The 57,671-nt window shown below is 73.6% G+C and carries 47 protein-coding genes (1 of these 47 only partly in view); 32 read left to right on the forward strand and 15 right to left on the reverse strand.

Annotated features, from left to right (window positions below; translation table 11 throughout):
- Positions 1–98: 98 nt before the first annotated feature.
- The 6 genes from AC0680_RS27960 to AC0680_RS27985 all read right to left on the reverse strand — a co-directional run bounded on the left by AC0680_RS27960 (position 99) and on the right by AC0680_RS27985 (position 7,168).
- Entirely contained in the window at positions 99–2,078 is a 1,980-nt protein-coding gene (locus AC0680_RS27960) for a serine/threonine-protein kinase (protein WP_478633907.1), read from the reverse strand.
- Positions 2,079–2,111: 33 nt separating this feature from the next.
- Positions 2,112–3,029 (reverse strand): oxygenase MpaB family protein, encoded by a 918-nt coding sequence (locus tag AC0680_RS27965; protein WP_478633909.1) that lies wholly within the window; start codon positions 3,027–3,029, stop codon positions 2,112–2,114.
- Positions 3,030–3,081: 52 nt separating this feature from the next.
- A complete protein-coding gene (locus AC0680_RS27970; protein ID WP_478633911.1) occupies positions 3,082–4,272 on the reverse strand; it encodes an acyl-CoA dehydrogenase family protein in 1,191 nt (396 codons plus the stop codon).
- Between the two features lie 241 nt (positions 4,273–4,513).
- Positions 4,514–4,954, reverse strand: a complete 441-nt coding sequence (locus AC0680_RS27975; protein ID WP_478633914.1) for an SH3 domain-containing protein — start codon at positions 4,952–4,954, stop codon at positions 4,514–4,516.
- Positions 4,955–5,075: 121 nt separating this feature from the next.
- On the reverse strand, positions 5,076–5,840 hold the full coding sequence (locus AC0680_RS27980) for a VOC family protein (protein ID WP_478633916.1): 765 nt from the start codon (positions 5,838–5,840) through the stop codon (positions 5,076–5,078).
- A gap of 161 nt (positions 5,841–6,001) precedes the next feature.
- Positions 6,002–7,168: an FAD-dependent oxidoreductase gene (locus AC0680_RS27985; RefSeq protein WP_478633919.1), complete on the reverse strand. Its 1,167-nt coding sequence runs from the start codon at positions 7,166–7,168 to the stop codon at positions 6,002–6,004.
- A gap of 308 nt (positions 7,169–7,476) precedes the next feature.
- Between AC0680_RS27985 and AC0680_RS27990 the strand changes: the two genes are divergently transcribed.
- From AC0680_RS27990 to ku, 13 genes are all read left to right on the forward strand, one after another.
- Positions 7,477–8,448: a FecCD family ABC transporter permease gene (locus AC0680_RS27990; RefSeq protein ID WP_478634036.1), complete on the forward strand. Its 972-nt coding sequence runs from the start codon at positions 7,477–7,479 to the stop codon at positions 8,446–8,448.
- Positions 8,445–9,503, forward strand: a complete 1,059-nt coding sequence (locus AC0680_RS27995) for a FecCD family ABC transporter permease (protein ID WP_478633922.1) — start codon at positions 8,445–8,447, stop codon at positions 9,501–9,503. Before AC0680_RS27990 ends, AC0680_RS27995 begins: the two co-directional genes overlap by 4 nt.
- Entirely contained in the window at positions 9,500–10,312 is an 813-nt protein-coding gene (locus AC0680_RS28000) for an ABC transporter ATP-binding protein (protein WP_478633924.1), read from the forward strand. The genes AC0680_RS27995 and AC0680_RS28000 overlap by 4 nt, the downstream gene beginning before the upstream one ends.
- A gap of 67 nt (positions 10,313–10,379) precedes the next feature.
- On the forward strand, positions 10,380–11,384 hold the full coding sequence (locus AC0680_RS28005) for an ABC transporter substrate-binding protein (protein WP_478633927.1): 1,005 nt from the start codon (positions 10,380–10,382) through the stop codon (positions 11,382–11,384).
- Between the two features lie 93 nt (positions 11,385–11,477).
- Complete coding sequence (locus tag AC0680_RS28010; RefSeq protein WP_478633930.1) at positions 11,478–12,668, forward strand: ATP-grasp domain-containing protein; 1,191 nt, start codon at positions 11,478–11,480, stop codon at positions 12,666–12,668.
- A complete protein-coding gene (locus tag AC0680_RS28015; protein ID WP_478633933.1) occupies positions 12,665–14,467 on the forward strand; it encodes an IucA/IucC family protein in 1,803 nt (600 codons plus the stop codon). The genes AC0680_RS28010 and AC0680_RS28015 overlap by 4 nt, the downstream gene beginning before the upstream one ends.
- Positions 14,468–14,469: 2 nt before the next feature.
- Positions 14,470–15,792 carry an MFS transporter gene (locus AC0680_RS28020; RefSeq protein ID WP_478633936.1) on the forward strand — a complete coding sequence of 441 codons (1,323 nt, stop codon included), beginning with the start codon at positions 14,470–14,472 and terminating at the stop codon, positions 15,790–15,792.
- Entirely contained in the window at positions 15,780–17,573 is a 1,794-nt protein-coding gene (locus AC0680_RS28025) for an IucA/IucC family protein (protein WP_478633938.1), read from the forward strand. Before AC0680_RS28020 ends, AC0680_RS28025 begins: the two co-directional genes overlap by 13 nt.
- Complete coding sequence (locus AC0680_RS28030) at positions 17,570–18,790, forward strand: type III PLP-dependent enzyme (protein WP_478633941.1); 1,221 nt, start codon at positions 17,570–17,572, stop codon at positions 18,788–18,790. The genes AC0680_RS28025 and AC0680_RS28030 overlap by 4 nt, the downstream gene beginning before the upstream one ends.
- Before the next feature lie 263 nt (positions 18,791–19,053).
- Positions 19,054–23,265 (forward strand): molybdopterin-dependent oxidoreductase, encoded by a 4,212-nt coding sequence (locus tag AC0680_RS28035; RefSeq protein ID WP_478633943.1) that lies wholly within the window; start codon positions 19,054–19,056, stop codon positions 23,263–23,265.
- A 150-nt stretch (positions 23,266–23,415) separates the two neighbouring features.
- Complete coding sequence (locus AC0680_RS28040; protein ID WP_478633945.1) at positions 23,416–23,640, forward strand: hypothetical protein; 225 nt, start codon at positions 23,416–23,418, stop codon at positions 23,638–23,640.
- A 224-nt stretch (positions 23,641–23,864) separates the two neighbouring features.
- Positions 23,865–24,260 (forward strand): DUF7144 family membrane protein, encoded by a 396-nt coding sequence (locus AC0680_RS28045; RefSeq protein ID WP_478633947.1) that lies wholly within the window; start codon positions 23,865–23,867, stop codon positions 24,258–24,260.
- Between the two features lie 203 nt (positions 24,261–24,463).
- On the forward strand, positions 24,464–25,441 hold the full coding sequence (ku, locus tag AC0680_RS28050) for a non-homologous end joining protein Ku (protein WP_478633949.1): 978 nt from the start codon (positions 24,464–24,466) through the stop codon (positions 25,439–25,441).
- Positions 25,442–25,458: 17 nt separating this feature from the next.
- On the opposite strand, the gene AC0680_RS28055 is transcribed toward ku, so the two are convergent.
- Entirely contained in the window at positions 25,459–26,976 is a 1,518-nt protein-coding gene (locus tag AC0680_RS28055) for an alpha/beta hydrolase (protein WP_478633952.1), read from the reverse strand.
- A gap of 272 nt (positions 26,977–27,248) precedes the next feature.
- Here AC0680_RS28055 and AC0680_RS28060 point away from each other — a divergent pair, with 272 nt between their 5' ends.
- Positions 27,249–29,381, forward strand: coding sequence for a SpoIIE family protein phosphatase (locus AC0680_RS28060; RefSeq protein ID WP_478633954.1), 2,133 nt, complete (start codon positions 27,249–27,251; stop codon positions 29,379–29,381).
- A gap of 14 nt (positions 29,382–29,395) precedes the next feature.
- Here AC0680_RS28060 and AC0680_RS28065 read toward each other — a convergent pair whose 3' ends face one another.
- Together AC0680_RS28065 and AC0680_RS28070 are read right to left on the reverse strand one after the other, a co-directional pair.
- The gene (locus AC0680_RS28065) at positions 29,396–29,824 is read right to left on the reverse strand and encodes an SRPBCC family protein (RefSeq protein ID WP_478633957.1); all 429 of its coding nucleotides are present in this window, start codon (positions 29,822–29,824) and stop codon (positions 29,396–29,398) included.
- A 132-nt stretch (positions 29,825–29,956) separates the two neighbouring features.
- Entirely contained in the window at positions 29,957–31,078 is a 1,122-nt protein-coding gene (locus AC0680_RS28070; RefSeq protein WP_478633960.1) for a PP2C family protein-serine/threonine phosphatase, read from the reverse strand.
- Positions 31,079–31,235: 157 nt separating this feature from the next.
- Between AC0680_RS28070 and AC0680_RS28075 the strand changes: the two genes are divergently transcribed.
- Positions 31,236–31,868: a GNAT family N-acetyltransferase gene (locus tag AC0680_RS28075; RefSeq protein ID WP_478633963.1), complete on the forward strand. Its 633-nt coding sequence runs from the start codon at positions 31,236–31,238 to the stop codon at positions 31,866–31,868.
- Positions 31,869–32,100: 232 nt separating this feature from the next.
- On the opposite strand, the gene AC0680_RS28080 is transcribed toward AC0680_RS28075, so the two are convergent.
- Positions 32,101–33,597 (reverse strand): alpha/beta hydrolase, encoded by a 1,497-nt coding sequence (locus AC0680_RS28080; RefSeq protein WP_478633965.1) that lies wholly within the window; start codon positions 33,595–33,597, stop codon positions 32,101–32,103.
- A 155-nt stretch (positions 33,598–33,752) separates the two neighbouring features.
- Between AC0680_RS28080 and AC0680_RS28085 the strand changes: the two genes are divergently transcribed.
- The 12 genes from AC0680_RS28085 (at position 33,753) to AC0680_RS28140 (ending at position 48,097) form a co-directional block, all read left to right on the forward strand.
- On the forward strand, positions 33,753–35,009 hold the full coding sequence (locus AC0680_RS28085) for an ATP-grasp domain-containing protein (RefSeq protein WP_478633968.1): 1,257 nt from the start codon (positions 33,753–33,755) through the stop codon (positions 35,007–35,009).
- A complete protein-coding gene (locus AC0680_RS28090) occupies positions 35,006–35,857 on the forward strand; it encodes a Rossmann-like domain-containing protein (RefSeq protein WP_478633971.1) in 852 nt (283 codons plus the stop codon). Before AC0680_RS28085 ends, AC0680_RS28090 begins: the two co-directional genes overlap by 4 nt.
- Positions 35,854–36,945 carry a PLP-dependent cysteine synthase family protein gene (locus tag AC0680_RS28095; RefSeq protein WP_478633974.1) on the forward strand — a complete coding sequence of 364 codons (1,092 nt, stop codon included), beginning with the start codon at positions 35,854–35,856 and terminating at the stop codon, positions 36,943–36,945. The genes AC0680_RS28090 and AC0680_RS28095 overlap by 4 nt, the downstream gene beginning before the upstream one ends.
- Positions 36,942–37,994 (forward strand): mandelate racemase/muconate lactonizing enzyme family protein, encoded by a 1,053-nt coding sequence (locus tag AC0680_RS28100; RefSeq protein ID WP_478633976.1) that lies wholly within the window; start codon positions 36,942–36,944, stop codon positions 37,992–37,994. Before AC0680_RS28095 ends, AC0680_RS28100 begins: the two co-directional genes overlap by 4 nt.
- Positions 37,991–39,250: an MFS transporter gene (locus tag AC0680_RS28105; protein WP_478633979.1), complete on the forward strand. Its 1,260-nt coding sequence runs from the start codon at positions 37,991–37,993 to the stop codon at positions 39,248–39,250. Before AC0680_RS28100 ends, AC0680_RS28105 begins: the two co-directional genes overlap by 4 nt.
- 85 nt (positions 39,251–39,335) lie before the next feature.
- Positions 39,336–40,127: a class I SAM-dependent DNA methyltransferase gene (locus AC0680_RS28110; protein WP_478633982.1), complete on the forward strand. Its 792-nt coding sequence runs from the start codon at positions 39,336–39,338 to the stop codon at positions 40,125–40,127.
- Positions 40,128–40,265: 138 nt separating this feature from the next.
- A complete protein-coding gene (locus AC0680_RS28115; RefSeq protein WP_478633984.1) occupies positions 40,266–41,861 on the forward strand; it encodes an ABC transporter substrate-binding protein in 1,596 nt (531 codons plus the stop codon).
- Positions 41,862–41,907: 46 nt separating this feature from the next.
- The gene (locus tag AC0680_RS28120; RefSeq protein ID WP_478633987.1) at positions 41,908–42,861 is read left to right on the forward strand and encodes an ABC transporter permease; all 954 of its coding nucleotides are present in this window, start codon (positions 41,908–41,910) and stop codon (positions 42,859–42,861) included.
- Positions 42,858–43,685, forward strand: coding sequence for an ABC transporter permease (locus tag AC0680_RS28125; protein WP_478633989.1), 828 nt, complete (start codon positions 42,858–42,860; stop codon positions 43,683–43,685). Before AC0680_RS28120 ends, AC0680_RS28125 begins: the two co-directional genes overlap by 4 nt.
- Positions 43,682–45,256: an ABC transporter ATP-binding protein gene (locus AC0680_RS28130; RefSeq protein ID WP_478633992.1), complete on the forward strand. Its 1,575-nt coding sequence runs from the start codon at positions 43,682–43,684 to the stop codon at positions 45,254–45,256. The genes AC0680_RS28125 and AC0680_RS28130 overlap by 4 nt, the downstream gene beginning before the upstream one ends.
- Positions 45,257–45,454: 198 nt before the next feature.
- On the forward strand, positions 45,455–46,429 hold the full coding sequence (locus tag AC0680_RS28135; protein ID WP_478633995.1) for an AraC-like ligand-binding domain-containing protein: 975 nt from the start codon (positions 45,455–45,457) through the stop codon (positions 46,427–46,429).
- Between the two features lie 522 nt (positions 46,430–46,951).
- On the forward strand, positions 46,952–48,097 hold the full coding sequence (locus AC0680_RS28140) for an ABC transporter substrate-binding protein (protein ID WP_478633998.1): 1,146 nt from the start codon (positions 46,952–46,954) through the stop codon (positions 48,095–48,097).
- A gap of 168 nt (positions 48,098–48,265) precedes the next feature.
- On the opposite strand, the gene AC0680_RS28145 is transcribed toward AC0680_RS28140, so the two are convergent.
- Entirely contained in the window at positions 48,266–48,550 is a 285-nt protein-coding gene (locus AC0680_RS28145; RefSeq protein WP_478634000.1) for a hypothetical protein, read from the reverse strand.
- An 840-nt stretch (positions 48,551–49,390) separates the two neighbouring features.
- On the opposite strand from AC0680_RS28145, the gene dhaK reads away from it, so the two are divergent.
- From dhaK to AC0680_RS28160, 3 genes are read left to right on the forward strand one after another with little or no spacing between them, the layout of a single operon-like run.
- Positions 49,391–50,383: a dihydroxyacetone kinase subunit DhaK gene (dhaK, locus tag AC0680_RS28150; RefSeq protein WP_468978404.1), complete on the forward strand. Its 993-nt coding sequence runs from the start codon at positions 49,391–49,393 to the stop codon at positions 50,381–50,383.
- A 47-nt stretch (positions 50,384–50,430) separates the two neighbouring features.
- On the forward strand, positions 50,431–51,042 hold the full coding sequence (dhaL, locus tag AC0680_RS28155; protein WP_478634003.1) for a dihydroxyacetone kinase subunit DhaL: 612 nt from the start codon (positions 50,431–50,433) through the stop codon (positions 51,040–51,042).
- The gene (locus AC0680_RS28160) at positions 51,039–51,491 is read left to right on the forward strand and encodes a PTS-dependent dihydroxyacetone kinase phosphotransferase subunit DhaM (RefSeq protein WP_478634005.1); all 453 of its coding nucleotides are present in this window, start codon (positions 51,039–51,041) and stop codon (positions 51,489–51,491) included. Before dhaL ends, AC0680_RS28160 begins: the two co-directional genes overlap by 4 nt.
- Positions 51,492–51,543: 52 nt before the next feature.
- Here AC0680_RS28160 and AC0680_RS28165 read toward each other — a convergent pair whose 3' ends face one another.
- On the reverse strand, positions 51,544–52,362 hold the full coding sequence (locus tag AC0680_RS28165) for an SAM-dependent methyltransferase (protein WP_478634007.1): 819 nt from the start codon (positions 52,360–52,362) through the stop codon (positions 51,544–51,546).
- 386 nt (positions 52,363–52,748) lie between these two features.
- Between AC0680_RS28165 and AC0680_RS28170 the strand changes: the two genes are divergently transcribed.
- Together AC0680_RS28170 and AC0680_RS28175 are read left to right on the forward strand one after the other, a co-directional pair.
- On the forward strand, positions 52,749–53,393 hold the full coding sequence (locus AC0680_RS28170) for an RNA polymerase sigma factor (RefSeq protein WP_478634009.1): 645 nt from the start codon (positions 52,749–52,751) through the stop codon (positions 53,391–53,393).
- A 3-nt stretch (positions 53,394–53,396) separates the two neighbouring features.
- Positions 53,397–54,188: a hypothetical protein gene (locus AC0680_RS28175; RefSeq protein ID WP_478634010.1), complete on the forward strand. Its 792-nt coding sequence runs from the start codon at positions 53,397–53,399 to the stop codon at positions 54,186–54,188.
- On the opposite strand, the gene amaB is transcribed toward AC0680_RS28175, so the two are convergent.
- The 3 genes in view from amaB to AC0680_RS28190 are tightly spaced (at most 36 nt apart) and all read right to left on the reverse strand, a layout consistent with a single transcriptional unit that may run on beyond the window.
- Positions 54,175–55,737 carry an L-piperidine-6-carboxylate dehydrogenase gene (amaB, locus tag AC0680_RS28180; protein WP_478634011.1) on the reverse strand — a complete coding sequence of 521 codons (1,563 nt, stop codon included), beginning with the start codon at positions 55,735–55,737 and terminating at the stop codon, positions 54,175–54,177. The genes AC0680_RS28175 and amaB overlap by 14 nt on opposite strands.
- A gap of 36 nt (positions 55,738–55,773) precedes the next feature.
- Positions 55,774–57,234: a 2-oxoadipate dioxygenase/decarboxylase gene (gene hglS / locus AC0680_RS28185; protein ID WP_478634014.1), complete on the reverse strand. Its 1,461-nt coding sequence runs from the start codon at positions 57,232–57,234 to the stop codon at positions 55,774–55,776.
- Between the two features lie 31 nt (positions 57,235–57,265).
- A protein-coding gene (locus AC0680_RS28190; protein WP_478634016.1) for an NAD(P)/FAD-dependent oxidoreductase crosses the window boundary here: on the reverse strand, positions 57,266–57,671 show its end. Its footprint extends 791 nt past the window's final position; the window shows 406 of its 1,197 coding nt (coding positions 792–1,197); the start codon falls outside the window, past its right edge; it ends in the stop codon at positions 57,266–57,268.

A 57,671-nucleotide genomic window follows, 5' to 3' on the forward strand; every position in this document is an offset into this window, starting at 1 on the left:
CAACACCCGCGCGGTCATCCCCCCCCCGGCCTCCCCCCCCCCCCCCCCCCCCCCCCCCCCCCCCCCCCCCCCCCCCCCCCCCCCCCCCCCCGACCCCGCTACCGCTCGCGCCGGGCGCGCTGCCGGCGCAGGGATGCGACCCGGCGGTGGAGGGCGGCCGCCTCGTCGGCGCGGCCCAGTTGCTCCAGGCACTGGGCCAGGTCGCTCTGGCTGGTCAGCGCGTCGGGGTGGGTGGCGCCCAGGACCCGTTCGCGGGCGTCGGCCACCTGGCGGTAGCCGTCCAGCGCGTCGTTCCAGCGGCCGAGCCAGCCGAGGGCCACGGCGCTCTCCCGCCGGCTGACCAGGGTGTCGGGGTGGTCGGGGCCGAGGGCCCGCTCGCGCGCCGCGGCCACCGCCCGGGCTTCCACCAGGGCTTCCTGCCAGCGGCCCAGCCGTCCGAGGTTGACGCCCAGGCCGTGCCGGGCGCGCAGGGTTTCGGGGTCGTCGGCGCCCCGGGCGCGGGTGCGGGCCGCGATCAGGTCGCGGTAGAGCGCGAGGGCCTCCGCGCTGCGGCCGAGCCGGCCGAGGCCGATGCCGACCTCGTAGCGGGCGGCGAGGGTGTCGGGGTGGTCGGGGCCCAGGGCCGCCGAGCGGGCCGCCGCGACCTGCTGGTAGGTCTGCAGCGCCGCCGCCCAGTTGCCCAGCTTGCCGAGTACGTGGGCGAGTTCGCAGCGGGTGGTGAGGGTGTCGGGGTGGTGGGCGCCGAGGACCCGGGCGCGTGCCTCGGCCACCTCGCCGGTCATCGCCAGGCAGTCCTCCAGCCGGCCCAGCCGGCCGAGGTTGAGGGCGAGGTGGTGGCGGCAGCCGAGGGTGTCGGGGTGGTCGGGGCCCAGCGCGCGCTGCTGGTCGGCCAGCACCTCGGCGTAGCGCTGGTGGGCGTCGAAGTAGCGGCCCTGGCGGCCCAGCGCATGGGCGGACTCCAGGCGGCCGGTGAGGGCGGCGCGGCGGTCGTCGGGTGGTGCGGGGCTGGCGAGCGGGCCGGCCGGGGCGGCGTCGCCGCGGCGCGGGTCGTCGCCGCCGGTCCAGGTGTCGGTGAGGACCGTGGCGGCCCGGTCGGCCGTGGGGCGGGGCGGGCGGCGGGCGGCGCCGGCCGGGGAGCCAAGGGTCATGCCGCGGGTCCAGGACGGCAGCCGCGGGGTGGCGGCGGTGGTGTCGGCGGAGCCGGCCGGGGCGCGGCGCGCGGGGTGCCGATGGCGGGCGTCGGCGAGGCGTTTGGCGAGTTCGTCGGCGTCGCGTGGTCGGTCGTCGGGGTCCTTGGCGAGCAGTTCGAGCATGATCCGCTCGTAGGGCTCGGGCAGGTCGGGGCGGAGCGTGCGGGGCGGGGTGGGGGCGGTGTCGCGGTGTCCGACGAGCACCGCCCAGGCGTCGCCGAGGTCGAACGGGGGGACGCCGGTGGCCAGCTCGTAGAGCACACAGCCCAGGGAGTACAGGTCGCTGCGGTGGTCTATGGCGTGTGCGCCGATCTGCTCGGGCGACATGTAGTGCGGGCTGCCCATGGCGATGCCGGTGCCGGTGAGGCGGGCGGTGAAGCCGATGTCGTGGCCGAGGCGGGCGATGCCGAAGTCGCAGATCTTGACCGTGCCGTCGGTGGTGCGGACGATGTTCGCCGGTTTCAGATCGCGGTGCACGACGGCTTGTTCGTGGGTGTAGGCGAGGGCGGCGGTGACCTGCTCGGCGATCTCGATGACGTCCCTGACGGGCAGCGGCTGGCGACGGTTGTCGTCCAGCAGCTGGCTGAGATTGCGGCCGTTGAGCAGCTCCATGACGATGAAGAGCGTGCCCGCGTCCTCGCCGAAGTCGTGGACGACGGTGATGCCGCGGTGCTGGAGGGCGGCCGCGACCCGGGCCTCGCGCCGGAAGCGTTCGCGCAGTACCTGGAGGAACGACGGTTCGTGCCGGGGCCCCAGGGGCTTGAGGCACTTGACGGCGACCTGCCGGCCCAGTGATTCGTCGCGGGCCCGCCAGACCTCGCCCATACCGCCGCGGCCGATGGTGTCGAGCAGCCGGTAGCGCCCCTGAACCAGTCTGTTCTCCGCCATCCCGTATCGCCGCCCCCGTCCCCAGTGCCGCGGTCAGCCGCGCAGTTCCCCCTGCGTCCCGTCGTGCCCGTCCAGTATGGCGGCGCGAGCGCGGAGCTTGTAGGGCGCTGGGCGGGTGTCGGGGCCGAGTCGTTCGACGGCGCGCAGGATGTGCCGGGGCGGCAGCTGCCAGCGGACGGTGGGCGGAATGGCGCGCAGGAGGCGGCCGGTGGCGCGAAGACGGCGGGTGACGGCGGCCGGCGGGGGCGCGGGGCGCCGGTAGAGGTCGTGTGCGTACGCCGGGAGCGCGTCGTAGGCCAGGTGCGCGACCCGCTGCCAGAGCAGCGCGCGGACCGGGACGAGGGGGGCGGGGGTCGGGGGCCGGCGCAGGAACGCGTCGACCTGGCGGGCCTCGCAGGTCAGCGCCAGTTCGGGCCGTACGCCGTCGAAGTAGGCGGCGAGGGCGTCCCGGTCGCCGGGGACCGCGTCCGGTGCGAGGCCGACCAGGCGGGCGCTCGCGCGCTGTTCGGCGAGGTAGCGGTCGGCCTGGGCGTCGCTGACCGGGTAGCCGGAGCGGCGCAGTACGTGCAGGTAGGAGTCCACCTCCGCGCAGTGCACCCACAGCAGCAGGGCCGGCTCGTCGATGCGGTAGCGCTCGCCGGTGGCGGGGTCGGTGGCGGTCAGCCGGCGGTGGATGCCGCGGACCGCGGCGCCGGCCCGCTCGGCGGCTTCGGTGGTGCCGTAGGTGAGGGTGCCGACGAAGTCGGCGGTCCGCATCAGCCGGCCCCAGGCGTCGCGCCGGCCCCTGGCGTCCATGTGGAACGCGGCGGAGTTCTGCATGACGCCGCGCACGGCGCGCGGGTGCAGCGCCTGGAGGTACAGCGCGCGCACGCCCGCGATCCACATCATCGGGTCGCCGTGCAGCTGCCAGGTCACCGAGCGGGGCCCGAAGAGCCCGGGGTCGCCTGCCATGCGCCCCACCTCCCGTCTGGGGTCCCCCCGCGCCCTTGAGGCGTGGGGCCGGTCAGCGCCGTACGCGGGGCATCCCGAGGCCGATCCACGAGATGATCTCGCGCTGGATCTCGTTGTTGCCGCCGCCGAAGGTGAAGATGACCGCGGAGCGGTAGCCGCGCTCCAGTTCGCCGTGGAGCACGGCGCCGGCCGAGCCCTCCTTCAGCGGGCCGGCCGAGCCGACGACCTCCATCAGCCAGGCGTAGGCGTCCCGTCGGGCCTCGGAGCCGTAGACCTTGACCGCGGAGGCGTCCTGCGGGGTGAGCGTGCCCTGCTGGAGCGCGTCGACCATCTGCCAGTTCAGCAGCTTCATGGCGTCCAGTCTGGTGTGGGTGCGGGCCAGCCGTCCACGGACCCAGCCCAGGTCGATGACCCGGCGGCCGTCGGCGAGCTTGGTGTCGGCGGCCCAGCGCTGGACGTTGTGCAGGGCTCGGATGGCCATGGTGCCGTGGGCGGCGAGGGTGACCCGCTCGTGGTTGAGCTGGTTGGTGATGATCCGCCAGCCCTTGTTCTCCTGGCCGACGCGGCGGGTGGCCGGGACGGTGATGTTCTCGTAGTAGCTGGCGGTGGTGTCGTGCGAGGCGAGCGTGTTGATCACGGTGCAGGAGTAGCCGGGGTCGCTGGTGGGGACCAGGAGCATGGTGATGCCCTTGTGGGGCGGGGCGTCGGGGTCGGTCCGTACGGCCAGCCACACCCAGTCGGCGGTGTCCCCGTTGGTCGTCCAGATCTTCTGTCCGTTGACCAGGTAAGTGCCGGTCTCTTCGTCGCCCTCGCGTACCGCGCGGGTCTTGAGGGCGGCCAGGTCGGTGCCGGCGTCCGGTTCGCTGTAGCCGATCGCGAAGTCGATCTCGCCGGCGAGGATCCTGGGCAGGAAGTGGGCCTTCTGCTCCTCGGTGCCGAACTGCATGATCGTCGGGCCGACGGTGTTCAGTGCCATCAGCGGCAGCGGTACGCCCGCCTGTGCGGCCTCGTCGAAGAAGATGAACTGCTCCATCGGGGTCATCCCGCGCCCGCCGAACTCCTTGGGCCAGCCGACGCCGAGCCAGCCGTCGAGGCCCAGACGGCGCACGGTCTCGCGGTAGAACCGCTTCTGGGCGGTGGGGTCGGCGTACCGTGCGTAGGCGTTGTCCGGCACCAGTTCGGCGAAGTAGGTGCGCAGTTCGGCGCGCAACCGTTGCTGCTCGGGGGTGTATTCGAGGTGCACGGCCCCTCCAGTTCGTCCGGTCCCGTCGTCCGGTCCGGCGGCGCGGCGTTCCTGACGGAGCGTCGGATGCCGGATCGAGGGGCACAGTAGAACTTGTTCCAGTAATACGGAAGGGTGCCGGAGCGCGATCGCGCCGGGGCGGCCGCCGGGCCGGGCGCCGGTGCGGGGTGGGGCGCCCCGCACGCACGAAGGCCCGATACGGCACCTGTGGGGTGCCGTACCGGGCCCCGCCCGGGCACCATCAGCCCATGGCGTGCTTGGCCGGGTTGTTGTAGCCGGAGTGGTGCATCCGGCCGTGCTGCACGTCCTTGCAGTACTTGACCTTGCCGGTGTTGGTCACGTACTTCGCCGAGACCCAGGACGCCCGCTCGTCACGAGTGAGGTACCAGACGCTGTTGCCGGCGACGCTCTGGGTGCGCACCTTGCACACCAGGCCGATCTGCGCGCGGTGACGGAAGAAGCCCCTCACGGAGGAGTCCGTGCTGGGGTACTGACGCGCACTCAGGCCCATCTTCGTGGTGACGATGCCGTACGGCCTCGCGGTGCTGACGGGCCCGGGCGTCGCCGCCTGGGCCGACGCCGCGGCGGACAGCGTCGCACCCATGACGACGGCCGCGGCCAGTACGCCCGCGCCGGCGGCGAGTCTTCTGCCTCGGGCCACGAGGAGTTCGGTCGTGGACATAGGGGGTCTCCTGTTCTTGACGCGCAATGGCGCCCATTGGCGCAAACGGGACATTACGCGCAAAAAACCCATTGAATGAGGTGAAACGACGAACAGGCCGCCGATCGTGTGATGCGGGCGATCAGCCCTCGGTGCCGGCGCGGTAGATGCCGAAGGAAGCCCCTTGCGGGTCGCGGACCACGGCGATCCGCGGCCCGTCGGGGACGTCCGTCGGGGGCACCAGGAGCATGCCGCCGGACTCGGCGGCGCGCGCGGCCGTCTCGTCGACGTCGGCGACCGCGAAGTACGGCAGCCAGTGCGCCCTGACGTCGTCCGGGTAGAACTCGTCCAGCGCGCTCATCCCGCCGAAGTCGGCGCCGTCGATGCCCCACTGCGGATAGTCCTCGTGGGTGCCCACGGTCCATCCGAAGACGCCCGTGTAGAAGACCTTGGCGGCCGCCTCGTCACGGGTGGCGAGCTCGACCCAGCCCAGCGAGCCCGGCGCGCTGAGCACCGCGGCGCCGGCGAAGGACCGGGCCTGCCACACCTCGAAGACGGCTCCCTCCGGGTCGGCCAGCACCGCGAATCGACCCAGGTCGAACACGTCGCTCGGCGCCCTGACCTGCCGCCCGCCGGCCCGGGTGACCGCCGCGGCCAGCGCGTCGGCGTCGCGCGTCGCGAACGACACGGTCCAGGCGGTGGGCCGGCCGGGGGCGGAGAGCGGGGCCAGCGCGGCGACCGGGGCGGCGCCCAGGTACAGCACCGTGTAACCGCCCGCCCCGTCGCGCGGGTCGGTCTCGGCGCGCCAGCCGAAGACCTGGCGGTAGTACACCTTGGCGGCGTCGACGTCCGAGGTGCCCAGCTCCACCCAGCACGGCGCGCCGGGGGTGGGCTCAGTGATCTTCACGCCGTGTTCCGTCCCTCCGCGCCGCACCGTTGCGGGGCGCGCGCCGTCGCGCCCGTGCGCGGCCGGCCGCCGCCCGTACGCTGCCGATCGTCCGACGGACACCCGGGGCCCGCAACCGGAGGGCGGACGCCTCGGGCCCGTAGGCCGGGACGCCCGGGCGGTCAGGGCCCCTCCTGCCCCTGCCCGGCCATCCGGCGCAGGTGGCGCAGGGACCCCTGCGGGGCGTCGGGGGAGATGGCGTTGGCCAGTCCGCGGGCGGCCATCTCGGCGGCCCGCGCCGAACGGGGCAGCATGGCCGCCTCATAGGCGCGCAGCGCCTCGTCGTGGTCGTCGTGGCGCGCGACCAGGGCCTCGGCGAGTTCGCAGCCGTCGAGCATCGCGAGGTTGGCGCCCATGCCGGAGAACGGTGTCATCAGATGCGCGGCGTCGCCGAGCAGCGTCAGGCCCGGGGTGTGGATCCAGGTGTGCGGCACGGGCAGCGCGAACAGCGGGCGGTTGACGAACCCGCCGTCGTTCTCCCGCAGCAGCGCCAGCAGCCGGTCGTCCCACCCGGCGAACGTCTCCAGGAGTACGGCGCGCACCGCCTCGGTGTCCGCCATCACCAGCCCGGCCTGCAGCGCCCAGTCCTGGGATCCCCGGAAGGCGGCGTACCCGCGGATGTGGGCGTGGCTGTTGCGCTGGGCGATCAGCGCCTTGTCGGCGTGGGCCGCCATCATGCTGCCGTCGCCGACCAGGCGGGCGATGCCGGGGTGGCGGGCGTCGGCGTCGTCGAGGCCGAACTCGACGAAGGTGACCCCGGAGTAGTGCGGGGTGGCGTCGGAGAGCAGCGGGCGCACCCGGGACCAGGCACCGTCGGCGCCGATGACCACGTCGAAGGTCTCGGTGCGGCCGTTGTCGAACTCCGCCTTGTGGCGCCCGTCGCCGAGCGGATGGACGGTGCGCAGGTAGTGGCCCCAACGGACCGTGCCGGGCGTGAGGGAGTCCAGCAACAGACGCCGCAGCCGGCCGCGGTCGATCTCGGGGCGGTCGGTGACGTCGGCGGCCGGGGTGTGCTCGAAGAGCAGGGTGGCGGCGCGGTCGAGCAGCCGCATCTGCTGCCCTTCGGGGCGGGCCAGGGCGCTGAACTCCTCGTACAGCCCGGCCGCGTGCAACGCCTTTTGACCGGTCGTCAGGTGCAGGTCCAGCGTGCCGCCTTGCGGGCGGGCATCGGCGGACGCTTCATGATCGTAGACGGTGACCGGTACGCCGTGCCGCTGCAGGACGCGGGCGCAGGTCAGGCCGCCGGGGCCGGCGCCGATGACCGCGATGCGGGGAGGGGTGGGTGTCATGCCACCCAGAAAAGCACAGCAGATTAGAAAGTGCAACGACTACACTTTTTTAGCTGTGCAACCCATCTCCCCTCCGACCAGAAGGGCGAGCGGGGCGACAAGGGGATAAATAACCCCAGGTCAGGAGTGTCCAGGACGGAGGCGCGCAATTGATCACCGACATAAGGGATAGTTGACCGTTTTCCGAATGGGCGTTTGCAGGTTTAGGCATGCCTAACCTAATGTCACGACGCGTGTCGACGACCAAACCATCTGCCACCGCGCCACCGGCGCCCGGCGAGCGCCCCGCCGCGAGCCCCCTGCGGCGCGTGCCGCTGCTGGTGGCCGGGCTCTGCGCGCTGGCGGTCTGCGCCGCCCTGAGCCTCGCCCTCGGCGCGCGGTCCGTACCGCTGTCCACCGTGCTGGACGCACTGTCAGGAACCGCGCACGGGCGGGACGCCATCGTGGTGACGGGGCTTCGGCTGCCGCGCACGGTGGTGGCGCTCGCGGTCGGCGCGGCGCTCGGCGTGGCCGGCGCGGTCGTCCAGGGCATCACCCGCAACCCGCTCGCCTCCCCCACGACGCTGGGCATCAACGCGGGCGCCGGCTTCGCCGTGGTCACCGCGATCTACGCACTGCATCTGACCCGGCCCGTCGAGTACCTCTGGTTCGCGTTCGCGGGCGCCGCGGCGGCCGCGCTGTTCGCCCAGGCGCTGGCCCGGCGCGCCGGCGACCTCGACCCGGTACGCCTCGCCCTGGGCGGCACCGTGCTGCAACTGGTCCTGCTCTCCTGGACGTCGACGGTGATGCTGGCCAGCAAGCGGTCGCTGGACGAGGCCCGGTTCTGGCTGGCCGGTTCGCTGGCCGAGCGGCCGCTGGAGGTGCTCTATCCGGTGCTGCCGGCCCTGGCGCTCGGCCTGGTCGTCGCGCTGGCCATCACCCCGGCCCTCAACGCCCTGGCGCTGGGCGACGACTCGGCGCAGTCGCTGGGTGTCCCGGTGACCCGGATCCGGCTGGCCGGCGGACTGGCCGTCGTCCTGCTCGCGGCGTCCGCGGTGGCCGTGGCCGGCCCGCTGGCCTTCATCGGGCTGGCCGCACCGCACCTGGTCCGCCAGCTGCTGCGCACCTCCGACCACCGGATCGTGGTGCCCGGCTGCTTGATCGTCGGTCCGCTGCTGCTGCTTGCCGCCGACATCCTCGGACGGGTCGTCATCCGGCCGTCCGAGCTGCAGGTCGGCATCATCAGCGCGTTCCTCGGCGCCCCGCTGCTGGCGCTGCTGGCCCGGAAGGTGGCGCGATGAACGACGTCGTACACGGCGCGAAGCCCCTTGCCGCCACTGCCCCCGCGCGCCGGGCCACCGGGCGCCGGACCGCGCTGCTGACCGTCGCGGGCCTGCTGGTGCTGTGCGCACTGATCACGGTCTCGGTGGCCAACGGGGAGATGCCGCTGCCGCCCCTCGACGCGGCCAAGGGCCTGTTCGGGCTCGGGGATTCGGCCACGGTGCTGGTGGTCCAGGAGTTCCGGGCCCCGCGGATGGTGGCGGCGGTCGTCGCGGGCGCGGGGCTGGCGGTGGCCGGTGCGCTGCTGCAGCGGCTGTTCCGCAACCCGCTCGCCTCGCCCGACGTGATGGGGGTGACCGGCGGCGCCTCGTTCGGCGCGGTGGCGATGCTGGCCGCCGGGGCCTCGCAGATGCTGATGCCGCTGGCGGCGCTGGGCGGCGGGCTGCTCGCCGCGGTGCTGCTGGGGGTGTTCTCCTGGCGCTCCGGGGCCGGTGTGACCCGGCTGGTGCTGGTGGGGCTCGCCGTGCAGGCGGGGCTCTCGGCGGCGGTGAGCTTCATGGTGGTGCGCTTCCCCGCGGAGCTGGCCGGCTCGGCGCTGCAGTGGACCACCGGCTCGGTGTACGGGCGCAGCTGGACCGAAGTGTGGTCGGCGGGCGGAGGAGTGGCGATCGCGCTGGTCGTCGCCTTCGCGCTGAACCGCCGGCTGGCGGTGCTCGATCTGGGCGACGACTCGGCCGGCACGCTCGGTCTGAACACCCGGGCGGCCCGGCTGCAGATCCTGCTCGTCGCCATCGTCCTGGCCTCGCTGGCCGCCGCGCTCACCGGCCCGGTCGCCTTCGTCGCGCTGGCCGTCCCGCACATGGTGCGGTTCCTCGCCGGGCCGCCGACCGCCGGGACGCTGGCGCTGTCCGGCCTCGCCGGTGCCGTACTGCTGCTCGCCTCCGATCTGGTGGCGCAGTATCTGCTGCCGGTCAGCGGGCTGCCGGTCGGAGTGGTCACCGCCACTCTGGGCGCGCCCTGGCTGCTGGTGCTGATGATCCGTCAGAGCAGTTCCGTCAACAGGAGTGTCCGATGACCGCCAACCAGCTCGCCACCCACGGACTCGACCTGCGCTACGGCGACCGGCTGGTCGTCGGCGGCCTCGACCTGGAGCTGCCCGGCGGCGCGGTCACCGCCGTCGTCGGCCCCAACGCCTGCGGCAAGTCGACCCTGTTGCGCGGTCTGACCCGGCTGCTGGCGCCGGCCGCCGGCACCGTCACCCTGGACGGCGCCGACATCCACCGGATGCCGGCCCGGACGCTCGCCCTGCGGATGGGCCTGCTCCCCCAGCAACCGGTGACGCCGGACGCGATCACCGTCGAGGCGCTGGTACGGCTCGGCCGCTACCCGCACCAGCGGCTGCTGAGCGGCTGGTCGACGGCCGACCAGCAGGCGGTGGAGGAGGCGCTGCGGCGCACCGGCACCACCGGGCTGCGCGACCAGCCCGTCGACCAGCTCTCCGGCGGTCAGCGCCAGCGCGCCTGGATCGCGCTGGCGCTGGCGCAGGACACCGACCTGCTGCTGCTCGACGAGCCCACCACCTTCCTGGACCTGCGGCACCAGCTCGACGTCCTCGACCTGGTCGCCGCACTGCACGCCGAGGCGGGCCGCACCGTGGTGATGGTGCTGCACGACCTCGGGCAGGCCGCGCGTTACGCGGACCATCTCGTGGTCCTCAAGGACGGGCGGCTGGCCGCGGCCGGCGCCCCGGCGGACGTACTCGACGCGGAGCTGGTCAAGTCCGTGTTCGACGTCGACTGCCGGGTGATCCCCGACCCCGAGACCGGCACCCCGCTGGTGGTGCCCAAGGGCAGCGCGCGGCGGCACACCGCCGCCTCCGCCTGACCGCAACACCGCTCTCCCCCACGGGCGTTCCCGCTTTCTCCGCTCCCTCCAAGGAAGTCACCCTCCCATGTTCACCAGAACCGCTTTCCGTGGCCGGCTGCTCGCCGCGCCCCTCGCCGTCGTCGTGGGCGCCGCCGCCCTCACCGCCTGCGGCGGCAACGCCTCCGACGACGCCTCGGCCAAGGGGGACGCCGGCGCCGGCTTCCCGCGCACCGTCAAGAGCGTCATGGGCGGCGAGGTGAAGATCCCCGCCAAGCCCAAGCGCGTGGTCGTCCTGGACACCGGTGAGCTCGACGACGTCACCATGCTGGGCATCAAGCCCGTGGGTGCGGTCTCCCCGCACATGAAGACCGAGGGCGGCTTCCCCGGCTACCTCAAGGACAAGATCGGCGGCGTCAAGGACGTCGGTCCGCTGCTGGAGCCCAACCTCGAGAAGATCATCTCCCTCAAGCCCGATCTGATCCTGTCCTCCAAGGTCCGGCACGAGAAGATCTACGACAAGCTCAAGGACATCGCGCCGACCGTCTTCACCGAGACCACCGGCGGCCCCTGGAAGGCCAATCTGAAGGTCCACGCCAAGGCCCTGGGCCTGGAGAAGCAGGCCGACGAGAAGCTCAAGGCGTACGAGGCGCGGGCCAAGGCACTGGGCGAGGCCATCAAGAAGAAGTACGGCAAGATGCCGTCGGCCTCGGTCGTCCGCTTCGTCGCCGGCCCGACCCGCCTCTACCAGAAGTCCTCCTACAGCGGCGTGGTCCTCGACGACATCGGCCTGGCCCGGCCGAAGTCGCAGAGCTCCACCGACCCGGCGAACCCGATGCTCGACGTCAGCCCCGAGCAGATCGACAAGGCCGACGCCGACCTGGTGTTCGTGACCGTCGCCGACACCCCGGACAAGACCCAGCAGAAGGACGTCACGTCCAACCCGGTCTGGAAGGACCTGCCGGCGGTCAAGAAGCACAAGGTCTTCGACGTGCCGGACGAGACCTGGATGTCCGGCATCGGCATCCAGGCCGCCGAGCACATGCTCGCCGACGTGGCCAAGGCCGCCGGCGTGCCGCTGCCCAAGGCCTGAGACACCCGGAGAGGGGTGGGCCGCCGTCCCCCGGCCCGCCCCGACCCGACCCCCCTCCCCCGCACCGCCCTTGATCCCGAAGGTGTCCCGCTCATGCGGATGTATCTGCTCGCGCTCAACCCCACCGACTCGGTCACCGACGGCTTCCTGCCCGCCGCCGCCCGCCTCGGCCTCGACATCACGGTCCTGACGGACCGGCCCGAAGCGCACCGGCGCGCCTACCCCACGACCGAGGTCCTGGAGTGCGACGTGCGTGACTTCCGCGCCGTCATCACCCGGATCACCACCCACCACCCGGCCGACGCGGTCTTCACCAACAGCGACCATCTGCAGACCCAGGCGGCGCTGGTCGCCGACTACTTCGGACTGCCCGGCAAGGACTGGCGGGCCGCACTGCGGGCCAAGAACAAGGCCGAGATGCGCCGCCATCTCGCGGCGGCCGGCGCCGACACCGTGCGGACCGCCGAGCTGGCGCCGGACCAGGACCCCTCCGTGCTGACCGGCGCCGGTCTGCCCTACCCCTGTGTCCTCAAGCCCCGCGAAGGCGTGGCCAGCGAGGACGTGGTGCTGGTCGGCGACGCCGAGGAGCTGGTGGCGCGCGCCAAGGAGATCCAGGCGCGGCGGCCCGGTGCCGCCCTGGTCGCCGAGGAGTTCCTGCCCGGTGAGCTCTACACCCTGGAGACGCTCGGCGACGGACGGGTGCGGCACGTACTGGGCGGATTCCACACCGTCGTCTCCCCGCCCCCGGCCTTCATCGAGGAACGGCTCGACTTCATCGCCGCCCACCCCGAGCCCGTCGTCGCCCAGGTGCTGGCCCAGCTCGACGCGCTGGGCGTCGGATTCGGGGCCTGTCACACCGAGTTCGTGGTGCACCAGGGACGGGCGCGGCTCATCGAGGTGAACTACCGCGTCATCGGCGACCAGTGCGACCTGCTGCTCGCGCAGCTCCTGGACATCCCGCTCTTCGAGCACATCCTGCGCACTCATCTGGGCGAGCCGCTGCCCGCCGACCTCGGTGCCCGGCGCGACGGCGCGGGCCGGGTGGACTACGCCCTGGCCGACCGGGCCGGGACCCTGACCGGCGCGCCGGCGGCCACGGACCGCGAGGTGGACGGCGTACGGCTGAGCTACCGGCCGCTGCGCGAGGTCGGCAGTGCGCACCCGCTCTACGCCACCAACCGCGACTACCTGGGCGTACTGCGGGTCACCGGCGCCGACCGGGCGGCCGTGGACCGGCTCGCGGACGGCTTCTTCGCCACGGAGCGCTGGGAGATCTCCTCGTGACCGTCGCCCCCGACACCCTCGCGGGCCGGGCCGACGAGGCGCGGGCCGGGACGGCCGAGGAGTCCGAGCTGCTGCTGCGGGTGCTCGGCGCGCTGCTGCGCGAGGACGTCGTCGGGCTGCGCACCCGTGGCACCGTGCTGGAGCGGCCGGACGGCCCGTGGCTGCGACTGCCCGCCGGCGAGGGGACCGGTGCCCTGCTGCTGCCGCTGGGGCCGGACGGCTACCAGGGCGAGTACGCGGCCCGGCTGCCGCTGCTCGTCCGTGAGTCCGACGGCGCCCGGCTGACCTCGGCCGACGAGATCGTGGCCGCGCTCGGCGAGCTGGCCGACCCGGTCGACCGTCCGGGCTTCGAGGCGTTCGCCGAGGAGTGCCGGCAGACGCTGGCGACGATGCGGCTGCACGCCCGGACCCGGGAAGAGGTCGAGGCGGTGCTGGCGAAGCGTCACGGCCCGGACGCCGATTCCTGGCTGGGGCTGGACGGGGGGCTGGCGTACGACACCCTCGCGGCCCGGCTCGACCACCCCGTGTACCCGACCGCCCGCGGCCGCCTGGGCCTGGAGGAGTCCCAACTGCGGTCCTACGCACCGGAGTTCCGGCCGCGCTTCGCACTGCGCTGGCTCGCCGTCCCGCGCGGTGCGGTCACCGTGCCCGGCGGGGAGGCGACACTGCCCCGCTCCTGGCCGACGCCCGCCGAGCTGGGTCTTCCGCACCTCGAAGGCAGCCATCTCGCCCTCCCCGTACACCCGTTGACGCTCGGCGACCCGCTGCACGAGGCGCTCGGCGCGACCGGCCTGGAGCGCGATGCGGTGCTCTCCGAACGCGCGGTGCTCGGCGTGGTGCCGACGTTGTCGATGCGGACCGTGGCGGTGGCCGCCGATCCCCGGCTGCACCTGAAGCTGCCGCTGGCCACCTCGACGCTGGGGCTGCGCAACCGGCGGACCATCAAGCCGCCCACGCTCGTCGACGGCGCCGAGGGCCAGCGGCTGCTGGCGAGGGTGCTCGCCCGCGAGCCGCGGTTCGCGGAATCGGTCCTGCAGGCCGACGAGACGGTGTATGCGCACGCCGGCCATGAGCTGCTGGCCGTACTGTGCCGGCGCTACCCGGCGGGCCTGGAGGAAAGCGCCGTGGTGCCGATGGCCGCGCTGCTCGCCCCGGCGCCCGGCGGACGGCTGGTGATCGACCTGCTCGCCGACCGCTACTACGGCGGCGACCCGCTGGCCCTGCTGGACGCGTGCCTGACCCTGCTCTTCGACTGGCAGACCACGCTGTTCGGGTACGGCATCGGCCTGGAGTCACACCAGCAGAACATCTCGCTGGTGCTCGACGAGGGGGCGCACGGCACCCGGCTGCGGCTGCTGTTCAAGGACAACGACGGGCCTCGGATCAACAGCCTGCGGCTGCGCGACGCCCTGGGCGCGGACGCCCCGGGCCCCGCGGACTTCGCCGACCCGCGGATCTTCGCCGCGGACGACCAGCCGGTGCTGGACCTGTTCACCACCATCACCGTCCACCTCTGCGCGGGCTCCTACGCCTTCGGGCTGGCCCGGCACGGGCGGGCCCCGCTCGACCGGCTGCTGGCCCTGGTCCGCGACCGGCTCGCCGAGGCCGTCGAGCGGCTGGGCACCGCGCCGGGCGAACCGGGCGCCGTGCTGCGCTCGCATGTGCTGGACGCCGGGCACCTGCCGGTCAAGGCCATGGTCAGCGCCGGAACCCTGCTGTCCAAGGAGCGCTCGGGCGCGGCCGACATCAACAAGCACTACACCACCGGACCCAACTACCTGCTGTCTGCGGTGACATGACGATGAGCCGGACAAGCCCGACGAGATCCGTCGCCACCCGCCGCGACGACGCGGCCGCGGTCGAGACCAAGGTCGGCCCGGGCCTCGCCCGCCGTCAGGTGTACGCGGTGGCCGGCTGCTACTTCGTGGCGTCGTTCGCCGCGCTGGGGCTGCCGCCGTACCTCACCGAGATCCTCCCCGAGCTGGGCGACGGCGCCGCCCGCTGGGCCGGACTGCTGTACATCGTGCCCACCATCTTCGGTGCCGTCGGCGCACCGTTGTGGGGGCGGCTCGCCGACCGGTTCGGCCGCAAACGGCTGCTGCTGCGGGCACAGCTGGGGCTCGCCGCGGCGTTCGTGCTGGCCGGCTGGGCCGATTCACTGGGGACCTTCGCCGCCGCCCTGGTCCTCCAGGGGGTCCTGGGGGGAACCTTCGCGGCCTCGAACGGCTATCTGGGGGCGGCACTCGAAGGCCACGCCCTGTCCCGGGCCCTGACCCTGATGCAGGGCAGCGCCCGGGCGGCGCTGGTGTGCGCACCGATCGTCGTCGGCGCGCTGACGCCCTGGCTCTCGCCGCACCGCCAGTACGCGCTGATGGCGCTGCTGCCGCTGGCCGCCGCCGTGATGCTGGCGGCGCTGCCCGAGCCACCACGGACCCGGGCCACCGGATCGTCCCAGGCCGCGGCCGTGGCGGAGGAGGCGGCCGGGCCGGCCGAGGCCGCCGCGGTCGATCCCGTCGAGTGCGCCCCGGCCGCCTCCCTGCGGGCCCTGTACGCCCTGGAGTTCACCTTCGTGTTCTCCACCGTCATCTCCTTCCCGTACCTGATCGCCCTCATCAAGGAGCGCATACCGGGCACCGGGCCGATGGTGTCCGGTGTCCTGTTCGCGCTGCCGCACATGTGCTATCTGGTCGCGGCGATCGCGGTGCACTCCCTGTTCCACCGCCGCCCCCGGCTCGGCATCGTGCTCGGCTTCGGCTGTATCGCGCTGGGCCTGGCCGGGCACGGCATCGCCGACTCGCTCGCCGCGTTCGTCGCGGTACGGCTGGTGCTCGGCGCCGGGCTCACGATGGGCCTGGTCTGTCTGTCCGTACTCGCCGCCGACTGCGCCAAGGGCCGTGCCCCCGGGGGGCTGTTCGGCTCGATCGAATTCTTCTCCAAGGCCGGTGCGGTCGCCGCCGGAGTGGCCGCCGCGGCCGGCAACGACTGGTTCGGGCCCGCCGCGCCGGTCCTTACCGGGACCGCGGCGGCGCTGGCCGCCGTCCTCGCCACCGGCGCACCCGGCCTGCTGCCGCGCCTCCTCCCCCGTACTCTCCGGACCCGCAGGAGCCCTCGATGCCCTCGCTGACCAATTCGCCCGGCACCGCCCCGGCCACGCCCGCCGGCCTGCCCACCGCCGACCACGCCGTGGCGCACACCCTGCTCAACTGTCTGCTGCGCGAGGTGTCCGGACCCGAGCACCAGACCGCCGTGGACGACGGGCGGCTGCTGCTCAGGCTGCCGCGCCGCGGGGTGCTGCTGCGGGTCGCGCTGCGCCGTACGTCGCTGCTCGGCGCGCACCGGTTCACCGGCCCGGTGACCGAGCAGACCGCCGGCGGCTGGGCCGAGGTCGGCTGGCGCCGGCTGGCCGAGTACGTGCACGCCGAACTGTCGCTGCGGACCGGTGTGGACAACGAGGAGTTCCTGGCCCAGATCGCCTCCAGCCACCAGGCCGTCACCGCGGCGCTGTCCGCCCGCGCGGAGCGGCACCCGGGCGCCGACACCGACAGCAACGACCGGCAGGCCGCTCTTGCCGACTGGCAGTCGGCGTATGTCGCCTCCGAGCAGTCGCTGGTCCTCGGCCACCGCTTCCACCCCACGCCCAAGGCCCGTACCGGCGACCCCGCCGCCTGGCAGTCCTACGCCCCGGAGACCGGCGCCGCCTTCCCGCTGCTGCTGCTCGCCGTACGGCAGGAGCTGATCGCCGAGGAGGCGGCCGAAGCCGATGCCGTCGCACCGCTGGACGCCCTGCACCCCGGCGTGCCGGACGGCTACCGGCTGCTGCCCGTCCACCCCTGGCAGTACGAGCTGCTGCGCGACCACCCGGGCCTGCGGCAGGCCCTGGACCGCGACGACATCCGCGTCCTGGGCACCGGCGAGCAGCCCTTCGCGGCCACCGCGTCGGTCCGCACGCTCTACGACGGCGAGGCGTTCCTCAAGTTCAGCCTGAACGTCCGGATCACCAACTGCCTGCGCAAGAACGCCAGTTACGAACTGTCCGGCGCAGTGGCGCTCACCCGTCTGCTGGCGCCGGTGCTGGACGATCTCGCCACCCGCTTCCCCGGCAGCGCGGTGCTGCGCGAGCCCGCCTACCGCAGCCTGGCGCTGCCCAACGCCGACGGCCGCCCGGACACCGAGCTGCTCGAGGGGTTCGGCGTCATCGTCCGCGAGGGCCTGTCCCAGCGGCTGCTGCCCGGCACCACCCCGCTGCTGGCGGCCGCGGTCGCCGACGAGTACCCCACCAGCCCGGCGCACATCTCCCGCCTCCTTGACGGCGCCGGGCCGCAGGCCGCGCTGGAGTGGTGGGCCGCCTATCTGGGCCTCCTCCTCCCGCCGGTGCTCGCCGCCTACTTCGACCACGGCCTGGTGCTGGAGCCGCATCTGCAGAACGTCCTGGTCTGCGTCGACGGCGACGGAATGCCGGCCCAGGTGCTCTTCCGCGACCTGGAAGGCACCAAGCTCGTGCCCGAGCACCACACCGAGCTGCTGGCCTCGCTGCCCGAGCGGATCGCGGCGCCGATGACCTACGACGCCCAGCGCGGCTGGGACCGTGTCGTGTACTGCCTGCTGGTCAACCACGTCGCCGAGATGCTCGCCGCGCTCGCCGATCTGCACCCGGGTTTCGAGGCCGAGCTGTGGGCGCAGGTCCGCCGCACCCTTCAGGCCCACGCGGACCGGCACGGCTGCCCGCCCCGGCTGGCCGCCCTGCTGGCCGGCGTGCCGCTGCCCGCCAAGGCCAATCTGCTCACCCGCTGGGAGCGCAAGGCCGACCGCGAGGCCGGGTATGTCCTGCTGCCCTCGCCGCTGGCCGAGGCCGTCCTGTCGGGCGCCGTGCGCGCCGACGACACCACCCCCTGGAGCGCACGATGACCGCCCCCACCGCCGCCGTCCGCGAGCGTGCCCTGTCCCTGGGCGCCGAGGAGCTCCCCGCGTACCTCTACGACCTGGCGCCCCTGCGCGCCCACATGGCCGAGGTGCGGGCCGCGCTGCCCGAGAGCGTGGAGCTCTACTACGCGGCCAAGGCCAACCCGGAGGCGGAGATACTCGCCGCGCTGCGCCCGTACGTCGACGGCTACGAGGTCTCCTCGGGCGGCGAACTGGCACACGTCGGCAAGGCCGTGCCGGACGCGCCGCTGGCCTTCGGCGGCCCGGGCAAGACACCGAAGGAGATCGCCCAGGCGCTCGAACTCGGGGTGCGGCGCTTCCACGTGGAGAGCCGCTACGAGCTCCACATGCTCGGCCGCCTCGCCGCCGACCTCACCCCCGACCGGCGGGTCGCGGTCCTGGCCCGCTTCAACCTGCCCGTCGACGACGGTTCCCTGGACGGCAGCTCGCTGGCCATGGGCGGCCGACCCACCCCCTTCGGGCTGGACCCGGAGCAGGCCGACGAGGTCGTCGCCCACCTCACCGACGGCAGCTACCCGCAGCTCGAACTCGTCGGTGTCCACGCCCACCTGGCGAGCGGTCTGGAGGCCCCCGAGCAGCTGGCCGTCTCCGAGGCCGTCGTGACCTGGGCCGCGCGGCTCGCCCGGCGCCACCGCATCAACCTGTCGGAGGTGACCGTCGGCGGCGGTATGGCCGTCGACTACGCCGCACCGGAGCGCCGCTTCGACTGGGCGGCCTACGGGGCGGGGCTGGCCCGGCTGGCGGCCGCCCACCCCGGTGTCACGCTGCGCATCGAGCCGGGCCGGGCGCTGACCGCGTACTGCGGCTGGTACGCCACCGAGGTGCTGGATGTGAAGCGGAGCCACGGCGAGGAGTTCGCCGTGGTCCGCGGCGGCACCCACCATCTGCGCACCCCCGCGACCAAGGGGCACGACCAGCCCTGCACGGTACTGCCGACCGACGCGCCCTGGCCGCACCCCTGGCCCCGCTCCGCGGCGAGCGGCGACCGCGTCACCCTCACCGGCCAGCTGTGCACGCCCAAGGACGTCCTGGCCCGTGCGGTCCCGGCGGCGGGGCTGCGGGCCGGCGACCGGGTGCTGTTCGGCGTGGCCGGGGCGTACGCCTGGAACATCTCGCACCACGACTTCCTGATGCACCCGCGCCCCGGCTTCCACTTCCTCGGTACGGCACAGGAGGGCTGATACTGCGCCCCGACGAGGTGCACGGCCCCGGAGCGCCGGGCCGAGCGGCACGCGGGCGGTGTCCGGGCCTTCACTCTGGGTGAGGGCCGGGATCCGGTGGCCCGTGCGCCGCGCGGGCACCTGGGGCGGGCGGCCGCATCTCACGGAGGGCCGCGAGGGACTGTGTGGTCGCCGTAACGACCGTTGATCGCTTCATGTGACACCCGCTTAACGGGCGGCTCGTAGGGTCGGAGCCCGGCATCCGACCACTAAGGGGACCGTCCGTGACCGCACCGGAACCGCTGGCAGAGCACCTGACACAGGTGCGGACGGCGTGCTCGTACTGCGGTGTCGGCTGCGGAATCGTCCTGGACGTGGCCACGGACGGCGACGGCCGCCGTACGGTCCGCAAGGCGGTCGGCGACAAGGCGCACCCGACGAACGCGGGCCGGCTGTGCACCAAGGGCGCGACCAGCGCCGAGCTGCTCGCCGCGCCGGGGCGGCTGTCGACCGCCCTGGTGCGCGCGGACCGCGGCGACGAGCCGGTGGCCGCCGCGATGGACACCGTGATCAAGCAGACCGCCGGCCGGCTGCGGGCGATCGTCGACGAGCACGGCCCGGACGCGCTCGCCCTGTACGTCTCCGGTCAGATGACGCTGGAGGCCCAGTACCTGGCGAACAAGCTCGCCAAGGGCTTCGTGCGCACCCGGAACATCGAGTCCAACTCACGGCTGTGCATGGCGAGCGCGGGCAGCGGCTACAAGCTGTCGCTGGGCGCGGACGGCCCGCCCGGCTCGTACCAGGACTTCGAGCACGCCGAGGTGTTCCTCGTCATCGGCTCCAACATGGCCGACTGCCATCCGATCCTCTTCCTGCGGATGATGGAGCGGGTCAAGGCGGGCGCCAAGCTGATCGTGGTCGATCCGCGGCGCACCGCCACCGCGGCCAAGGCGGACCTGTTCCTGCAGGTCGCGCCGGGGACGGATCTGGCCCTGCTCAACGGGCTGCTGCGGCTGCTGGTCGACGGCGGGGCGATCGACGAGGAGTTCGTCGCCGAGTGCACCGACGGCTGGGAGGCGATGGCCGAGTTCCTCCAGGACTACCGGCCCGAGGCGGTCGCGGAGATCACCGGGATCCCGGAGGCGGACCTGCGCCGGGCCGCCGAGTGGATCGGCGGCGCGGCGGGCGCCTGGATGAGCTGCTGGACGATGGGGCTGAACCAGAGCACGCACGGCACCTGGAACACCAACGCGCTGATCAATCTGCATCTGGCGACCGGTGCGATCTGCCGCCCGGGCGCCGGTCCGTTCTCCCTCACCGGTCAGCCCAACGCGATGGGCGGCCGCGAGATGGGCTACATGGGGCCGGGGCTGCCCGGCCAGCGGTCCGCGCTGGTGGCCGAGGACCGTGCCTTCGTCGAGGAGCTGTGGGGTCTGCGGCCGGGGACGCTGCGGGCGGACGGGGCGGGCCGGGGGACCGTCGAGATGTTCCGGGAGATGGCGGACGGGGACATCAAGGCGTGCTGGATCATCTGCACCAACCCCGTCGCCTCGGTCGCCAACCGCCGGACGGTCATCGAGGGGCTGGAGGCCGCGGAGTTCGTCGTGGCGCAGGACGTCTTCACCGAGACCGAGACCAACGCCTACGCCGATGTGGTGCTGCCGGCCGCCATGTGGGGCGAGTCCGAGGGTGTCATGGTCAACTCGGAGCGCAATCTGACGCTGGTGCGGCAGGCCGCCGATCCCCCCGGCGAGGCCTGGCCGGACTGGCGGATCATCGCGCGGATCGCCTGCGAGATGGGGTACGAGGACGCCTTCGGCTATGAGAGCGCGGAGGAGATATTCGAGGAGATCAAGCGCGCCTGGAACCCGCAGACGGGGTACGACCTGCGCGGGGTGTCCTACGAGCGGCTGCGTCGTACCCCGGTGCAGTGGCCCAGTGCGTCGGCGGACGGGCCCGACCGCAATCCGGTGCGCTACCTCAACGACGGTGTGAGCCAGCAGGTGGCCCTGCGCCCGGACGGCTCCCGGCCCCGGTTGTCCTTCCCCACCCCCAGCGGTCGGGCCGTGTTCTTCGCCCGGCCGCACCTGCCCGCGGCCGAGATGCCCGACGACGACTTCCCCTTCGTGCTCAACACCGGCCGGCTGCAGCACCAGTGGCACACCCTGACCAAGACCGGCAAGGTCGCCAAGCTCAGCAAGCTCAACCCGGGGCCGTTCGTGGAGATCCATCCGCGGGACGCACAGGCGCTGGGCGTCGCGGAGGGCGATGCGGTGGAGGTGGCCTCGCGGCGCGGGCGGGCGGTGCTGCCGGCCGTGGTGACCGACCGGGTGCGGCCCGGGAACTGCTTCGCGCCGTTCCACTGGAACGACCTGTTCGGCGAGTACCTCAGCGTCAACGCGGTGACCAACGACGCGGTCGATCCGGTCTCCTTCCAGCCCGAGTTCAAGGTCTGCGCGGTCTCGCTGGCCCGGGTCGCGGGCGAGCGGGGGCCGACGGGGAGCGTGGCCGGGGCGCGCACGGAGGGGGCGCCCGGGCCCGCCGCGGAGTTCGGCGGCGGTACGGAGGGCGCGGTGGCGCTGCTGTCCGAGGTGTTCCGGATCCCCGATCCCACTCCGCCGGTGCTGGCCGCGCACGAACGCCGCTATCTGTCCGGCTTCCTCGCCGGGCTGCGTTCGGGGAACGCCTCGGGGACGCCCGTACTGCCCGCGCAGGCGCCGTTCGGCCCGGAGACCGCGCTGTGGGTGAACGGCGTGCTGGCCGGGATGTTCTCGCGGGTCGAGGACGGCCGGCCGGCGGCGGACAGCGCGGCGGGCGCACCCGCCGAGGCCGCCGACGCCGCGCCGGCCCGTACGGTCATCGTGCTGTGGGCCTCGCAGACCGGCAACGCGCAGGAGGTCGCCGCCGACACGGCCCGGCGGCTGAAGGGCAGCGGGCGGGACGCGACGCTGCTGAGCATGGCCGAGAGCGCGCCGGCGACCCTGCCGCGCACCGCCGATCTGCTCATCGTCACCAGCACCTTCGGCGACGGTGACGCGCCCGACAACGGATCGGGGTTCTGGGAGACGCTCAACGCGCCGGACACTCCCCGGCTGGAGGGGGTGCGCTACTCCGTCCTCGCACTGGGCGACTCCTCCTACGACGACTTCTGCGGCCACGGGCGCCGGCTCGACGCGCGCCTGGCCGAGCTGGGTGCGGTGCGGCTGGTGCCGCGCACGGACTGCGAACCGGACTACGAGCAGCCGGCGGGGCAGTGGGTCGAGCAGGTGCTCAGTGCCCTGGAAGGCGGGGCGGACGCGGGGGACGCCGGTGGTGCCGGGGAGGCGGGGGCGCCCGCGCCGGCCGCCGCGCCGCCGGCTCCCGCCCGCGCCGCCAAGCCCGCACCGAGCGTCGCCCGGCTCGTCGGCAATCAGCTGCTCAGCCGTGCCGGGGCCGGCAAGGAGGTGCGCCGCTTCACCTTCGACACCCGCGACGTCGAAGGCGGGCCGCTGGACTACGCGGTGGGCGACGCACTCGAGGTGCAGCCGACCAACTGCCCGGAGCTGGTCGCGGAGTGGCTGGACCACACCGGTCTCGACCCCGCCGCCACCGTCGAGGTCCCGGGCCTGGGCACGGTGTCGTTCGGCGAGGCGCTGCTGCGCCATCTGGACATCACGCGGATCTCCCCGAGCCTGCTGCGGCTGACCGCCGAACGCACCGGTGACCGGCTGCTGAAGAAGCTGCTGCGGCCCGACAACAAGGGCGAGTTCGCGCAGTGGGCCTGGAGCCGGCAGGCCGTCGACGTGCTGGCCGAACACCCGGTCCGGGCCGATGCCGCGGAGTGGGCCACCGTCCTGCCGCGGTTGCGGCCGCGGCTGTACTCCATATCGTCGAGCCCGCTGACCGACCCCGGCCTGATCGATCTGACGGTCTCCGTCGTGCGCTACGAGAACCGCCACGGCCGCCCGCGCAAGGGCGTGGCCTCCGCCTTCCTCGCCGACGCCGAGCCCGGCAGCCCGGTGCCGGTGTCCGTCCGGTCCGCCCCCCACTTCCGGCCGCCGGCCGACCCGGCCACACCGATGGTCATGGTGGGGCCCGGCACCGGCGTCGCGCCCTTCGTCGGGTTCCTCAACGAGCGACGCGCCCGCGGCCACCGCGCCCCCAACTGGCTGTTCTTCGGCGAGCAGCGCCGCGCCACGGACTTCTACTACGAGGACGAACTCGGGCGGCTGCGCGAGGAGGGGCTGCTCACCCGGCTGGACACGGCGTTCTCCCGCGACCAGCGCGCCAAGGTGTACGTGCAGGACCGGATGCGTGAGCACGGCGCCCAGCTGTGGTCCTGGCTGCAGGACGGTGCCCACTTCTATGTGTGCGGCGACGCGTCCCGGATGGCCAAGGACGTCGACCGCGCCCTGCGCGAGATCGCCGTGGCGCACGGGGGCCTGACGCAGGACGCGGCCGCCGGCTACGTCAAACAGCTCGCGGCCGAGAAGCGCTACGTCCGCGACGTGTACTGACCGGGGGTGGCGAGACGCCTCGGTGTCCAGGACCTCCGACGCGTACTCGTACGGCCGGAAGTCCCGCACCAGGTCCGTCCCGGCGGCGGTTTCCCGAACGGGCCGATCACCGGCATCGGCCGCAGGATGGAGGGAAAAGGAGAGAGCGCTATGACCGCCACGACCACAGCCGCCACCGCCGCCGGCGTCCCGGCCGCCGGGGCGTCGGCCACCGAACCGGCGCCCGACGGGCCCGGCCCCGTGCCGAGCCGGCCGGAGCCGGTGCCGCGCGACCCGGTCCCGGCCGAGCCGGTTCCGGACGAGCCGGGCCCACGACCCGAGGAACCGCCGGGTGGGGAACCGGAGGAGAACCCCGCCCCCGAGCCGCCCGACTGAAGCGGGCCCGCACCGGGGCCCCGCCGGGCCGGACCGCCGCGCGCATGAGGGCCTGTCAGCCACCGGTGCCTGCCGCGCGTCGGCGGTACGGCACCTCCGCGCGCCCGGCCCGCGGTGCAGGTCCCTGACATGCGGACGGTCGGTGCCTGTGGAAACGTGGAATCAGGGCATGACCACCGGCGGGTCCGTGCCGGCGGCCAGGTTTCTCAAGTGAGGAGTGGACCATGGCCCCTCAGAAGCAAAGCGTCGGCGGCTGGACGGCATTCGCCGCCGTACTGATGATCTTCGGTGGTGCGATGGCCTTCCTGGAGGGCATCTCCGCAATCGCCAAGGACAACGTCTTCGTCACGACGCGGAACTACGTGTTCTCGTTCAACCTCACGGGCTGGGGCTGGATCCATCTCATCCTGGGCCTGGTCATCCTCCTCGCGGGCGTCGCGCTGCTGATGAGCGGTGCGACATGGGCCCGCGTCCTCGGTGTCGTCCTCGCGGGCCTCGCGGCACTGGCGAACTTCCTGTGGATCCCGTTCTACCCGTTCTGGGCCATCGTGCTGGTCGCGATAAACATCTTCATCATCTGGGCGCTGTGCGCGGGAGACCACCGGCACCCGGTGACCTGAGGCCGGGCGTCCGGGCGCCCCGTGTGCCCTCACACCGGACCACGACTCCCGGTCCTCGCCGGACGGCGATCCGTCCCGCGGGGCCGGGAGTCCGTCCGTACGGCGCGCCCGATCCCTCCCGGGACAGGTGATCCATCCCGGGATGTGCGCTTCCTCCGCCCCGTCTAGCATGGAGCCGACCGGCACCGATGAAGGCGGCCCCCATGCGTCCCACGGCGAAGTTCTCCATCAGCTTCGGCCTGGTCACGATCCCGGTCGCCGCGTACAACGCCACGGACAGCTCGGCGTCGGTCAGCTTCGTGCGCATCCACACGGCGGACGGCGGGCGGGTGCGCAATCAGCCCGTGTGCTCGCTGGAGGGCGTCGAGATCCCCCCGGACGAGATCGGCCGCGGCTACCGGCCCGGCGACGGCGAGACCGTCGTACCGCTGAGCGACGACGATCTGGACGCGCTGCCGCTGCCGACCGCGAAGACGCTGACGATCCTGGCCTTCGTCGCCGGCGGTGACATCGACCCGCTGCAGATGGGCAAGGGCTACTACCTGGGTGTCGACAGCCCCGCCGCGGCCAAGCCCTATGTGCTGCTGCGCGAGGCGATGGAGCGGCACCAGCGCGTCGGGCTCGGCAAGATCGCGCTGCACGGGCGGGAGACGCTGGCCGTGATCCGCCCGTTGGAGGGCGCGCTGGTGATGCAGGTGCTGCTGTGGCCGCACCAGATCCGCCCGATGGACGGGGTGCTGCCCGAGCGGCAGGAGAAGATCGCCGCCAAGGAGGTGGCGGCCGCCGAGGCCCTGATGGACTCCTACGGCGGGCTGTCCGAGGACGATGTGCACGATCACTACCGGGAGGCGCTCGACGAGATCGTGGCAGCGAAGCTGGCGCATCGCGAACCGGCGTTCGAGGCCGGCGAGGAGCCGCCCGCGGGCCAGGTGATGGACCTGATGGCGGCCCTGCAGGACAGCGTGCGCGCCGCCAAGCGGTCGCGCGGCGAGGAGGAGGGATCCGGGCCCGCCGCGAAGAAGGGCGGGGCGAAGAAGCCGCCCGCGAAGAAGGCCACCGCCAAGACCGCCGCCAAGAAGGCCACCGCCCAAGCCGCCTCCGGGGCCGGCAGGAAGACCGCCGCCAAGAAGCCGCAGGCGGCGAAGGAGACCGGGACCGGACGCGGCCGGCGGGCCGGCTGAGCCCATCGGGCCGCGGCTCAGCCGCAGGAGGTGTGGGGCTTGGGCATCCTGCCGTCCAGCAGGAAGTCGTCGACGTACCCCTGGATGCAGGCGTCACCGGAGGCGTAGGCGGCGTGCCCCTCGCCGCGGTAGGTCAGCACCATGCTGGAGTTGTCCAGTTCACGGGCCATGTTGAGGGCGCCCTCGTACGGTGTCGCCGGGTCGTTGGTGGTCGCGACGAGCAGGAGGGGAGGCGCGTCGGGGGCCGCCACCTCGCGGGAGGAGTCGTCGCCCGCGGCGGGCCAGCCGTAGCAGTCCAGCAGGGTCGGGGCGATGTCCGGGCCGAAGAGCGGGGAGGCCCGGGTGAGTTCCCGCTCCGCTCGGGGGTAGTCCTCGGCGTCGTAGCGCTCCGAGGTGTCCCGGCAGGAGACCGCCCGCAGGGCCAGCTGGTCCTGCGGCGGCAGCTTGTCCCGGCCGGCCTGCCGCGCCGGGACCCGGTGGGCGCCGCCGGCCTGGCTGCCGCCGGCGTCGCTCAGCCGGAGGATGCCGGCGCCGTCGCCGCGCCGCAGCTGCGCCAGCGCCTGCCGCAGCGCCGGCCAGTCGCTTCTGCTGTAGAGGGCCTCGCGCAGCGCGTAGACATACGTCGTCTGGTCGACCGTCCTCCCCTTCACCGTCATCGGGCGGTCACTCAACTGCCGGTACCAGCTGCTCAGTTGGTCCTGCGCACGGCGCCCGTCGGTGCCCATCGGGCAGTCCTTGGCCCGTATGCAGTCGGCGGCGAAGTCGTCCAGCGCCCGCTGGAAGCCCTTCGCCTGGGCCAGTGCGGTCTGCCAGGTGTTCTTGGTCGGGTCCTCGACGCTGTCGAGGACCATCCGGCCGACCTTGTCCGGGAACTGGTGGGCGTAGACCGCGCCGAGCTTGCTGCCGTAGGAGAACCCCAGGTAGTTGAGCTTGCCGTCGTGGACCGCGGCACGCAGCACGTCCATGTCCCGGGCGACGTCGGGGGTGCCGACCCAGGGCAGCAGCCCGCCGGAGTACCGGCCGCAGGCGTCGTTGATGCGCTTCTCCTTCGCCGCCAGGGTGTCCTGTCCACCCTCGGCGGGGGCGAGGTCGGTACCGCAGGTGACGGGTTCGGTGCGGCCGGTGCCGCGCGGGTCGAAGCTGACGATGTCGTAGCGCTGCCCCAGCCGGGCGAAGGCGCTCCCGTTGTCGATCAGATAGTCCACGCCGGAGGCACCCGGCCCGCCGGGGTTGATCACCAGGGAACCGAGCCGCTCGCCGGGTCCGGTGGCGCGCAGCCGGATCAGCTGGACCCGCAGCGTGGTGCGTGCGGGGTCGGCGTAGTCGCGCGGCACCTCCAGCCGGGCGCACTCCAGGCGTTGCTGATAGCCCGGCGGCTGGGTGGCGTCCTGCCCCGGTGTGCCGCTGCGCATGTCCTGTCCGCAGGGCTCCCAGGCGAGCCGCTGCTGGTAGAAGCGCGCCAAATCCGGGTCATCGACGGCCGTGGCGGCCGGAGTTCCCGCGAAGAGGGCGAGCAGCGCCACCACCGCGCCCACGGCCGGCAGCCGCAGCGACGCCCCGCGCCGGCGAACACACCGTGCTCCCCCTACTCCCACACGAGACGGCGCACGGCGTGTTCCCGGCATATCTCCGAGCCTAGGGCCGTCGCACCTCTTCCGCACCGCGCGGCCGTCCTGCGGCAGGCCGGGCGGCCGGGTACCCGCGTGCCGCGGCCCGGCGGGCGGCGTAACGTCGGCAATGGCCCGGGAGGGCCGGCGGCGGCCCCTGTGGCCGCGATGTCACAGCGGCAGCGGTGCGAAGGTGCGAGATGAGCGGCGGGACCGGTTCCGGCCCGGTGGACCGGGCCCTGCTCCAGGCGCTGCGGGACTCCGGGGCGTCGGCCGGGGGGCTGTATGTGCTGGCGCCCGACGAGCCGGTGCTGGAGCTGACGGTCATGAGCGGCATCCCGGCTCCGTTCCTGGACCCGTGGGGCCGGGTCGCCCTCGCGGCCCCGATCCCGGTCGCCGTCGCGGCCCGCCACCGGTGCCTGGTGTGGGCGAACGGCCCCCAGCAGCTGGCCCGTGACTTCCCCCGCACGGCGGTGGCCGTCCCCTACGACTTCTCGCTGGCCGCGGCGCCGATCGGCGACGGCGACAGCAGCCGGGGCGCCCTGCTGCTGCTGTGGCCCGCGGGCCATCCGCCGCAGCTGTCGGCGGAGGAGCGGGCGGCGATCGAGGGCGCCTGCCGGCGACTGGCGGCCCTGCTGGCCGACCGTTCCGGTGCCGGTGGCCGGGTGCCGCCGCCCGGGGCGCCCCGCGTGCTGTCGCCCCCACCCGTGCGACCCGTCGGCGCGCGGGAGGCCCTGGCGGCCGTCGACTACCTCGAACGTCTGCCGGGTGGCGCCTGCGCCCTCGACCTGGACGGCCGCATCACCCTCGTGACGACCGGGGCGGTGGAGCTGCTCGGCGAGCCGGAGAGCCGGCTGATCGGGGCGCGCCCCTGGGACGTCCTGCGGTGGCTGCGCGATCCGGTCTTCGAGGACCGCTACCGCGCGGCGGTGATCAGCCGCCGGCCGGTGTCCTTCACCGCCCGCCGCCCTCCGGACCGCTGGCTCACCTTCCGGCTGTTCCCGGACGGGAGGGGCCTGAGCGTATGGATCAACCCCGCGGACGCGGTGGACGACCCGCCCGCGCCGGCCGACCTCACGGGGCCGGAGGCGGTGGTGCCGGTACGCGCCGGGCAGATCTACCACGTACTGCACCTGGCCGCCGCGCTCACCGAGGCCGTGGGGGTCCAGGACGTCGTGGACCTGGTCGCCGACCAGATCGTGCCGGCCTTCGGCGCCCAGGGTGTGCTCGTCTACGCGGCGGAGGGCGGCCGGCTGCGCACCATCGGCCACCGGGGGTACTCCGCCGAAGCCGTCGCCCACTTCGAAGGCGTGGCCCTCGGCGCCGCCAACAGCCCGGCCGTGCACGCCCTGGCCACCGGGGAGCCCCGTTTCTTCTCCTCCCCCGAGGAGATCGAGAGCCTCTACCCCGGTTTGCCGCAGCTGACGGGCAAGGCGGCCCGGGCCGTGCTGCCGCTGATCGTCTCCGGCCGCCCCGTCGGCTGCTGCATCCTCGGCTACACCCGGCCCCGCACCTTCAGCCGGGAGGAACGCCAGGTCCTGACCTCGCTGGCCGGGCTGATCGCCCAGGCCCTGGACCGCGCCCGGCTGTACGACACCAAGCAGCAACTGGCCCACGACCTGCAGGCGGGGCTGCTGCCGCACAGCCTTCCCGTGGTGCCCGGGCTCGCCGTCGCCGCCCGCTATCTGCCGTCGACCCGCGGGATGGACATCGGCGGCGATTTCTACGACCTGATCCGCCTGGACGAGGGCAGCGCCGCCGCGGTGATCGGTGACGTCCAGGGCCACAACGCGGCCGCCGCGGCCCTCATGGGACAGGCCCGCACCGCCGTACACGCCCATGCGACCGCCGGAGCCGCACCGGGCGAGGTGCTGGCCCGTACGAACCGGCTGCTGACCGACCTCGACCCGGACCTGTTCACCAGCTGCCTGTACGTCCACATCGACCTGCGCACCCGGCGGGCGCGTCTGGCCAGCGCCGGCCATCCGCCCCCGGTCCTGCGGCACCCCGACGGGCACGCCACGGTGCTGAAGGTCCCCCAGGGACTGCTGCTGGGCATCGACCCCGCCGCCCGGTACGAGGCCACCGAGGTCGAGCTGCCGCCCGGGTCCGTACTCGCCCTCTACACCGATGGCCTGGTCGAGACCCCGGGGGTCGACCTGGAGCACTCCGTGGCCGGCCTCGCCCGGCGGCTCGACGACGCCCCCTGGCAGGGTCCCGACCGCCTCGCCGACGCCCTCCTGCGGGCCCGTCAGAGCGAGGCGGACCGGCAGGACGACGTCGCCCTGATGCTGCTGGCCTCAGAGCCGGCCCGCCCGGATGTCCGGTCCTGACGCCTGACGTCCCTTCACCGCTGGGTTTCCACCAGCTCCTTGAACTGCTGGAGGTCGCTGCGTACGCCCCGCTCGATCGCGGCCGCCTGGGCGAACCCCTTCGGCCCGCCGAAGGCATCCGTGACGGTGCCGGGCTCGTACTCGAACCGGGCCTGGAGCCTGGTGTGCTCCCCGTCGATCGGCTGCAGCGAGAAGGTGCCCGCCAGTTCGGGACCGCTCGTGGTCCGCCACTTGATCAGGTTGTCCTGGTCACGGTCGGTGATCTGGATGTCGAGCGCCTGGGACCGGCCGCCCGCGTCCACGTCGAGATGCGTCAGTTCGCCCTCGGTACGCGCCTCGCGCACGCCGTCCACGAACCGCGGATAGGTCTCCGCGCGATGAAGGCATTCCCAGGCCGTATGGAGGGGAACGCTGATGTCGATGTGTTCTTCGAGTGTGCTCATCAGGCACCTCACTGCTCGGCTCATGGCTACGCGGTTACGTCTCCAGGGTGCTCCGGGCCGGGTCCGGAGGCGACCCGGGTCGGGCGGCTCGGGGCGAGCGGCGAAGGGCTGAGCGGCAGCACGGCGAGCGGCTCACGGGCATCTCGCGATCGCGATCATCGCGACGTCGTCGCCGAGGTTTCCCCCGGCGTACTGGAGCAGGTCGTGGTGGAGGCGGCGCACCAGTGACGGCGGATCGGTCTCGCGCCAGGAGGCGACCCGTTCGACCAGCGGGTAGAACGCGTTGTCCCGGCCCCGGGCCTCGACCACCCCGTCGGTGTAGAGGAGGAGAAGGTCGCCGACGTCGAATCCGAACGTCTCGACCTCGTACTCGCTCTCCGAGGGGGCACTGAGACCCAGCGGAAGGGCGGGCTCGCGGACCTCCAGGGCATGGACCCGGTCGTCCCGCAGCAGCAGCGGCGGCGGATGTCCGCAGTTGACCATCGACAGGGCGGGGCAGTCGTGGTGGACGTCCATGACCAGCGCGGTCACGAAGGACTCCGCCGCTTCGGCCTCGCCCGCGGCGAGGTGGGCAATGTTCCAGTGCACGGAGTTGCCCAGGTGCGCCACGATGCCGGGCAGCGAGAGGTTGCGGTAGGCGGAGCCCTGGAAGGCCCCGATCAGCACCGCGGCCTCTTCGATGGCGGACAGGCCCTTGCCGCGTACGTCGCCGATGACCAGGCGGATCGCGCCGGGGGCCGGTACCGCCGCGTACAGGTCCCCGCCGATCTGGGACTCGGCCTCGGCGGCGATGTACGCGGACGCGATCTGCAGCGGCCCGATCCGCTCGGGCAGCGGCCGCATCAGGACGTGCTGGGTCGCGACGGCCACCGACTGCACCTGGCTCAGCCGCCGCTCGCGCCGGTCTCGTACGTACCGGAAGAACGTGAGGAACGCACCGATCACGATCAGGGCGGCGATCTGCGCCTGGTGGTTGGCGGTCATCAGCCCGCCGTGCAGATGGCCGACGACGATCTGCGCCGCCACGGCGAGGGCCGCGACGGCGCCGGTGAGACCGGCTCCGGCGAAGGAGGCGGTGATCGCGGGCGCGGCGACCAGGAGCGGGCCCAGGTGGATGGTCGTCGGCGTATGGATGTCGATCACCGTGACGGCGACGATGATCGCCAGCGGCACGGCCAGCAACCCGTGCTTCGGCCGCCAGGCGCCGCCGAGCCGGGTGGCACCGCCCCGGGTGACACCGCGCCGGATGCTCATAACTCCTCTCTACACCTGTGACGACCGCCGCGCCGCGCCGGCCGGTGAGCACCGCGGTTCAGGCACTACGGGAAAAGCGGATGCCACACCCCTCCATCGTAGGTAATGTGCGCACAGGCATTAAGCCTATTACTCGTTCCCCTTCAGGGAGGGTTTGATGATTCCGGGACTCGTCAGGACCTGGGCGGCGGGCTGGGCCGTCTCCCGCGCCACCCCGCCGCCGGCCGAGCGGCCCTGGGGGTGCTATCTCGACGTGGGCAAGCCCGACCAGGTGGGCCGCCATGTCCTGCCCGAGGCGCATGAGTCGGCGGTACGTGCGGCCGCCGCCTCGGTGACCGTGCCGCACACCTGGCTCAAGGTGCCCATGGATCCGGACGGCATCGGCCCCTGGCTGCCCGCGGGGTGGGTGGTGGACGAGGACGAGGCCGGCCATCTGATGGCCGCGGACCTGACGGCCACGGACCCGGTGGCACCCGCGGGGTACACCGTGTCCCTGGAGACCCGCGTCGGCGTCACCTACGCCCAAGTGCACTCGGCGGCCGGCGAGTTGGCGGCTCAGGGGCAGCTGGCGGTCCTCGGGCGGGCCGCGGTCGTCGACCGCGTCGTCACCCAGGAGGCGCACCGCCGCCGCGGCCTGGGCGGCCTGGTGATGCGCACCCTCGCCGACCACGCCGTGGCCGCGGGCGCGACCCTCGGCGTGCTCGGCGCGACCGACGAGGGGCGCGCGCTCTACGAGACCCTGGGCTGGAAGACCCACGCCCCGCTGGCGGCGTGCGTCTACCGCCCGTAGGGAGCCAGCCCGTACGGGGCCAACTCCTGGCTCCCGTGGTTCCCGTGGCCCCGTGGCCCCGCGGTCCCGCGGTCCCGTAGCCCCGCGGTCCCGTGGTCCCCGCGCCCCCGCGACCCCGCCCCCGGAATACCCCCCGCCCCCGCCACGTTGTGGCCCACAGGGGGCGCTCGCTCCCCCTACGGGATCCGTTCGCCCGCCCCCTAGGACCCCACGCACCACCTCCCCCAGGACCTCACGGCGTCGGCAGCCCCGGGCCGGTGCAGTGCACATCCGCCGCGGGGACGGTCCCGTCGACCAGGTACGCGGCGGCGGCGCCGTCCACGCAGGCGTTGCCCCGGCTCGCGAACACGCCGTGGGAGTAGTCGTGGTGAAGGGTGATCAGGCGCGAGCCGGGCAGGTGGCGGCGGAGCCGGCGGGCGCCCTCGATGGGGGTGACGGGGTCGTGCGCCGAGGCGATCAGCAGGACCGGGGGCGCCGCCGGACTGCCCAGGCGGGTGCGGTGGGCGGGCTCGTGGTGCCAGTAGGCGCAGGCCGAGGCCTCCATTCCCGTGACGAGCGGCTGGGGGTCGTGCCGCCGCAGGCGCCGCAGGTCGGCCGTGACCCGTCCGGGCGTGGGACCGGGCCCGTCCGCGCACTTCACCACGCGGTTCGCGGACTGGAAGGCGCGTGACGCGGCCCCGTCGAAGGGGTCGTCGGGGCGCAGGAGTTCGGTGCCGCCGTACCGCAGGTACGCATGGATGCCGGCCGCGAGGTCCGCCCAGCGTTCGGTGCGGCCGAGGGCCCGGTAGACGGCGCGGTCGAACGCGGCGGATCCGAAGCCGTCCACGGGGTGGGCCGCGAGCGCCCGGCGCGCCCGCAGATAGGCGGCCCGGACCCGGCCGGCGCTGCCGCCGAGGCCGAGGCGCGCATCGTGCCGGGCGGCCCAGGCGAAGAACACCTCGCGCTGGCGCAGCAGCGCCCGGCTCTGCCGCAGGTCGAAGTCGTACCACCCCCAGGGGCCGACGACGCTGTCCAGCACCATCCGGCCGACGTGCCGCGGGAACCGTGCGGCGTAGGCGGCGCCGAGGTAACTGCCGTAGGACACACCGAGGAAGCCGATCCGCCGCTCGCCGAGAGCGGCGCGCAGGGCATCCATGTCGCGGGCGGTCTCGGTGGTGGACAGGTGGGCCAGGGCATCGCCGGCGCCGTCGGCGCAGTCGCCGGCCAGCCGCCGGAGCGAGTCGAGGTACGCCTCCTCCGCCGGGCGTCCGACCGGCAGGGGGTCGGGGCCGGGGGCGGCGAAGAGGCCCCCCATCGGGCCGCAGTCGACGGGCGCGCTGCGCCCGGTGCCGCGCGGGTCGAACCCGATCACGTCGTACGAGCGGCGCACGCTCTCGGGCAGCTTGGCGCGCTTGGTGACGGCGTAGGGCACGCCCGGCCCGCCGGGCCCGCCCGGGTTCACCAGCAGGACACCGCGACGCCGGGCGGGTGGGCCGGAGGCGCGTACGCGGGACACGGCCATGCGGATGCGCCTGCCGTCCGGGTGCGCCCAGTCGAGGGGGACGCTCAGCCAGCCGCATTCGACGCGGTCGGGCGCCGCCGGGGCCGGTACGGACTGCGGGCAGGCGCCGAAGCGGAGTGGCGGCTTCGGGGCGCCGGCGTGGACGGGGGCGGCCGGGACCAGGGCGGTGGCGGTGGCGGCGGCCACCAGGGCGCGCCGGGCACGTCGGCGGCGTACGGCGGGAGTCACGGGGTTCCTCTTCACGGGATCGACGAGTGGACAACGGGGCCTCAGATGACAATGAAAACGATTATCGTTAAGGTGGGGACTCGTCAAGGCGGCCCGTCTCCCTGCCCGGAGCCCGGCCGGCCTGCGTCCAACTCGCCTTCCGTGAAAGGGAAACCGTGGCCCATCTGCTGATGGTCGAGAGCTGGGTCGGATCGATGAGCAGGCTGCTGCCACGAGCGATCCGCGAGGGCGGGCACGAGTTCACCTTCCTCACCCGTGACCTGCACCACTACCTGCGCACCGCGCCCGAGGGCGCCGCGCATCCGCTGCTGTCGGCGCGCAACGTACTGACCGCCGACACCAACGACCTCGAAACCCTGCTGCCCCTCGTCGAGCACCTCCACGACGCGCTGGGCTTCGACGGGGTGATCACGTCGTGCGACTACTACCTCCCGACGGCCGCGCGGATCGCCGCCCGGCTGGGCCTGGCGGGCCCCGCTCCCGCCGCGGTCGACAGCGCCTGCCGCAAGGACGCCACCCGCCGGGTGCTGGCCGACGCCGGACTGCCCGGGCCGCGCTTCGCCGTCTGCGCGGACCGCTCCGAGGCCGCCGGCGCGGCGCGGGAGATCGGCTATCCGCTCGTACTGAAGCCGGTGGACCTGTGCGCCGGGATGTTCGTCCGCCGCGTCGACGACGAGGCCGGGCTGGCCCGTGCCCACCAGGCGCTCGCCGACTTCCCCGTCAACGCGCGCGGCCAGCGGCGCGCGCCGGTGGTGCTGCTCGAAGAGCTGCTCCACGGGCCCGAAGTCAGCGTGGAGACGGTGTCGTTCGACGGGACGACGCAGGTGGTCGGGGTGACCGACAAGAGCGTCGGCGGTGCACCGGCCTTCGTCGAGACGGGGCACATGTACCCCGCGGCGCTCTCCCCCGCCGACGCCGAGGCGGCCGCCCAGACCGCCCGCCGGGCGGTGGCCGCCCTCGGTCTGGACGCGGTGGTGGCGCACACCGAGATCAAGCTGACCGCCGACGGCCCCCGGGTCGTCGAGGTCAATCCGCGCCCCGCCGGCAACCGCATCACCGAACTCGTCCGCCATGTGGCGGGGATCGACCTGGCCGCCGCCGCTGTCGACGTGGCCCTCGGCCGCGAGCCGGACCTGCGGCCGCGGGCAACCGGGCTGCGCAGCGCCGCCATCGGGTTCCTGGTGCCGGATGCCGCGGGCGTGCTCGCGTCCGTCGGCGGAGCCGACGAGGTGCGCGGGGCCGACGGCCTGCTGGAGCTGGAACTCGCCGAACCCGGCAAGGTGGTCAGGGCCGCGGGCAGCAACAACGAGTACCTGGGCCACGTCATGGCCGGCGACGCCGAGGGGCCCGGAGCCCGCGAGCGGGTCGAGGCCCTGCTCTCGGCGCTGTGTCCGAAGGTGGCCGCCCGATGAGCGCCCGCACCGCCCCCCACCGCACCGCGGCCTCGTACGACGAACTCGTCGAGCGGGTGCTGGCCGGTGGCTTCGGCCCCGACCCGCGCACCACCCGGATCGCGGTGGCCTTCGCCACGCGCCAGTCCGTACGGCACGACGGGCGCGGCGGCGGCTACCGCAACGAGGTGCTGAGCCTGCGCCTGGCCGCGGCGGTCGGCTCGTGCGCGGTCGAGCCCGGCGCCCTGCCCGACGGCGCGGTGGACGACTGCGTCGGTGCCGACGTCGCCCGGCTGCTGACGCATGAACTGGTGCCGGTACGGGTGGCCGCGCTGGACGCCTACCTGGCACACGTCCTGCCGCACACTCCCTCGGCCGGCGCACGGCCCTGGCCGCTGCCCGCCGGGAGTTCGCTGGCGAAGTCCCGGGCGAGGGCCAGGGCCGTCACCGGGCTGCTCGACGTCCCGCCGGGAGGCACCGTGCTCGTCGTCGGGGTGGTGAACTCGCTGCTGGAGGCGCTGCGGGCGCGGGGCGTGCGGTACATACCCTGCGACCTCAAGGGCGGTACCACGGAGTGGGGCGAGCCGGTGCGCACCGACGCGGCCGCGGAACTGGCGCGCTGCGAGGCCGTCCTGGCCTCGGGGATGACGCTCGGCAACGGCAGCTTCGAGCCGCTGCGCCGGCACGCGCGGCAGCACGGCAAGCCGCTGGTGATGTTCGCCCAGACCGGCAGCGCGGTGCTGCCGCGCCTCATCGGCGCCGGGGTGAGCGCGGTGTGCGCCGAGCCGTACCCGTTCTTCTGGCTCGACGGCGGTCCGGGCGTCATCCACCGCTACGGCGGCCCCGAGCACCCCGAGGACGCCCGGTGACCACAGCAGTCCTCAGCCCCGTCGGCAACACCTCGCTCCTGGCCCTGCTCGGCCGGACCCCGCTCGCCCGCATCACCGCCGATCTGCCCTGCCCGCAGCCCGGCTTCTGGGGCAAGCTCGAAGGGCTCGGCGTCGGCGGTATGAAGGCGCGGGCGGCGGTGTCCATGCTGCTCGGCGCCAAGGAGCGCGGCGAACTGCGGCCGGGCGCACCGGTGGTGGAGTCCACCTCCGGAACCCTGGGCATCGGGCTGGCCTTCGCCGGCCAGGCCCTGGGGCATCCGGTCGTGCTGGTGGGCGACGCGGAGCTGGAGCCCTCGATGCGCCGGCTGCTGCGCGCCCACGGCGCCCGCCTGGAGATCGTCGACCGCCCGGCGGCCGAGGGCGGCTGGCAGGCCGCGCGGCTGGCGCGGCTGCGGGAGACGCTGGCGCGGCTGCCCGGCGCGTACTGGCCCGACCAGTACAACAACCCCGACAACGTGGCCGGTTACGCCTCGCTCGCCGCCGAGCTGGCCGCCGGGCTGGACCACCTCGACGTGCTGGTGTGCAGCGTCGGCACGGGCGGCCACAGCGCCGGCATCGTCCGCCCGCTGCGGCGGCACTGGCCCCGGCTGCGGCTGATCGGCGTCGACGCCACCGGTTCGACCATCTTCGGCCAGCCCGCCAGGCCCCGGCTGATGCGCGGCCTGGGCAGCAGCATCCATCCGCGCAATGTCGCCTACGAGGCGTTCGACGAGGTCCACTGGGTCGGCCCCGCCGAGGCCGCCGACGCCTGCCGACGCCTGGCCCGCGGCAACTTCGTCAGCGGCGGCTGGAGCACCGGGGCGGTCGCCCTGGTCGCGGCCTGGGCCGCCCGGGTCCATCCGGGAGCCGTCGTCGCCGGGGTCTTCCCCGACGGTCCGCACCGCTACCTCGGCAGCGTCTACGACGACGACTTCCTCGCCGCGCACGGCCTCGACCCCGCCGGGGCCGCCACCCGTCCGGTCGAGATCCCGCACCCGCAGGCCGTGGAGGCCACCGGCTGGACCCGGTGCCGCGCCGTCGCCGACCCGCTCGCCCGCCGAACCCCCCACAGCCAGGAGATCCCGTGAAAGTCAGTCAGCGCACCGTACGCCTCGCCCTCGCCGAGCCGCTGCGCATATCCCGCTCCACCATGGCGGCTCGTGAGGCGGTCTGGCTGTCCGTCGAGCACGAGGGGCGGCACGGCCACGGAGAGGCCGTCTCCAGCGTGTACTACGGCCTCGACGCCGACACGCTCGGACGGCTGATACATGCCCGGTCCCAGTGGCTGGCCCGCTTCGCCGATCCGGAGAGCGCCCTGGAGGAGCTGCGCGGCCACGGCCCGGCGGACACCCCGCCCGCCGTGACCGCCGCCGTCGAGTCCGCGCTGCTGGACCTGGTGGGCAAGCGCGCGGGCACCCCGCTGTACACCCTGCTCGGCGCCGCCGGCCCGCCGTCCGCGGCGACCGCCCGCACCCTCGGCCTCACCTCGCCGGAACGGGCCGCGGCCCGCGCCGCCGGCCTGGTGCGGGACGGCTTCTCGGTCCTCAAGATCAAGGCGGGCTCCCCCGACCCCGCCGACGACCTGGCCCGCGTCGGGGCCGTACGGGCCGCCGCGCCCGGGGCGCGGCTGCTGCTCGACCCCAACGGCGGCTGGCGCGCCACCGAGGCGGAGCGCCTGCTGCACCGCTTCGCGGCCCTCGGCGTCGAGGCCGTCGAACAGCCGATCGCACCCGGCGACCCCGAGGCGCTGGCGAGGCTCGCCGAGCGCTCGCCGCTGCCGGTCGTCGCCGACGAGGACGCGGTCGGCCACGAGGACGCCCGTCGCCTGGCCGGGCGGGTGCAGGGCATCAACGTCAAGCTCGCCAAGTGCGGCGGGGTCGGCGCGGCCCTGCGGATCGCCGAACTGGTCGCCGGGAGCGGCACCGAGCTGATGCTCGGCTGCCTGACCGCCAGCACCCTCGGCATCGCCCCCGCCGTCCACCTCGCCGACCGCGCCCGGTGGACCGACCTCGACGGGCATCTGCTGCTCGCCCACGACCCGTGGACCGGCATCGCCGGCACCGACGGCACCGTCCGGGCGAGCCGGCGCCCGGGCCTGGGCGTGCGGCCGCTTACGGACCGCGGAGCGCGGCCGTGAGGACCTGGCGCGAGATCCGCGGCTTCCCCGTCGCGATACGGCTTCTGCTGGTCAACCAGTTCGGCGTGAACACCGGCTTCTATCTGCTCATCCCCTACCTCGCCGTCCACCTCGGCGAGGACCTCGGGCTGTCGGCCGCGGTCGTCGGCATCGTGCTCGGCGTACGCAACCTCAGCCAGCAGGGCCTGTTCCTGATCGGCGGGTCGGCCGCGGACCGGCTGGGCGCGCGAGGGGTCATCATCGCCGGCTGCGGGCTGCGCACCGTCGGCTTCGGACTCTTCGCGCTCGGCGACGGATGGGCGGTGCTGCTGGCCGCCTCGGTGCTCAGCGGGCTGGCCGGGGCGCTGTTCAACCCGGCCGTGCGCGCGTACCTCGCGCTGGCGGCGGGCGAGCGGAAGGCGGAGGCGTTCGCCCTGTTCAACGTGTTCGCGACGGCCGGCGCGCTGGTGGGGCCGCTGCTCGGCAGCGCGCTGCTGCTGGTCGACTTCCGGGTCGCCGCGCTCACCGCGTCCGGGCTCTTCGCGGTGCTCACGGTGGCCCAGGCCCTGGTGCTTCCGGCAGGCACGGTCGCGCCGTCCGGGAACAGCGTCGTGGCGGACTGGCGCGAAGTGGCCGGCAACCGGGGCTTCGTGGCGTTCGCGCTGGCCATGGTCGGCATGTTCACCATGGAGAACCAGCTGTATCTGCTGCTGCCCGACGGCGCGCGCCGGGCCACCGGCTGGGACGGCGCGGCGGGCGTGGTGTTCCTCGTCGGCACCCTCACCAACCTGGGGCTGCAGCTGCGCCTCACCCGGGCCCTGAAGGAGCGGGGCAGCCGGGCCCGGTGGATCAGCGGGGGAATCGCCCTGATGGGCCTGGGCTTCCTGCCGCCGATGGCGGTGGCGGGGGCCGGGACCGCACATGGCGACCCGGTCGGCGCGGCGCTGCGCCTGCTGCCGGTCCTGGGCGGTGCCCTGCTGCTCTACCTGGGCGTGATGATCGCCCAGCCGTTCGTGATGGAGCTGATCCCCGGCTTCGGCCGCCCCGAGCTGACCGGCACGTACTTCGGGCTGTTCTACGTGGTCTCGGGCGTCGCCGCGGCCGTCGGCAATGCCGTCGTCGGCTGGGCGATGGACGCCGGTGAGCACACGGGCGCGCGGTGGCTGCCCTGGGCGTGCTGCCTGGCCTTCGGACTCCTCTCCGCGGCGGCCGTCGCCTGGCTGCACCGCCTGCGGTCCCTGCCCGACCGTACGCCGGCCGAACCGGTGCCGGCATGAGGGCGGTCCGACGCCGGCGCACGGCGCAGCCGGCGCGGTACGAGGCAGACAGCCGCGGCCCGGCACGACCGCGTAAGGAGCACCCATGACGGACCCGAACCTGCTGACCGACAACCCGGTCCTGTACGAGGCCCGCTTCCCCGACGACACCCGGCTGGCCGGCCGCTGGGCCGAGGACTGCCTGCGCCGGTACGGCGCCGGTCCGCGGGTCCTCGACCTCGGTTGCGGCACCGGCCGCGACGCCGCGCATCTGCACGGCGCCGGCCGCAGGGTCGTCGGCGCCGACCTGTCCGAGGCGATGCTCGGCCACGCCCGCCGCCACCACCCCGGGCCCGAGTACGTCCGGGCCGATCTGCGCCGCTTCGACCTGGGGGAAGGGCGTTTCGACGCCGTGGTGTGCCTGGACAGCGCCCTGCTGTACTGCCACACCAACGAGGAGCTCGACGGCCTGTTCGCCTCGTGCCGCCGGGCCCTGGCGCCCGGTGGACTGCTGCTGGCGGAGATGCGCAATGGGGCCTTCTTCCTCGGCCGTACCGAACTGCTCGACGGCCCGTCCGTCAGCGCCTTCACCTGGCGGGGCGTCACCCACCGGTCGACGACGGCGCTGCGGGTGGACCGCGCCGCGCAACTGCTGTGCCGTACCCGGGTGTGGACCGCCGACGACGCCTCGCCGCCGGTCGAGCAGCACTCCGCGTGGCGGCTGCTCTTCCCGCAGGAACTGCGCCATCTCCTCGGCGCCCACGGCTTCGAAGTGCTCGCCCTCTACGACCGGCCCGGCCCGCGCACGGATCCTCCTTGGCGCGCGGGGGATCCGCCCGCCACCACGGCCGACGGCGACCGGCTCCATCTCGTCGCCCGGCTCACGCGGGAGACCTGACCGCGCCCGTCGGCGCCGCGCCGGACACCGCTCCCACCGGGGTGCCGAACGGCCGCCGCCGGCCCCACATCACGCTCCCCGCTCCCCCGCTCGCCCCCTATCCCGCTCTGTCGCCGCCCGCTCTCGAAGGACACCGCCATGGACCACCACGTCCCCGTCAACGACCCCCGTCTCCCCGGGCTGCGCCGCCGGGGTTTCCTCGCCGCCGCCGGCGGGGCGGCCGGGCTCGGTGCGCTCGCGCTCGCCGGCTGCTCCGGCTCCCCGCTCTCGGCGGGTGACGCCTCCGAGGGCGGCAGACCCCGGCGCGGCGGACGGCTGCGCGCCGCCTTCGCGGGCGGCGGTGCGAGCGAGACCCTCGATCCGCACCTCGCCAACCTCTTCGCCGACGCCGCCCGCGCCAAGGCACTCTTCGACAAGCTCGCCGACTACGGCCCCGATCTCGCCGCCCGGCCCCGGCTCGCCGCGGCGTGGCAGCCGAACGCGGGCCTGGACCGGTGGCGGGTCTCGCTGCGCAAGGCCGCGTTCCACGACGGCAGTCCGGTGACGGCCCGGGACGTGCTCTACAGCTACCGCCGCATCGCCGACCCGAAGAAGGCGTTCCGGGCCAAGGCGTCGCTGGAGCCGATCGATCTCAAGGCCAGCCGGGCGGTGGACGCGCGGACCGTCGAGTTCGTCCTCAAGCGACCGACCGCCGAATTCCCCAATGTGCTCGCCGCGTTCGGCGCGTACATCGTCCCCGAGGGGGCCCGGGACTTCGACCGCAAGCCGATCGGCAGCGGTCCGTTCCGCTTCGTGTCGTTCACGCCCGGCACGTCCGCCGTCTTCCGCCGCAACGACGCCTACTGGGGCGGTGCCCCCTACCTCGACGAGCTGGAGTTCGTCGTCGCCAACGAGGAGTCGGCGCGGGTCAACGCCCTGCTGGGCGGCCAGGTCGAGTACGCGCACGAGCTGAACCCCGCCACCGCCCGCGCCCATGAGGACCAGGGGCAGATCACCATCGTCCGGCTGCGCAACAGCGCCATGCAGGCGTTCGCGATGAAGACCGACCGGCCGCCGTTCGACGACCGGCGGGTCCGCGAGGCGTTCTTCCTGATGGCCGACCGCAAGGAGCTGGTCGACGGTGCGCTGTCCGGTGCCGGCGAGGTCGGCAACGATCTGTTCGGCAAGGGGTACGAGTACTACGCCGGCCATCTGCCGCAGCGCACCGCGGACCTCGACCGGGCGCGGCACCTGCTGAAGCAGGCCGGTGCCGAGAAGCTGCGGATCACCCTCGACACCTCGCCCGTCGCGTCCGGATTCACCGAGGCCGCGGCGATCTTCCGGGACCAGGCAGCCGGGGCCGGAGTGCGCATCGAGGTCAGGACCGGCAGCAAGGACAGCTACTGGACCGACATCCTGGACTCCGGGACGCTGTGCTGCTACCGCTCCGGTGCCATGCCCATCGAGTCCCATATCTCGCAGCGCCTGCTCACCGACTCCTCCACCAACGCCACGCACTGGCGGCACAAGGACTTCGACGCCCTGTACCGGCAGGCGCAGTCCACCAGGGACAGGAAGGACCGTGCCGCCGTCTACGCGCGCATGCAGCGGCGGCTGTACGCCGAGGGCGGCTTCCTGGTCTGGGGCTTCGCCGACTGGATCCTGGGCACCGCCCGCAACGTGCGGGGCGTCGAGCGCGAGGCGCCCGCCAACTCCCTTGACTGGGCGCGGTTCGACAAGGTCTGGCTGGCGTGAGCGGACGGAGCGTGGGGGTCCCCCTGGCCGGCGGCGGGGGAGAACCATGAGCGGGCTGCGGTCCTGGTTCGCCCGGCGGTTGCTGGCCGGTGCGGCGCAGACGGCGGCCGTGGTGCTGCTGGTCTTCGCGCTCACCGAGGCGCTGCCGGGCGACGCGGCGGTGGCGCTCGCCGGCGACCAGCCCGACCCGGAGCGGATCGCGGCCCTGCGCGCGGCGCTGCACCTGGACCGGCCGGCGCACGAACGCCTGGCGGCGTGGGCGGCCGGGCTGTTGCACGGCGACCTCGGCACGTCCCTGACGTCGGGCCGGCCGGTCAGCGGGTATCTCGCGGACGGGTTCGGGCCGACCGTGGTGCTGGCCGTGCTCACCGTCGCGCTGCTGGTGCCGGCCGGCGTCGGGCTCGGTGTGCTGGCCGCCCGGCACGAGGGGCGGCTCGCGGACCGGCTGATCAGTTCGGTGACGCTCGGCGTGTACGCGGTCCCGGAGTTCGCCATCGGCGTGCTGCTGGTCACGGTGTTCGCGCTGCGCCTGGGCTGGCTGCCGCCGACCGCCGTCGGCTACGGCACCGATCTGCTCGCCCATCCGGCGGCGCTGGTGCTCCCCGTCCTGGTCCTGCTGTCGCGGCCGGTGTGCTCACTGGCCCGCCTGGTACGCGCCGGCATGATCGACGCGCTGGCCGCCCCGTACTGCGCCCATGCCCGCCGCTACGGCGTCCCGGGCGCCCGCGTCCGGTACGCGCACGCCCTGCCCAACGCGGTCGCGCCCGCCGCCCAGCAGCTGGCCCGCACCGTCGACTGGCTGCTGTGCGGGGTCGTCGTCGTGGAGGCGCTGTTCGTCATTCCGGGGCTGGGAACGGTGCTGATGAACGCCGTCGCGGAGCGCGACCTGCCTGTGGTGCAGGGTCTGGCCGTGGTCTTCGGCGTGGCGACGGTGGTGCTCAACCTGGGCGCCGACCTGGTCGCCCACCGATTCGCGCCGCGGGCGGGGGTGGCGGCATGAGGAAGCCCACCGGTGCCGGGCCGGGGCGCTGCGCGCTCGCCCTGGCCGTCGTCGCCGTGCCGCTGGTGCTCGCCCTGCTCGGTCCGCTGCTCGCGGGTGAACCGGGGCCCCGGGCGCCTTCCTTCAGGCTCGGCGGCGGCCACTGGCTGGGCACGGACTTCGTCGGACGGGACGTGTGGCGGCAGGTGCTGCTCGGCGGGCGGTCGGTGATCCTCGTCGCGCTGGTCGCGACGGCGCTGGCCTATCTGGTGGCGCTGCCGGTCGGGCTCGCGGGCGCGCTCACCCACCGGGCGTGGCTGGAGGAGCTGCTGATGCGGCCCTGGGACGTGCTGGTCGCGGTGCCGTCGCTGCTGCTGATCCTGCTGGTGGCCGCGGTCGCCTCGCCGGGGGCGGTGGGGCTGTCGCTGCTGGTGGCCCTGGTCAACATCCCCGATGTGGCACGGATGGTGCGGGCCACGGCCGCCGAGGCGGCCTGTCGTCCCGTGGTGGAGGCGCTGCGCATGCAGGGCGAGTCCTGGTGGCGGACGGCCGTGGGGTACGTCGGCCGATCGGTGGCGCGCACCCTCGTCGCGGATGCCGGCGTACGGCTGACGGGGGTGCTGTATCTGGTCGCCACGGCGGCGTTCCTCGGCGTCGGTGTGGCGCCGGACGCGGCCGACTGGGCGGTGATGGTGGACCGCAACCGTACGGGGCTGTTCGTCCAGCCCTGGGCCGTGGTGGTGCCGGCGCTGCTGATCGTCGCGCTGACGGTGGGGAGCAATCTGCTCTTCGACGCCGTACTGGAGAAGAACGCCGCCGGAGCGGGAAGGAGGAGGCGGGCATGAGCGTGATCGCCGAGATCAGGGATCTGCGCGTCGAGGTCGACGGGCGGCCGATCGTCGACGGGGTCGGGCTGCGGGTCCGGGCCGGGAAGGTCACCGCGCTGGTCGGCGCGTCCGGCAGCGGCAAGACGACGACCGGTCTGGCCCTGCTGGGCGAGTACCCGGCGGGTGCGCGGGTGACCGGCGAGGTGCGGGTGGCCGACGGCCTGGTCGGCTATGTGCCCCAGCACCCCGGCGCGGTCCTCAACCCCGCCCGGCGGGTCGGCGCGCTGCTGTCCGACATCGCCCGCGGCCAGGTACGGGCCCTGCCCCGGGCCGGGCGGCGGGCGGCGGCCGGTGAGCGCATCCGGCGGGCGCTGGCCCTGGCGCAGCTCCCGGAGGGCGAGGCGCTGCTCGGCCGCTGTCCGCACCAGCTGTCGGGGGGCCAGCAGCAGCGGGTGGTGCTGGCGCAGGCGCTGCTGGCCGGGGCCGGGGTGGTGGTCGCGGACGAGCCGACGACGGGTCAGGACGCGGTGACCAAACGGCGCGTCGTCGGCGAGCTGGCGGCACTGGCCCGGCAGGGCATCGGGGTGCTGCTGCTGAGCCACGACCTGGATGTCGTGCGGGCCCTGGCCGATGAGGTGTTCGTGATGCACGGTGGCCGCGTGGTGGAGGCGGGCCCCGCCGAGCGGTTGTGGCGGGCGCCGCGGCATCGGTGGACCGCTGAGCTCCTCGCCGCGGAAACCGGGCTCGCCGCGGAAACCGGGGTGGGCCAGAGCCCACCGGCGGGCGCGGGCCGTGCGGTGCTGGAGGTGCGGGGTCTCGCGGCCCGGCACCGTGACGGCTCCCGGACCGCCACCGAGGTGCTGCGGCTGCCCGGACTCACCCTCCGCGCGGGCGAGTTCCTGGCCGTCGTCGGCCGCTCCGGCAGCGGGAAGACCACGCTGGCCCGCTGCCTGGCCGGGCTGCACCGCGACTTCCACGGCGAGATCCGGCTCGACGGCACGGTGCTCCCGCGCAGTGTGCGGGCGCGGACCCGTGCGCAACTCGGTGCGGTCCAGTACGTCTTCCAGGACGCCGGGGCCGCCTTCGACGAGCACCGGCCGGTGCTGGACCAAGTGGCGCGCACGGCGGTGCGACTGCGCGGGGCGGATCCGGGTGAGGCCGCGGCGGAGGCGCTGCGTACGCTGGCCACGCTCGGGCTGACCGAGGAGCTGGTGCGCCGCGCGCCCGGACGGCTGTCGGGCGGCGAGTTGCAGCGCGCCGCGCTCGCCCGCGCGTTGCTGGCCCGGCCGAGGGTGCTCCTCTGCGACGAGATCACCTCCGGGCTCGACGCGGTCACCCGGCGCGGTCTGCTCGGCACGCTCACCGCTCTGCTGCGCGACCGGCCGGAGCTGTCCCTGGTGCTGATCACCCACGACCTCGCCACCGCCGCGGCGGCCGCCCGGATCGCCGTACTGGACGCCGGTGAACTCGTCGAACAGGGCCCGGCGCGGCAGGTGCTCACCGCACCGCGGCACGCCTTCACCGCCTCGCTCGTGGAGGTCGCGGCGGACCTGACGGCCCACGACGGAGCCCGACCGGTGCCGGGCTAGGGTCCGTCCGACCCCGACCCGTCGGTCGGACCCGCCCCGGTACGTCCGTCCCCAACCGGCCGACGGCACACTCGTTTCCGCCCGGTGGCACACTCGTTTCCGCCATCGTGCGCGGCAGGGAACCGCACCGTCCAGCACACCGTGTACCACCTGGTGGGAGCCCTTTGACCAGCGGCTTCAGAAACGGGGGAACGAGTGATGTCGGACGAAATGGTGTTCCGGAGCGAGGATGTGCCCGCGGCGGACCGGTTCGATTACTGGACCGAGCTGTTGGGCCGTACCCACGCTCCCATGGAGTTGCGCAGCGACTACGCCGACGACTTCCGGGCTTCCCAGCGCGTGCTGGGCCTCGGCGCCGTCACCATGTGGTCCGCCACGTTCCAGCCGCTGGTCTTCCGGCGCACGCCGAAGCTGATCCGGCAGTCCGACCCCGAGACGTACCACCTCGCGCTTCTCTTACGCGGGCGAGCGACAGGAACGTGGCGACACCGGGAAACCGACTTCAAGCCGTACGACCTGTTCATCAACTCCTCCTCGCTGCCGGACGAGGTCCACAGCACCGGGGCCCCGGTCACGTCGGTGGCGCTGGAGATTCCCAAGGCCCTGGTACCGCTCCCGCGCGACGTGGCCCGCCGGATAGTCGGGGCGCCGGTGTCCGCCCGGGAAGGGATGGGCGCCCTCCTGGCGCAGTTCCTCACCCAACTCACCGAGGACACCACCCCGTACCAGCCCACCGACAGACTCCGGCTGGGCACGGTCCTGACCGATCTGACCGCCGCGCTCTTCGCCCACCTGCTCGAAGCCGGCCACTGCCTCCCCCCGGAGACCCACCGTCGGACCCTCACCCTGCGCGTCCAGGCCTTCATCCGCGAGCACCTGCACGACCCCGACCTCACCCCGGCCACCATCGCCGCGGCGCACCACATCTCCCTCAGCTATCTGCACCGCCTCTTCCGGGACCAGGACGCCACAGTGGCCGCGTATATCCGCCGCCTACGCCTGGAGGCGGCCCACCGCGACCTCACCGACCCGGCCCTCCACGCCACCCCCATCTGCACCATCGCCACCCGCTGGGGGTTCCCCCGCGCATCCGACTTCAGCCGCGCCTACCGCGCCGCCTACGGCACCACACCCAGGGACCACCGGCACCAGTCCCTCCACGGCCACGAGTGAACTCATTGCCAAGACAGTTGTGCACTCAGCGCTCACGACGCACCGCCCGCATTCCGGCATCTTGAAGGGGCGACGGTGAGATCGTTTCCCTTCTCACAGATTCGCCTGTCCGATGAATCCGGAAACGGGCACCCATGAATTCCACAACAGCTGGACACTGAATTACATAACGGATAGACGCACATTGGCAGGTGCGCGCGCAGCAGCAGTCGCAATCGTCATTGCGGTTCTACGGACAGCGTGAGGCGTGGTCTCGGCCGGAGCACCACCACCGCCCCCTCACGTAGAGTGCCGCATCGCACACGCAGAGCGACCGACGTCGACGAGATGTCGCGCCACATCCTCGCGCGTCACAGATGTGCAGGAATGGTAGTCAAGAGTTTCGAAGATGTTACGGACCAGACATCGACAGCGTGCCTACTATGGCCAGCTTGTTCAGACGAGTATTCGCACAAGTTCTCACCCCCCACGCGAATCCCCGTGTGTCCCCTGTGCCCCCTTGTGTACCCCTCTGGAGAGACCGTGACCCAGATCCTGCCGAGAGCCGCCGCCCTCACCGGCGGCCTCGTCGCCGCCACACTCGCCCTCAGCGCCTGTGGCTCCGACGCGTCGACCAACGCCGACGGAGAGAGCGCGGCCACCGCGATATCGGCCGAGGACTTCGGGGGCATGGACGCGCTCGTCAAGGCAGCCAAAGAGGAAGGCACGCTGAACGCCATCGCGCTCCCCCGCGACTGGGCCAATTACGGTGCACTGATCGACGGCTTCGAGAAGAAGTACGGCATCAAGATCAAGGTGGAGAACCCGGACGGCGCCAGCCAGGACGAGATCAACGCCGTCACCTCCCGCAAGGGCAAGGACGGGGCGCCCGACGTACTCGACCTCGGCAGCTCCTTCGCGTATAGCGCCGCCCAGCAGGATCTGCTCGCCCAATACATGGTCGCCGATTTCATCGACATCCCCGACGGCCAGAAGGACACGCTGAGCCGCTGGTACAACGGCTACGGCGGCTATATCTCCATCGGCTGCGACGCCCATCGCGTGAAGACCTGCCCGACCACCTTCAAGGATCTGCTCAAGCCGGAGTACAAGGGGCAGGTCGCGCTCAACGGCAACCCCACCAAGTCGGGTTCGGCCTTCGGCAGTGTGTACGCGGCCGCCCTCGCCAACGGCGGCTCCTTCGACTACATCCAGCCCGGCCTCGACTTCTTCGCCAAGCTCAAGAGGAACGGCAACTACACGCCCGTCCAGTCCACCTCGGCCACCATCATGAAGGGCCAGACGCCGATCGTCCTCGACTGGGACTACCTCAACGCCGGGTACACCGACGAGTTCAAGAGCAAGGGACTCGACTGGCAGGTCGCGGTCCCGGAGGACGGCAAGTTCTCGCAGTACTACTCGCAGGCCATCAACAAGAACGCCCCGCACCCGGCGGCCGCCCGACTGTGGCAGGAGTACCTCTACAGCGCCGACGGCCAGAACCTCTGGCTCAAGGGCTACGCCCGCCCGGCCCTGATGGCCGCCATGGAGAAGGACGGCACGCTCGATAAGACCGCGGCCGCCAAGCTGCCGAAGGTCTCCGGCACTCCGCGATTCCCCACCGAGTCGCAGCTGGGCCATGCCAAGGATGACATCGCCCAGGGCTGGGGCAAGTCCGTCTCCAGGTAACCGCGACTCTCACCGGGGCCGACGCGGTGCCCGCCGTTTCCTCGGAACGGCGGCGCCGCGCGGCCGGCCGGCAACCAGGCCGCCTCTCTCCGGCCGGGCGCCGGGTGCGCGCCACGGCCGTTCGTCATCGTCGTCGACGAGCGTGGCGCCCCGGGCCGAGGAGCGCAGTCACAGCGGGCGTGAGGTCAAAGCACCCTCTTTCGTGACCGTCAGGCGCGCCTGACGGCCACCCGGCGAGCAGTCGCGGCCGTTGGGATAGGTCGGCCGCGGGGTGATGCTGATCTGTCGGTCGAGCACGGTGGCGCCCCGCCGGTTCTGGAACACCAGCCTGACGCGTATCGGCTTCCCCGGGAGGTCACGTACGAACGCGAAACCGGGCCGGACAGAAGGCCCGGGCGTTTGGGCGGTCGTCGCCGCCGGGCTCTCCGCGGCGGTTGCGGATTCCGTGGTCATCACGGGGTTTCCCGGAGCCGCCGGGTCTGCCGGTCGGGTCTGCCGCAACTGCAGCGCGCGCTTGCGGCATGCGCCGTCCCAGCAGGCCGTAAGGCTCGCGCCGGCCACCCTGTTCGCCAGTCGCGGATGGACCTCCACCCGGATCCCCGCGGGCGCGTCCATCAAAGTGCAGGGATGGGTGCCTCCCGCGGGGCCCCCGCACGCGGTCAGCAGCACCAGAGCCGCCAGGGGTACCACCGCCGATCCGACGTTCCGTCTCACCCTGGCTCCTCGCCGACCCTCTGCGTCTTGATCACGGCCGCTCATGCTCGCACGACATCTGCCCCAGCCGGCCGACGGGGACCGTCCCGTGCGATCGCCTCCCCGTTCCCGAGCCAGGGACATGCGGGCGTGACGGGGCCACCGCGAGCACAGCCACGGCGCCGGACTCCGTCGTACGGAGACGAGTGGCCGGTCGTCCGCCCGATGCACTTCCATGGGGCCGTGGACACGACGATGATCGGTCGGAGGCAACGCAAGGTGACACCGCTCAGGACGCGGCGGCGACGACACCCGCGGATGGCAGGGCCGTCGTCGGCTCGGGGTCCGATACTTGGACCGGCGAGCCCGTCACCTCTGTGACGTCCAGAGAAAGGCTTGACACGCCACCAGGAAGGTCGTCGACGTCACGTCAGCATCAGCCCCGCCGGACCCCGCATACGACCGCCACAGAGCGCCACAGAGCGCCACAGAGTGCCAAGATCAGAAACTGCCGGAACTGCAGGATTCCACTCTGACCTGGTGAAACACCGGCCAGAGGCACGACTTCCACACGACTTCTAATCTCACCTGGAGGTACCGATGAGGATGTTGATCAACGTCGCGGAGACCGTCGTCGCCGACGCGCTGCGGGGAATGGCCGCGGCGCATCCCGAGCTGGTGGTGGATGCCGAGAACCGGGTGATCGTGCGGCGGGACGCGCCGGTGGCGGAGAAGGTGGCGCTGGTGTCGGGGGGCGGCAGTGGGCACGAGCCGCTGCACGGGGGGTTCGTCGGGCCCGGGATGCTGGATGCGGCCTGCCCCGGGGAGGTGTTCACCTCGCCGGTGCCGGACCAGATGGTGCGTGCGGCGGCGGCCGTGGACAGTGGGCGTGGCGTGTTGTTCGTGGTGAAGAACTACACGGGGGACGTGCTCAACTTCCAGATGGCACAGGAGCTGGCGGAGGACGAAGGGGTGCAGGTCGCCTCCGTGTTGGTGGACGACGATGTCGCGGTGACCGACTCGACGTTCACGGCGGGGCGGCGCGGGACCGGCGCGACGCTGTTCGTGGAGAAGATCGCCGGGGCGGCGGCCGAGGAGGGGATGCCGCTGGAGCGGGTGGAGGCGGTGGCCCGGCAGGTCGTCGGCTCCTCGCGCAGCTTCGGGGTGGCGCTCAGTGCGTGTACGACGCCGGCGAAGGGCAGCCCGACGTTCGATCTGCCCGCCGGTGAGCTGGAGTTGGGGGTGGGGATCCACGGCGAGCCGGGGCGGGAGCGGCGCGCGATGATGACCTCGCACGAGATCGCGGACTTCGCGGTGGATGCGATCCTGGAGGACCTTCAGCCGCGGCTGCCGGTGCTGGTACTGGTCAACGGCATGGGTGCGACGCCGCTGCTGGAGCTGTACGGCTTCAACGCGGAGGTGCGCCGGGTGCTGGACGAGCGGGGCGTGGCGGTGGCCCGGACGCTCGTCGGGAACTATGTGACCTCGCTGGACATGGCAGGCTGCTCGGTGACGCTGTGTCAGGTGGATGGTGAGCTGCTGCGGCTGTGGGACGCGCCGGTGCAGACCGCGGGGCTCCGCTGGGGCCGCTGAGGTCCGCGCACCCGCTCAGTGACCGAACGACCTAAGGAGAGTAGCCCGTGTCCGAAACGGCCCTGGATGCCGCGTTCTTCGTACGCTGGATGACGGCGGCGGCCACCGTCATCGACCGGGAGGCCGACCGGCTCACCGAGCTGGATTCGGCCATCGGTGACGCCGACCACGGCAGGAACATGCAGCGTGGGTTCGCGGCCGTGGTCAAGACGGTGGCGGAGGGCGAGCCGCCGGCGACGCCCGGTGCGGTGCTGGTCGCCGCCGGGCGGCAGTTGATTTCGAGTGTGGGCGGCGCGTCCGGGCCGTTGTACGGGACGCTGCTGCGGCGTGCCGGAAAGGCGCTCGGCGACGCGTCGGAGGTGTCGACGGAGGAGTTGCGGGCGGCGCTGGGCGCCGGTGTGACCGCGGTGGGGCAGCTCGGCGGGTCGGCGCCGGGTGACAAGACGATGCTCGATGCGCTGGAGCCGGGGGTGGCGGCGCTGGCGACCTCGTTCGACGCGGCGGCCGAGGCCGCCGGGGACGGCGCCTCGGCGACCGTACCGATGCAGGCCAGGAAGGGCAGGGCCAGCTATCTGGGCGAGCGCAGTATCGGGCATCAGGATCCGGGGGCGACGTCGTCGGCGCTGCTGTTCGAGGCGCTCGCGCAGGTGGCGAAGTGAGCGCGGCGCAGGCGCAGGCGGGCACCGGCGGTGCGGCCGGCGACGGCAACCCGCTGGTCGGAGTGGTGCTGGTGTCGCACAGCGGGCCGGTCGCCGAGTCCGTCGCGACGTTGGCCGTCGGACTGGCCGGAGGCGGGGCGCAGGCTCCGGTGGCGGCCGCGGGCGGTACGCCGGACGGCGGGCTGGGGACCAGTTCGGAGCTGATCACCGAGGCGGCGCGGGCGGTGGACCGCGGTGCCGGGGTCGCGATCCTGGTCGACCTGGGCAGCGCGGTGCTGACCGTCAAGGCGCTCATCGCCGAGGGGGACGAACTCCCCGAGGGCGCGCGGCTGGTGGACGCGCCGTTCGTGGAGGGGGCGGTGGCCGCGGTGGTCACCGCTTCGGCGGGCGCGGATCTGGACGCCGTCGCGGCGGCGGCCGCGGAGGCGTACGGGTACCGCAAGGAGTGAGGGGCGGGGCGGTGGCCGGGCGAGCCGGGCGCGGGCCCGGCCGCCGTCCCGTTCAGGGCTTGCGGGCGACGGCCGCGTAGCAGGCGGCCTCCGCGTCGGTGACGTGGGTGGCGTCCTCGGGACGGTCGGGGCGCCATTGGTGGGAGAGGGTGACGCCGGGGTCCAGCAGCTCCCAGCCGTCGAAGAAGCGGGCGAACGCGGCGCGGGGGCGGAACTGCAGGACGGTCCCGGCGTCGGCGTAGATCTTGAGGATCTGCTCCATCGTCTCGGGGCTGAAGTCCGCCGTCGCGTGCGTCATCGCCAGGACCGAGCCGCTGGGGAGGGCGGACTTGAGGGTCTCGACGATGCCGTGGGCGCGCTCGTGCCCGTCGTCGGGGACGAAGTGCATCAGGGCGTTGAGGCTGAGCGCGACGGGCCGGCTCAGGTCGAGGGTGTCGAGGAGCCGCGGTGCGCCGAGGATGCCTTCGGGGTCGGTGACATCGGCCTGGAGGTAGGCCGTGCGGCCCTCGGGCCTGCTGTGCAGGAGGGCCGCGGCGTGCGCGAGGACGATGGGGTCGTTGTCGGTGTAGACCACCCGGGCGTCGGGGGCGACGTCCTGGGCGATGTCGTGGAGGTTCGGCCGGGTGGGGATGCCGGTGCCGATGTCGAGGAACTGCCGCAGGCCGGATGCGGCCAGGAAGCGGGTGGCGCGGTGCATGAACTCGCGGTTGATGCGGGCCGCGACCAGCGCGGCGGGGAAGACGCCCAGCACGCTGCCGGCGGCCATCCGGTCGGCCAGGAAGTTGGTCTTGCCGCCCAGGAAGTAGTCGTAGATCCGGGACGAGTGGGCCCGGTCCAGCTGTAGGTCCACCACGGGCTCGTGGTCGTTCATCGTCCGCTGCCTCCCCAGTACGGCGTACCGCCCCCCCGTCCCCTCCCGGCGGCCAGGGGGCGCACTCTTAGGAGCCATGCGCCCTCGTTGTGCGCAACACGCCTCCGTGCACACGGCTGCTGGAGCACTGCCCGGTCCGCCCGGGATCATGCGGGGCGAACCCTCCGCACAGATCGTGACGACCCGGGCCATAAATGTCACGGCCCGTCACATGACGTTGTCACGGGTAGTCATATGAATACGCAGCGGAAGATTTTTGCGTCTCCGATGCCACAAACGGGCCCACTTTCCTGTTCATTGGAGGGTGAGGGCAAACCGTCCTCCCGCTGCCGCCGTCGCCTCGGCGCCCCGTCAGCGGTGCACGGCGACCGGAACGAGGACGGCTCGTGAGCGCTGACCGGGACCGACTTCCAGCGACGTGCGCCCCGGCGCACGCCTGCATCACGGAGTTAGCCGCGCCCTCCCGCTGCCCACCGACGACCCGCGCGCCGGGGCCGTCCGACCACCGGCTGTCGATCACCTTCGAGGCGTTCCTGGCGACCCATGCCGGCAAGTGGCTGACGTACGCCTACCTGCACACGGGCAGCGAGGCCGCCGCCCGCGAGGTCACCCTGTCCGCGTACGAGCAGCTCGGCCGGCTGTGGCCGCACGCGCTGCGGCAGGCCTCGGTCGAGGCGTACGCCTGGTCGGTCCTCAAGGAGCGGGTGGTGGAGTGGCTCTACGACCACCAGCAGCCCACCGCGCTCACCGAGACCGCCGCCTTCGCCGTCGTCGCGCACGCCCTGCTGCGCGAGTGCCAGCAGCAATTCGCCATGCTGGAGAGCCAGTTGGGGCTGTACGCGGCCATCGCCCGGCTGCCGGAACGGCAGTGCGACGTGATCGTGCTGCGGCATGTCATCGGCTACAGCGACGCCCAGATCGGGGGGCTGCTCGGGGTCGACGAAGTCACCGTCCGCTCCTATGCGAGCCGCGGCAAGCGCAAGCTCGCCGCGGCTCTCGGCATCGACCAGGGAAACACCAGGGGGAACTGAACCATGTCCTACCAACGCCCGGCCGGCCGCCGGGAGACCGTCGAGACGCTGCTGAGCGCCGCCGCCGCGGTGTCCGGAATCGACGGCCTGGCCGGCATCTGCGACCTCGCCGACCGCACCGTTCCCGGCGGTCCCGGTACGCGGACCGTCGCCCTGCGGACGGGGGCGGACGGGCCACGGGCGGCGGTGCTGCCGGGGCGCGCCGACCGCGGGGCACCCAGCGCCTACCCCAGCGCCCGCGACGAGGCCACCCACGAACTCCAGCTGGCCTGTGCGCTGGTGGTCAACGCCGCGGCGGCCGCGGCCAGCCTGGAACGGCTGGTCAACGACCACCACATCGACCCCGAAGGCGCGCTGGTCTTCGCCTGTCTGCTGCACATCACCGGGCGCTGCGACGCGGCGCACTTCTGGTGGCACTTCGGCGCCGGTGCCGGCAGCCGGACCGCGGCCTACTGCTTGTACCTCTCCCACCGCCGCAACGGCGAGTACCGCGACGCCGCCTACTGGCGCGAGCAGGCCGCGCACGCCCCCGACGAGGAGCGCCCGTCGGTGGCGGCGTTCGACGACAAGCAGTTACTGCCGGACGCCGCCCGGCACAACCTCCTGGTGCAGTGGCACAGCGGGCTCGCCCCGACCCTGCCGACGGCCCTGGAGAACGTGATCAACCGGCTGGTCGTGGACAGCGACGACGAGGACTTCGGCGAGATCCCGCGCCCGTCGCCCACTCTCGTCCAGGACCTCGGCCGGGGCGGGTGCGCCCCGGGCCGGCCCGGTGGCATGCTCAGAGGAAGCTGACGCCCTGCGCGAGCGGCAACTCCGCCGAGTAATTGACGGTGTTGGTGGCCCGGCGCATATAGGCGCGCCAGGCGTCGGAGCCGGACTCGCGGCCGCCGCCGGTCTCCTTCTCGCCGCCGAACGCACCGCCGATCTCCGCGCCGGACGTGCCGATGTTGACATTGGCGATACCGCAGTCGGACCCGTCCGCGGCCAGGAAGCGCTCGGCCTCGCGCTGGTCGCGGGTGAAGATGCTGGAGGACAGGCCCTGCGGCACGCCGTTGTGCAGGGCGATGGCCTCGTCGAGGGTGCGGTAGGTCAGTACGTACAGGATCGGCGCGAAGGTCTCGGTGCGGACGATCTCGGTCTGCTCGGGCATCCGGACGATCGCCGGCCGGACATAGGCGGCGTGCGGGGCCTGGTCCGCCAGGCACCGCTCGCCGCCGGCCAGCAGCTTGCCGCCGGAGCGCTGCGCCTCGGTCAGCGCCTCGGACATCGCCGTGTGGGCGGCGGTGCTGATGAGCGGGCCGACGAGGGTGGCCGGGTCGAACGGGTCGCCCAGCGGCAGCTGTCCGTAGGCGTGCACGATCCGCTCGACGAGCCGGTCGGCGAGGTCCTCGTGGACGATCAGCCGGCGCAGCGTCGTACAGCGCTGGCCCGCGGTGCCCGCCGCGGAGAAGACGACGCCGCGGACGGTGAGGTCGAGGTCCGCCGAGGGGGCGACCACGGCGGCGTTGTTGCCGCCGAGTTCGAGCAGGCAGCGGCCGAAGCGGGCGGCGACCCGGGGCGCGACCTGCCGTCCCATCCGTACCGAGCCGGTCGCGCTGACCAGCGCCACCCGGGGGTCGTCGACCAGCCGCTCACCGCACTCCCGGGCCCCGAGCAGCAGCCGGTGCACCCCGGCCGGCGCCCCCACGTCGGCGGCCGCGCGGGTCAGCAGCCCGTCGCAGGCCAGGGCGGTGAGCGGGGTCAGCTCGGACGGCTTCCACACCACGGTGTCGCCGCAGACCAGGGCGACGGCGGTGTTCCAGGACCAGACGGCGACGGGGAAGTTGAAGGCGGACAGCACGCCGACCACGCCGAGCGGGTGCCAGCTCTCCGACAGCCGGTGCCCGGGCCGCTCGCCGGCGATGGTCCGGCCGTAGAGCTGCCGGGACAGGCCCACCGCGAAGTCGCAGATGTCGATCATCTCCTGCACCTCGCCGAGCGCCTCGGAACGGATCTTGCCGGCCTCGATGGTGACCAGGTCGGCGAGGTCCTCCCGGTGGGCGGCCAGGAGTTCTCCCAGGCGCTTGACGAGCGCGCCGCGCCGCGGGGCTGGCACGGTGCGCCAGTCCTCGAAGGTGCGGTGCGCCTCGGCGACGGCCTCCTCGGTCTGCTCGGGGGTGGTGGCGGCGAGGTGGGCGAGGGTTTCGCCGGTCAGCGGTGTACGGGCGAGGACGGTGTCGGCCGCCGCGGCACCCGTGTACGCGTCGAGGTCCACGCCGCAGCGGCCGAGGGCGGCTGCCGCGCGGGCGCGCAGGGCGTCGGTGTCGGGGAGCCGGTGGCCGGCGGAGTCGGTGGCGGGCATGGCGGAACTCCTGGGTGAAGGTGGGGTGGGCGGTGGTCAGCGGGCCGGGTCCGGGACGACCGGATCCGCGCCGGCCGGTTCGGTGTCGACGAGTTCCCCGTCGTCCAGTGCGCGCAGCGCCGCGCTGGCCTGAAGGGTGAACAGCGCCTGCCGCAGCGAGTGGTCCTGCTGCCGGGCGCAGAGCGCGAACGGGTCGAGCACCGGCCGGCCGATCGCCTCGGACAGCCGGTGTGCGTCGAAGGGGTCGCCTGCCAGGTCCGCGTCACGGGTGCCGTCGCCGGTCAGGTTGGAGCGGAAGATGCCGGCGGCGGAGCGGGGCAGGAAGTCCTCGTAGACGACGGGGTGGGCGGTGAGCCAGCCCTGGGTGAGCAGGCCGGCGAGGTCGGCGGGCGGGCGCCGGCCGTCCCGGGGCCGGTCGGTGACCGGCTGGTAGGTGAAGAACGCCTGGTGCGCGACGGCGAGTTGGTGCTCGGTGGCGGGAAAGCCCTGCCGCCACAGGTCGCGGGCCACCGCCTGCCGGTCGGCGCCCGGGCTGCGCGCCATCCGGCGGTCGGTCTCCGCCATGAGGTGGTCGTAGCGGGCCCGGCCCGCGCGGGTCAGGGCGATGCCCCGCGCCTCGACCTCGCCGAAGCGGACCCGGAGCGATCCGACGGTGACCCGGCCGTCGGCCGCGCGGAACCTGCGGGGCTCGGCCAGCGCCCGGAAGGAGGTCTGGCGCAGCAGGACGTCGGGGCCCTCCCAGCGCGGCGGCCCCTGGATCCGGTCGATCATGGTGATGCCGCGCTCCGCCATCCGCCGGTAGAGGGCGTCGATGTCCAGGACGCGCGGGGTGAGGTGGTTGATGTGCGTGGTGCTCACCCCGCCGATGTCGGCGGCGACCGCGGAGACGCGCTCCAGCTCGGTGTACCAGGCGCGGTCGACGGGTTCCGGGGAGAGCGCGAACGCGGCGACCGCCAGGGTGAGGAGGCGTTCGGCCTGCGGCTCGGGGAGTCCGGCGGCCTGCTCCGCGCGTTCGGCCAGGGCGAGGAGTTCCGGCGGGAAGAGTTGCCGGCGGGCAAGGAAGGCCTCGACCCGGGCTGCCAGGCCGGCGTCGAAGAAACGGCGGTCGGAGGTGGTCAGCAGGGAGGTGAAGACCCTGAAGGGGTTGCGCTCCAGCTCCTCGCCGCCGATCGGCCGGAAGGCGGTGGAGACGACGGGCACGGCGCCCTCGTCGCCGTCCCTGAGGTCGTAGAAGCCCACCGGGTACATGCCGAACGCGGCGAAGATCTGGGCGGCCTGGCGGAGTTCCGCGGGGGTGCCGACGCGGATCGCGCCGTGGCGTTCCGCGGTGACCCGGCTGATGCCGCCGAGCCGGCCCGCGTGCGGATCCCGGGCCGCGACCTCGTCGTTGACCTGCCCGGCCACGTCCAGCAGCGTGGTGTACGCGGGGACTTCGGTGCCGTACATGGCGGAGAGCCGGCGGGCGAACGCGGCGCGCAGTTGCCAGGTGGGGACCATAAGCAGCTCCGGGGGTGGGTGCGGACCGGGGTCAGATGATGTGGGCCTCGGGGCGGCCGGCGGGACGGGTGGTGTCGTCGAAGCGGGTGGCGGCGAGCGGCCCGATGTCGACGAACGGCTCGCGCCCCAGGTACAGGTCGCGGACGAGCTCGCCCACGGCGGGGGCCTGCAGGAAGCCGTGGCCGGAGAAGCCGGTGGCGTACAGGAACCGGCCGGGCCGGTTTGCCTCGCCGATCAGCGCGTTGCGGTCGGGGGTCATCTCGTAGAGGCCGGCCCAGCCGTCGACGACGGGCAGCCGGGCGAGTTCCGGTGCCCGGCGGGCCGCCGCGGCACGGAACGGGGCGAGCCATTCGCGGGTGAAGTCCCGCTGGAATCCGGGCTGTTGGCGAGGGTCGGACAGGCCCATGAGCAGCCCGCCGGCGCCGTCGTTGTGGAAG

This window comes from Streptomyces sp. NPDC043738 (assembly GCF_056436545.1).

Excerpts from the sequence above, each read along its gene's own strand:
- AC0680_RS28070 (WP_478633960.1), bottom strand. The coding sequence starts at position 31,078 with ATGAGCATCCGGCGCGGTGTCACCCGGGGCGGTGCCACCCGGCTCGGC.
- AC0680_RS27985 (WP_478633919.1), bottom strand. The coding sequence starts at position 7,168 with ATGACACCCACCCCTCCCCGCATCGCGGTCATCGGCGCCGGCCCCGGC.
- hglS (WP_478634014.1), bottom strand. The coding sequence starts at position 57,234 with ATGGTCCCCACCTGGCAACTGCGCGCCGCGTTCGCCCGCCGGCTCTCC.
- AC0680_RS27960 (WP_478633907.1), bottom strand. The coding sequence starts at position 2,078 with ATGGCGGAGAACAGACTGGTTCAGGGGCGCTACCGGCTGCTCGACACC.
- amaB (WP_478634011.1), bottom strand. The coding sequence starts at position 55,737 with ATGCCCGCCACCGACTCCGCCGGCCACCGGCTCCCCGACACCGACGCC.
- dhaK (WP_468978404.1), top strand. The coding sequence starts at position 49,391 with ATGAGGATGTTGATCAACGTCGCGGAGACCGTCGTCGCCGACGCGCTG.
- AC0680_RS28110 (WP_478633982.1), top strand. The coding sequence starts at position 39,336 with ATGACGGACCCGAACCTGCTGACCGACAACCCGGTCCTGTACGAGGCC.
- ku (WP_478633949.1), top strand. The coding sequence starts at position 24,464 with ATGCGTCCCACGGCGAAGTTCTCCATCAGCTTCGGCCTGGTCACGATC.
- AC0680_RS28090 (WP_478633971.1), top strand. The coding sequence starts at position 35,006 with ATGAGCGCCCGCACCGCCCCCCACCGCACCGCGGCCTCGTACGACGAA.
- AC0680_RS28000 (WP_478633924.1), top strand. The coding sequence starts at position 9,500 with ATGACCGCCAACCAGCTCGCCACCCACGGACTCGACCTGCGCTACGGC.
- AC0680_RS28120 (WP_478633987.1), top strand. The coding sequence starts at position 41,908 with ATGAGCGGGCTGCGGTCCTGGTTCGCCCGGCGGTTGCTGGCCGGTGCG.
- AC0680_RS28040 (WP_478633945.1), top strand. The coding sequence starts at position 23,416 with ATGACCGCCACGACCACAGCCGCCACCGCCGCCGGCGTCCCGGCCGCC.
- AC0680_RS27975 (WP_478633914.1), bottom strand. The coding sequence starts at position 4,954 with ATGTCCACGACCGAACTCCTCGTGGCCCGAGGCAGAAGACTCGCCGCC.
- AC0680_RS28125 (WP_478633989.1), top strand. The coding sequence starts at position 42,858 with ATGAGGAAGCCCACCGGTGCCGGGCCGGGGCGCTGCGCGCTCGCCCTG.
- AC0680_RS28025 (WP_478633938.1), top strand. The coding sequence starts at position 15,780 with ATGCCCTCGCTGACCAATTCGCCCGGCACCGCCCCGGCCACGCCCGCC.
- AC0680_RS28010 (WP_478633930.1), top strand. The coding sequence starts at position 11,478 with ATGCGGATGTATCTGCTCGCGCTCAACCCCACCGACTCGGTCACCGAC.
- AC0680_RS28075 (WP_478633963.1), top strand. The coding sequence starts at position 31,236 with ATGATTCCGGGACTCGTCAGGACCTGGGCGGCGGGCTGGGCCGTCTCC.
- AC0680_RS28145 (WP_478634000.1), bottom strand. The coding sequence starts at position 48,550 with ATGACCACGGAATCCGCAACCGCCGCGGAGAGCCCGGCGGCGACGACC.
- AC0680_RS28130 (WP_478633992.1), top strand. The coding sequence starts at position 43,682 with ATGAGCGTGATCGCCGAGATCAGGGATCTGCGCGTCGAGGTCGACGGG.
- AC0680_RS28135 (WP_478633995.1), top strand. The coding sequence starts at position 45,455 with ATGTCGGACGAAATGGTGTTCCGGAGCGAGGATGTGCCCGCGGCGGAC.
- AC0680_RS27995 (WP_478633922.1), top strand. The coding sequence starts at position 8,445 with ATGAACGACGTCGTACACGGCGCGAAGCCCCTTGCCGCCACTGCCCCC.
- AC0680_RS28175 (WP_478634010.1), top strand. The coding sequence starts at position 53,397 with ATGTCCTACCAACGCCCGGCCGGCCGCCGGGAGACCGTCGAGACGCTG.
- AC0680_RS27965 (WP_478633909.1), bottom strand. The coding sequence starts at position 3,029 with ATGGCAGGCGACCCCGGGCTCTTCGGGCCCCGCTCGGTGACCTGGCAG.
- AC0680_RS28065 (WP_478633957.1), bottom strand. The coding sequence starts at position 29,824 with ATGAGCACACTCGAAGAACACATCGACATCAGCGTTCCCCTCCATACG.
- AC0680_RS28115 (WP_478633984.1), top strand. The coding sequence starts at position 40,266 with ATGGACCACCACGTCCCCGTCAACGACCCCCGTCTCCCCGGGCTGCGC.
- AC0680_RS28020 (WP_478633936.1), top strand. The coding sequence starts at position 14,470 with ATGAGCCGGACAAGCCCGACGAGATCCGTCGCCACCCGCCGCGACGAC.
- AC0680_RS28060 (WP_478633954.1), top strand. The coding sequence starts at position 27,249 with ATGAGCGGCGGGACCGGTTCCGGCCCGGTGGACCGGGCCCTGCTCCAG.
- AC0680_RS28005 (WP_478633927.1), top strand. The coding sequence starts at position 10,380 with ATGTTCACCAGAACCGCTTTCCGTGGCCGGCTGCTCGCCGCGCCCCTC.
- AC0680_RS28045 (WP_478633947.1), top strand. The coding sequence starts at position 23,865 with ATGGCCCCTCAGAAGCAAAGCGTCGGCGGCTGGACGGCATTCGCCGCC.
- AC0680_RS28165 (WP_478634007.1), bottom strand. The coding sequence starts at position 52,362 with ATGAACGACCACGAGCCCGTGGTGGACCTACAGCTGGACCGGGCCCAC.
- AC0680_RS28030 (WP_478633941.1), top strand. The coding sequence starts at position 17,570 with ATGACCGCCCCCACCGCCGCCGTCCGCGAGCGTGCCCTGTCCCTGGGC.